We start from the raw sequence: 57,671 nt of genomic DNA, 5'->3' as shown, positions 1-57,671 counted from the left end.
GTACGGGCAGCCCGGACGCGGGCAGCCTCCGGCGGATCACCGACCAGCCCATGCGCACCCCCGACGGAAACGGCTCGCCCGGCGCCCACGGGGTCCGTACGGACCCCGCGCGCCCCGACGGATGCGGACGACCCGCACCGGCGGCGAATTTACCGGGGTTCGGCGGCGGGCGGGACGTGCGCGGGGGCGGTTTTGGGACGGCGGTGGGGGTGTTCCTCCAGGCGGGCGTCGAGGTGCGTCGGGCGTGCGGGTCGTACCAGGTCAGCCGTTCTGTTCCTGGGAGCCGGGCTTGGGGCGGGTGCGGGTCCAGGACGGGTCGGCGGACGGGGCGGGTGCGGGGACGGTGTGGTGCATGGCGATCCTTCGGACTGGTGGGGGGATGGGCCGGGGCGGTGCGCCGCGCGGCGTGCTCCGGCCTCAGATCCGGCCGTTCGGCAGCTCCGCCCAGACGGCTCGGGCCAGGTGGCCGGATACCGGTGTCACACCCCAGTCGCGGCTCAGCGCGTCGACCAGGAACAGCCCGCGCCCGTGCTGGTCTTCGGGGCCGGCGCGCCGGACCGCCGGCAGGGCGGGGCCGCCCTCCCGGTCCTCGGCCTCGATCCGGATCCGGTCCGCCGTGCCGCGCAACCGGCAGGTGATCCGCTCACCGGCCGTGTGCACAAGGGCGTTCGTGACCAGCTCGGAGGTCACCAGGACCGCGTCGTCCCGGATTTCCCCGGGCACGCCCCAGGCGGTCAGCAGGTCCCGTACGACTCGGCGCGCCGCGCCGACGGCCTCCGGCAGGGCCGGCAGGTCGAAGGCGGCGGAACGGGGCAGCGCGTCCCCGGAGGCGAGCCGGTCGGGGCCGACGGGCCCAGGGAGTCGACCGAGGCGCTCGCCTCCGGGTGGTCTCTTCACGCCGGCGGGGACCGGCGTTCGGCCCGGCCGGTCCACGGGGTCCGCCTTGGGGTGGGGGCGGTCCGCCGTATCCGTGGCCCGGTGCGGGGCCTGCGCCGTCTGCGCGTACCGGCACGCTCCGTCCGCGCCGACGGCGGGTCGGTCTGGTCGCGTCGCCGGGCCCGGGTCCTGGTACGGCTGGTTCGCGCTGTGCGTCGCCGATGGGGAGCGGTTCGCGCTGTCCGCAGCCGGGCGCGGTCGGTTCGTGTCCGTCGTGGGTGGATGCGGTTGACCGGTGGGTGTGCCGGTGTTGTCCGGGTTGCGGATCGGCAGGGCGGGGACGTGCGGAGCCCGGTGGGGCCGGGGCGGGGTGTCCGGGGTGCGGCATGGTGGGTCGGTGGCGGCGGGCGCCCGGTCGGCGCGCTGCAAGGCGTCCGGGACCCGGTCCGGACCGTCCGCGGAGAGGAATCGGCGTAACGGGCCCGGTTCCGGGGGCGGTTGGTCCGGGCTCCCGTCCTCGGGGGTGCGGTCGAGCGGTTGGGGGAGGGAGGGCGGAGCCATCGCCGTGCGCCTTTCGTCCGGCCTCGTGTGGGGGTACCGATGTCGGGCCGACCGCTCGCGCAGCAGACGGCACACCGCCTCCCCTGAGGCCGTAGTGCGACCCGGTCTCCCCCGACCCGGCCGCGCCGCCTGCTCCTTGGTCGGTCGGAGCAGCGAGTCCACTGTCGCACCTGCCAACAAAGCTCCGCAACCAGCAAGTTGAAATTTGCAAGTGGCCAAGTGCATGCTGCTTCGGCCAGAACGTGATCGAATGGGTCGGGGAAGCGATCGTGTGCGACGGTGTCCCCGGGTGACCGTTGAGGGGGGTGCGTGTGACCGCGGAGACCGACTGGGGCGGCGCCCCCTCCGTCCTGCGCATGATCCTCGGCCGGCAGCTGGAGGAGCTGCGGACCCGGGCCGGTCTCAGCTACGACGCGGCGGGCGCCGCCATCGGCGTCAGCCACTCCACGATCCGTCGCATGGAGGCCGCCAAGGTGGCCCGGCTGCGCCTCACGGACGCCGAGAAGCTGCTCCAGGTCTACGGCGTCACCGACCGGGACGAGATCGACACCTTCCTGCAGTCGGTGCGCGAGGCCAACAAGCGCGGCTGGTGGCACACCTACCGCGATGTGATGCCCGACTGGTTCGCCGCCTACCTCAGCCTGGAACAGGCCGCCTTGCAGATCCGGGCGTACGAGAACCAGTTCGTGCACGGCCTGTTGCAGACCGAGGACTACGCCCGTGCCCTGCTCGGTGCCGAGAACCCGCACGCCTGCGCCGAGGCCACGGAACGGCGGGTCGCGCTGCGCATGCGCCGGCAGGAGCTGCTGTCGCGCGAGGCGCCGCCGCGGGTGTGGGTGGTGATGGACGAGACCGTGCTGCGCTGGCCGGTCGGCGGGCCGCAGGTGATGCGCGCGCAGATCGACCACCTCGTCGAGGTGGGCCGGCTGCCCCATGTGACCCTGCAGCTCATGCCGTTCACCAACGGCCCGCACCCGGCGATGCGGGCCGGCGCCTACCACCTCTTCCGGTTCCGGGCGCGCGAACTGCCCGACATCGTCTACCTCAGCGGCCTGGTCGGGGCCGTCTACCTCGACAAGGCCGACGACGTCGTGGTCTACCGGGAGGCGCTGGACCGGCTCGGCGCCCAGGCCACGCCCGCCCGCAAGACCGAGGCCCTGCTGGGCGCGATCCGCAAGGAGCTGTGACGCACCAGTTCGTCCGCAAGCCCCCGAACCCGACCCGAATGGGAGACACGGCGTTGCCCGACAACGGATGGCCGGCCGACCGCATCGACACCGAGAACGCCCACTCCGCCCGCATCTACGACTACATCCTCGGCGGCAAGGACTACTACCCCGCCGACAAGGAGGCCGGCGACGCGATGGCCCGGGAGTGGCCCGCGCTCCCGGTCCACATGCGCGCCAACCGCGACTGGATGAACCGCGCCGTGCGCTGGCTCGCCGAGGAGGCGGGGATGCGTCAGTTCCTGGACATCGGCACGGGCATCCCGACCTCGCCCAACCTGCACGAGATCGCCCAGGCCGTGGCCCCCGCGTCCCGGGTCGTGTACGTCGACAACGACCCGATCGTCCTCACCCTGTCGCAGGGCCTGCTCTCCAGCGCGCCGGAGGGCCGTACCTCGTACATCGAGGCCGACTTCCGGGACCCGGCGGCCATCCTGGACGCGCCCGAACTGCGCGAGACTCTGAACCTGGACGAGCCGGTCGCGCTCACCGTCATCGCCATCGTCCACTTCATGCTCGACGAGGACGACGCGGTCGGTGTCGTACACCGCCTGCTGGAGCCGCTGCCGTCCGGCAGCCATCTGGCGATGACCATCGGCACCGCCGAGTTCGCGCCCGAGGAGGTGGGCCGGGTCGCCCGCGAGTACGCCGCCCGCAACATGCCGATGCGGCTGCGCACCATCGACGAGGCCCACGAGTTCTTCGAGGGCCTGGAGCTGGCGGAGCCGGGCATCGTCCAGGTGCACAAGTGGCGTCCCGACGGCACGGGCGAGAAGGACATCCGTGACGAGGACATCGCGATGTACGGCGCGGTCGCCCGCAAGCCCTGACGGACCACCGGCAGGCCCCGCAGACCCGGGGCCGGGGTCCGCACCCACCTCCCGGACCCCGGCCCCGCCCCTTTCGTTCGGCGGCACGGGCGGCCCCGCGGCCGATAGCGTGAGCCCATGTACGCCACGCGAGTCTCCCGGCGCGTGCAAGCGCCCCCGCATGCCGTCTACCGGGCCCTGACCGACGCCGCCGCGATCGCGGCCTGGCGCGTCCCGGCCGGCATGACCGCCCGCGTCCACACCTTCGACGCCCGGGAGGGCGGCACCTTCCGGGTCTCCCTCACCTACGACGACGCCTCGGCCGCCGGCAAGTCGGGCGGGCACACGGACACCTACCACGGGCATTTCGCGAGGCTCGTGCCGGACACCCTGGTCGTGGAGGTGTTCGCGTTCGAGACGGACGACGACGCCGTGCGCGAGACCATGACCATGACGACCACGCTCACCGCGGCCGACGGTGGCGGCACGGACGTGGAGATCCTGCACGAGGGCGTCCCCGACGGCATCCCCCGCGAGGACAACGAACTCGGTACCCGGATGGCCCTGGAGAACCTCGCCCGGTTCGTCGAGCGAGCGGACCCCCGCCGGCCTGCCGAGGCGGAATGACCGAAAGGGCGCGGAAACGCGTCCGGAATTCGGCACAACCTTCCGGCGGCCTCATGTTCTGCGAATCGAGTGGGAAAAAAGCCGGGGGAAGCGGAACCGGCGCGAGGGAAATGAGGTCTTAAGGTCCGTCGACGGCCGGGATCAGCCTGGTCGTTACGTAACGGGGGGAATGGGACGTATGTCCATCCGTAGTCGCAAGACCCTGCTCAGCGCCGTGGCCCTCACCGGAGGCCTCACTCTGGCCGCCGTGGCGCCCGCCCTCGCCGGGACCACCGCCGGCCACACCACGCGCGCGGCCGCCGTGTCCTCCGCCCAGGGCGACCCGCGCAACGTCACCCAGCACGTGGCCGACTTCTACGGCTCCTACATCGACGCCGTCTGGGCGACCGACGACAAGTCCGCCGGCGACGCCGCCAAGGCGCTGCGCGCCTTCTACCTCTCCGCCGCCGCCCAGAAGAAGGTCGCCGCCTTCGAGAAGAAGGAGCACGCCGACGGCATCCTCTTCGCGCAGAACGTGCCGGTGAAGTGGAAGGTGACCTACACCGGCTCCGGCGCCGGCCACGCCACCAGCCGGGTCACCCTCACCTGGGGCGACGGGCCGCACGCCGAGGTCAGCAGGATCGACGTGCAGTCCGACCTGAAGACCCTGAAGATCACCGACCTCAAGTCGGTCCGCTGACGGGGGGCGTGCGGTCCCGCCCCGCCCCCACTCGGGGCGGGGCTCACGCCTGCCCTGACGCACCGTGCGTCGTTGAACGAGCGTTCGAGCGGGCGAGCGCGAGGCCCTAGCGGTGCTCGGCGGTGGCCGTGGCCTGCCGTACGGCGTCACGACCGTGGTGACGGCGCCGCTCGACGGGCGTGCGATGCAGGGCGATGAGCGCGGCGTCGTCGCCCAGCCGGCCGCCGACATGCGCGAGCAGGTCGCGCCGGATGTGGTGCATCAGCGCCTCGGGACTGTCGTCCGTCCACCGTGCGACGCGGTCCGCCAGCGGGTAGAACCGGCCCTGCGCGTCCCGGGCCTCCACCACGCCGTCGGTGTAGAGCAGCAGCGTGTCACCGGGCTCGAAGGAGAACACGTCCAGGGTGTGCTCGGCACCCGCGTGCACCCCGAGGGGCGGCGAGGGGTGCAGACTCGGGACCGTGACGGCGTGACCGGGGCTCAGCAGCAGCGGCGGCGGATGGCCGGAGCTGGTCATCCGGGTGATCGGATCGCGGTCCGGGATCTCCACCAGCAGCGCCGTGGCGAACCGTTCGCCCGCCTCCTCCTCCGGCTCCAGATCGGCCGAGTACCGGGTGACGCTCTGCTCCAGCGTGTCGACCAGGTGCGCCAGCGACCCGTGCCGGTGTGCGCTCTCCCGGAAGGCACTGAGCAGCAGCGCGGCCTCGCCGATCGCGGGCAGGCCCTTGCCGCGGACGTCGCCGATCAGGACGCGTACCGCGCCCTCGCACAGCGTCGCCGCGTACAGGTCGCCGCCGATCTGTGCCTCGTCCTCGGCGGCCAGGTAGAGGGACGCGATCCGCAGCGGGCCGATCTGCTCGGGCAGCGGCCACATCAGTACGTGCTGCGCCGCCTCGGCGACCGTGCGGACCTGGGCCAGCTGGGCCCGGTGGCGCTCGCGCAGGGCGCTGTAGACGACCAGGATCACCGAGAGCACCGCGAGAGTGATGATCTGCACCACGTGGTTGGAGGTACCGATCCCGCCGTGGGTGAAGCCGATCAGGATCTGCGCGGCCAGTGCCAGCACACCGACGGCGGCCGTGGCCCGGGTCCCGGCGAAGGAGAGGGTGATCGCGGGCGCGATCACCAGGGCCGGGCCGAGGTGGACGTTGAGGGGTGTCTGCATGTCCACCACGGTGATCACCACGATGAGCACGACCGGGAGTAGCAGCAGAGCGTGTGTCGACTGCCATGGCCGCCGCGGGAGCGCCCTGAGCCGGGGTCTCATTCCTACAGCGTGCTCCCGGGCCGGACACGACGCACGTCAGTACGGCCGCGGCCCGGCTCCGCCGCATCCACCGCGGCAAGCTCAGCCCGGGACACCGGTGTGTTGATCATGCCGGCATGGGACGGCGCAGCCCCGCCCAGGCGCTCGCCGTGTCGCCGCGGAAGCGCGGGCCGGGGGGCCCGTGCCGTGGTTACGCCGGGACATGGCGCCGCTGCGGTGCACGGGCGTTCGCGGTGCCGTGGCGGACGTGCGGGGCGGAAGACGGGTTTCGTGGCATGCCGGGGTGTGCCGCCCAATCCGCGCCCAGGCGCTCGCCGTGCCGCTGCGGAAGTGCGGGCCGGGGCACCCGTACCGTGGTTACGCCGGGGAGGCCGTGCGCGGGCGTTCGCCGTGGGGCGGCGGACGTGCGGGCCGGGGCTTCCTGATCGCGCCGGGGCATGGCGCCGCCGCCGTGCACGGGTGTTCGCGGTGCTGTGGCGGACGTGCGGGGCGGGAGGCCGGTGCCGTGATCATGCCGGGGTGTGCCGCCCAAGCCGCCCCCAGGCGGTCACCGTGTCGCCGCGGAAGTGCGGGCCGGGGCACCCGTGTCGTGGTTACGCCGGGCCATGGCGGCGCGGCTGCGCACAGGCGGTCGCCGTCGGTTCCGGCCCAGGTCGTGGTGGGCCGGGCAGGTGCGTGAGCGCCAGGCCGCGCGCCGTGTCGCTGACCTCGCGCCGGGTACCCGTACGGCTCCCGGAGCCGCACCGGCCGGTCCGGGAGTGGAGCGTGCCGTGAACGGAGACGCCATGACGCACAACGGGGAGGACACCGCGCCCCTGAGGCGACCGGAGGTCACCGAACTCCGTCTCGCCGCGGACGGCCCGGACCGGTCCACCACGCCCGCACCCGGCCAGGCGGAGCTGCCGCAGGACCGCAGCCAGGCCATCCTGGAGGCCGCCAAGGAGATCGGCGCCCTGCTCAAACGGGCCGGCCACCCCTTCGCGCTCGCCGGCAGCGTGGCCGTGTACGCCCACGGCGGGAGCCGCTATCTCCAGCACGACGCCGACTTCTGCGTGTTGCGCGACGACGCCGAGGCGGTGGCCGCCACCCTGCGCGAGGCCGGCCTGCCCGTCCGCACCCCGCCCGAGGACTGGCTGCTGAAGACCACCTGTCAGGGGCAGAACGTCGACATCATCTTCGCTCTCGCGCATCAGCCCGTGACCAAGGACATGCTCGAGCGCGCTCCCGTCCTGCCGGTCGACTCGGTGCTGATGCCCGTCCTGTCCGCGACCGACCTGATCCACAGCCTGATCAGCGCCTTCTCGGAGCACTACTGCGACTTCGGTGCCGTCCTGCCGGTGGCCCGCGCCGTCCGCGAGAAGGTCGACTGGGACGAGGTCCGGGCGGCGGGCGGGGACCAGCCCATGCCCGCCGCCTTCCTCTTCCTCCTCGAACGGCTGAACGTGATCGACCCCCAGGAGGGGCAGCCATGACCGACACCAGCCCGCCGCCACCCCCGGCGGCCGGCAACCTGGACTACCGCGTCGCCCACCTCGCCGAGCGCCTGGCCGCCGGGGAGTGCGGGGAACTCGGCGTACGGCTGGAACTGCGCGGCGACGCCGTCCTGCTGACCGGTACCGTGCCGTCCACCCGGTGCCGGGACGACATCCTGCACCTGGCCCGCGAGGAACTGACGGGGCATCCTGTCCACTGCGACATCCTGGTCGCCGGAACCTCCTCGCCCGACCACGGAGAGGACCTGACATGATCCGCATCGCGGCCGTCGGGGACATCCACATGGGCCCCGAGAGCCAGGGCACGCTGCGCCCGTCGTTCGAGACGCTGCACGAGTGCGCGGACGTCCTGCTCCTCGCCGGCGACCTCACCCGGCACGGCACCACCGAGGAGGCCGCTGTCGTCGCACGGGAGATCAAGGACCTAGGGGTGCCGGTCGTGGCGGTTCTTGGCAACCACGACCACCACGACGAGCGTCCCGGGGAGGTCGCCGCGATCCTGCGGGACGCGGGGGCCCACGTCCTGGAGGGCCAGTCCGCCGTCGTCGGCGCCGACGGGGCACGGATCGGGGTCGCCGGCACGAAGGGCTTCGGCGGCGGTTTCGTCGGACGGTGCGCCGGGGAGTTCGGCGAGCCGCTGATGAAGGAGTTCGTCCGCTACAGCCGCCGGTGCGCCGACGGCCTGCACACCGCCCTGAAGGACCTCGCCGACCAGGACTGCGACGCGCGGATCGCCCTCACCCACTTCTCGCCCGTGCCGGACACCCTGGCCGGGGAGCCGCCGGAGATCTATCCGTTCCTCGGCAGCTATCTCCTCGCCGAGGCGATCGACACCGCCGGCGCCGACCTCGCCGTGCACGGCCACGCCCACGCCGGCACCGAGCACGGCATGACCAGCGGCGGCGTCCGTGTGCGGAACGTGGCCCAGCCGGTCATCGGCCAGGCGTTCCACGTCTACAACCTGCCGGCCCGCGGGGAGCAGGCGCCGGCGTGAGCGCCGCCCCGGCCGGGCCGACACGGCCGGACGAGCGTCGAGTCCCCGTGCCGGCACCCCGCCCGCGGCCCGCCTCCGCGTGCCGGGGGAGGAGCCCGGCCGCGGCTCGGCAGCGTCCCGGAGGAGGTCCCCATGCGTGATGAGCAGCGCGGGCGTACGGCGGCGCCGGGCCCCCGGTCGCGCTTCGGTGTGCCCGGTCACCGCTCGCCGCCCACCGGCACCGAACCGGCCACGGCCCGCAGCGCGTTGCGGCTGCGGCAACTGCTGTCCGCCGTCTTCCTGCCGCTGTTCGCGGCGGCGACCGCCGGGTTCGCGCTCTGGGCCGCGCGGCAGGGCCCCGGCGACAGCCCGGGCAGCGGCCCACTGACCGCGCTCGCGGTGGTGTGCGGTGTGCTCACGCTGGCCGCGGCGCTGGATCTCGTGGTGGTGACGGGGCGCAGACGGCGGGAGCGGGCCGCGGACACCTCCCGGCCCGGCTCCCGGCGCTGAGCCTCAGTACAGGCGCGTGAGCAGTTCCAGCACCTCCCGCTGCTGAGGCGGCCACGGCGCGTTCTTCGTCACCGCGTGCGCGCCCGCCGCGACGGTGGCAGTAGAGCCCGGTCGGCGCCCAGCAGGCGCAGCGGCCGCTTGACGTCCGGTGCCCCGGCCAGCTCCGACCCTGCTGTGGACGGTGCTGACCTTCCTCACCGAGATCGCGGGCAGGACGATCACGGGCGAGCGGCTGCCCGCCGACTTCCCGACCCGGGTGGGCGGTTGGCAGGCCCTGTCCCTCTACGTCTGCTACACGCCCCTGCTCCTGTGGGGTCCCCTCCTCGGAGCACTGACGGTCGCCTATGCGAGACGCCGTGACCGCGGCGCCCCGCTCAGCGATTGACGGCCCGCATCCCGGCCTCGTCGTACCGCTCACCCGCCGCGGACGGCAGCTCCGCGTCGATGCGGGCCAGGTCCTCCTTGGTCAGCTCGATGCCGACCGCGCCGGCGTTCTGCTCCAGGTAGGTGCGCCGCTTGGTGCCCGGGATCGGCACCAGGTCCTCGCCCTGGGCCAGCACCCAGGCGATGGCCAGCTGGGCCGGCGTCACGTCCTTCTCGGCGGCGATCTCCTTGACCTTGGCCGCCAGCCGCAGGTTCGCCTCCAGGTTGGCGTCCGTGAAGCGCGGGTTGTTGCGGCGGAAGTCGTTCTCGTCCAGCTCGTCCGGGGAACTGAACCGGCCCGCGAGGAAGCCGCGGCCGAGCGGGGAGTACGGCACGAAGCCGATGCCCAGCTCCCGGCAGACGGGCAGCACCTCGGCCTCCACGTCCCGCGTCCACAACGAGTACTCGGTCTGCACGGCCGTGACCGGGTGCACCGCATGCGCCCTGCGGATGGTCTCCGCGCTCGCCTCGCTCAGCCCGATGTGCCGCACCTTGCCCTCGGCGACCAGCTCGCCCAGCGCGCCGACCGTCTCCTCGATGGGTACGTTCGGGTCGACGCGGTGCTGGTAGTACAGGTCGATGTGGTCGGTGCCCAGCCGCTGCAGCGAGCCGTGGACCGAGCTGCGCACGTGCTCCGCGGAGCCGTCCTGCCGGCCGATCGTGCTCATGTCGCCCGGCACGGCGTCGTCCATCCGGTAGTTGAACTTCGTCGCGATCACATAGTCGTCGCGGTGCCCCCGGATCGCCTCGCCGACCAGGGACTCATTGGTGAGGGGGCCGTACACCTGGGCGGTGTCGAGGAAGGTGACTCCCAGCTCGCGGGCGCGTCGGATCGTGGCGACGCCCTCGTCCTGGTCGGCGGAGCCGTAGAAGGCGGACATCCCCATGCATCCGAGGCCGATGGCCGATACCTGGAGGTCCCGCAGACTGCGCTTCTGCATGTGGTGTCCCAGCCTTTCCTGCACACTCGGTGTGGTCGCTCCGTGCGGCACGCGGAGAAGGCCCTCAGCTGCCGTACGTCTGCGACGCTACGAGTTGGAGCGCTCTCCAAGTCAAGCAACGCTCCGGGCCGGGATCAGGAATCCAGCCTGACCGGCAGCTCGTACAGGTCGTTCTGGGTGACCACCGTCTTGGTGCGCAGTTCCGTCGCCGGCACCGGCAGGTTTTCCCGATCACCGCGGACCAGTCCGCCTCGCCGGGGAACACGGAGCGGTCACACCCGTGCGTCTGCCGTCAAGAGGACGGCTCGCGCACTCCGGTCCCGGGCACCCCGCCGAGCTGCAACAGGAGCCTGTACTGGAGGACGGATCCGAGGGGGTGGAGGTTGCCTTCCCGGCCCGGATTCCGCCGCTGTGGACCTGTGGGTCTTCCCACACCCGCGTGCCTCGGCAATGGATCTTGACGCCCGCCCCCCGGCTCGCTGAACTGTCACCGATCGGGTCTCACCACCACAGAGGCCCACACCGGGGGAGGGACCGGGCGCATGTCGGAACGACAGCAGCGCGACCAGCGGCTGATCGGCGCGTTCCAGACCGCGGGCGGCGCTTCCGGCTGAGGCGCCGGTGCCGGGCCCCGCGCGCGGGGTGGGAGACCGGGCAAGATCCGTACATCTCTACGATGGCGACCTGAACGGGCGGATGACGGGAAAACGCCCTGTGACCGGAATACCGGACGCGGGGTGAAGGGGGCGATAGACATGACGGGGGAGCGAAGGCGATGGGCTGCCGTGTCTCATGACGACTGAGGGGCGCGTCGACCGGTGCCGCGTGCTGCTCGCACGGGCGGCCCGTTTCACGGGGCGCACGCTGAGGGGCGAGTGGCACGCCATCGTTGTCGAGCCGGTGCGGCGGCTGGCGCGGCGCGGACTGTCCGGACTGCTGCTGGCGTCCGTCGCCGCGTTCGGCGTCATCTTCTTCCACGCGATCGCCCAGCACCCGCTCGGCGCGGTGTGGGTGACGCGGCTCGGCGGCGTCAGGGCCGACCTCCCGCTGTGGCTGTCGCTGCTGCGCACGCCCGTGTCGTTGTACGTCCCCGCCCTCGATCTGCCGGTCTGGGCGGGCATCACCCAGCTGTTCCTCGCCTTCGCCTGGGCCGAACTGGCTCTGGGCCGGGCCCGGACACTGGCGATCTCCTACGCCACCACCGTGGCCGGCACGCTCACCGCCCGCATGATGATCGCGGCGGGTCCCGGCTGGTGCGGCTTCGGGCTGCCGCACGCGTACGGGCAGGTACTGGACACCGGACCGTCCGCGGCCGTGGTCGGCCTGTTCACCTACCTCTCGGTGATCAAGCGTGCGCCCGTGGTGTTCACCCTGACCGGCGGCTCGATGGTGTGGGAGTCCGTCGCCGTCCCCAACCTGGCCGGCCGAGAACACCTGATCGCGGTGGGCTCGGCGATCGTCCTCGGTCTCCTGCACGGCCACGGCGCACGACTGCGGGCACGCCTGGGGTCCCTGCTGCTCGTCCGGAAGGGCGGGCCCGAGCCGGGCGGGACGACGGCCACCCCCTCGCCCACCGGCCCGGAGGCCACCGCTCCCGCGCCGCCCCGTGCCGTGCCCGCTCCGGCGACCGCCGAGCGTTCGCCCGCCGAGCGCGCGACGGACACGGCGATGACGTCCCTGGAGTGCTGATCCGCCGCGTCCGCGTGTGGCGCCGACCACCCCGTCGGTGTGATGGTTTTCGCACGTGGACACGCGCGGCCACCCCCTAAGGTGGCCCGCGAGGTACGGCAGGGCGTGGCAGACACCATGGTGTTCGTCGCCGGCAGGCAGCTGAAGGGAATCCAGGATGTTCCGCAAGGTGCTGGTCGCCAACCGTGGCGAGATCGCGATCCGCGCGTTCCGGGCGGGCTACGAGCTCGGCGCGCGCACCGTCGCCGTGTTCCCGCACGAGGACCGCAACTCGCTGCACCGACTGAAGGCCGACGAGGCGTACGAGATCGGGGAGCCGGGGCACCCGGTGCGTGCCTACCTCTCCGTCGAGGAGATCGTGGGCGCCGCCCGCCGGGCCGGCGCCGATGCCGTCTACCCGGGCTACGGCTTCCTCTCCGAGAACCCGGAACTGGCCCGCGCCTGCGAGGAGGCGGGCATCACCTTCGTCGGCCCGAGCGCGGCCACCCTGGAGCTGACCGGCAACAAGGCCCGCGCGGTCGCCGCCGCCCGCGCCGCCGGCGTGCCCGTGCTCGGCTCCTCCCAGCCGTCCAACGATGTCGACGAACTGGTGCGCGCCGCCGAGGACATCGGCTTCCCCGTCTTCGTCAAGGCCGTCGCGGGCGGCGGCGGGCGCGGCATGCGCCGCGTGGAGGACGCCGCCCTGCTGCGCGAGTCCATCGAGGCCGCCTCCCGCGAGGCCGACGCCGCGTTCGGCGACCCGACCGTCTTCCTGGAGAAGGCCGTCGTCGACCCGCGCCACATCGAGGTGCAGATCCTCGCCGACGGCGAGGGCAACGTCATCCACCTCTACGAGCGCGACTGCTCGCTCCAGCGCCGCCACCAGAAGGTCATCGAGCTGGCCCCCGCCCCCAACCTCGACCCCGAGGTACGGGCGCGGATCTGCGACGACGCGGTGCGCTTCGCCCGCGAGATCGGCTACCGCAACGCCGGCACCGTCGAGTTCCTCCTCGACCCCGCCGGCAACCACGTCTTCATCGAGATGAACCCGCGCATCCAGGTCGAGCACACCGTGACCGAGGAGGTCACGGACGTCGACCTGGTCCAGGCCCAGCTGCGCATCGCCTCCGGCGAGACCCTCGCCGACCTCGGCCTCGCCCAGGACACCATCACCCTGCGCGGCGCCGCCCTGCAGTGCCGTATCACCACCGAGGACCCCGCCAACGGCTTCCGCCCGGACACCGGCCGGATCAGCGCGTACCGCTCCCCGGGCGGCTCCGGCATCCGCCTGGACGGCGGAACCACCCACGCCGGTACGGAGATCAGCGCGCACTTCGACTCGATGCTGGTCAAACTCACCTGCCGGGGCCGGGACTTCAGGGCCGCCGTGGGCCGCGCCCGGCGTGCCGTGGCCGAGTTCCGCATCCGGGGCGTGGCCACCAACATCCCGTTCCTGCAGGCCGTGTTGGACGACCCCGACTTCCAGGCGGGCCGGGTCACCACCTCCTTCATCGAGCAGCGCCCGCACCTGCTCACGTCCCGCTCCTCCGCGGACCGCGGCACCAAGCTGCTCACCTACCTCGCCGACGTGACGGTCAACAAGCCGCACGGCGAACGCCCCGACCTGCTCGACCCCGTCACCAAGCTGCCGCCGCTGCCGGCCGGCGAGCCCCCGGCCGGCTCCCACCAGCTGCTGGTCGACCTCGGCCCCGAGGGCTTCGCCCGCAGGCTGCGCGAGTCGCCGACCATCGGCGTCACCGACACCACCTTCCGCGACGCCCACCAGTCCCTGCTCGCGACCCGCGTGCGCAGCAAGGACCTGCTCGCCGTCGCCCCGGTCGTCGCCCGCACCCTGCCGCAGCTGCTCTCCCTGGAGTGCTGGGGCGGCGCGACGTACGACGTGGCGCTGCGCTTCCTCGCCGAGGACCCCTGGGAGCGGCTCGCCGCCCTGCGCGAGGCCGTGCCCAACATCTGTCTGCAGATGCTGCTGCGCGGCCGCAACACCGTCGGCTACACGCCGTACCCGACCGAGGTGACCGACGCGTTCGTGCAGGAGGCCGCCGCCACCGGCATCGACATCTTCCGCATCTTCGACGCCCTCAACGACGTCGGCCAGATGCGCCCCGCCATCGAGGCCGTGCGCGAGACCGGCACCGCGATCGCCGAGGTCGCCCTCTGCTACACGGCCGACCTCAACGATCCGTCGGAGCGGCTCTACACCCTCGACTACTACCTGCGCCTGGCCGAGCAGATCGTCGAGGCCGGCGCCCATGTCCTCGCGGTCAAGGACATGGCCGGACTGCTGCGTGCCCCGGCCGCGGCCAAGCTCGTCTCCGCGCTGCGCCGCGAGTTCGACCTGCCCGTGCACCTGCACACGCACGACACGGCGGGCGGCCAGCTGGCCACCTACCTCGCCGCGATCCAGGCGGGCGCCGACGCGGTGGACGGCGCGGTCGCCTCCATGGCCGGTACGACCTCCCAGCCCTCCCTGTCGGCGCTGGTGGCCGCCACCGACCACTCCGACCGCCCCACCGGCCTCGACCTGCAGGCCGTCGGCGACCTGGAGCCGTACTGGGAGGGCGTCCGCAAGATCTACGCGCCCTTCGAGGCGGGCCTCGCCTCCCCGACCGGCCGGGTCTACCACCACGAGATCCCCGGCGGCCAGCTGTCCAACCTGCGCACCCAGGCCGTCGCCCTCGGCCTCGGCGACCGTTTCGAGGACATCGAGGCGATGTACGCCGCCGCCGACCGCATCCTCGGCCGCCTGGTCAAGGTCACCCCGTCCTCCAAGGTGGTCGGCGACCTCGCCCTGCACCTCGTCGGCGCCGGCGTCTCCCCGAAGGACTTCGAGGAGACGCCCGACAGGTTCGACATCCCGGACTCGGTGATCGGCTTCCTGCGCGGCGAGCTGGGCACCCCGCCCGGCGGCTGGCCCGAGCCGTTCCGCACCAAGGCCCTGAACGGCCGGGCCGCGGCCAAGCCCGCGCCGGACCTGTCCGCCGAGGACCGCGAGGGCTTGGCCAAGGACCCCCGCGCCACCCTCAACCGGCTGCTGTTCCCCGGCCCGACGCGGGAGTTCGACACCCACCGGCAGGCCTTCGGTGACACCAGCGTCCTGGACAGCAAGGCGTTCTTCTACGGACTGCGTCCCGCCAAGGAGTACGCCGTCGACCTGGAGCCGGGCGTCCGGCTGCTGATCGAGTTGCAGGCGATCGGTGAGGCGGACGAGCGGGGCATGCGCACGGTGATGTCCACGCTCAACGGACAGTTGCGGCCCATCCAGGTCCGCGACCGGGCCGCGGCCTCGGACGTGCCGGTGACGGAGAAGGCCGACCGCGCCAACCCCGGCCATGTGGCGGCGCCGTTCGCCGGTGTGGTGACCCTGGCGGTGACCGAGGGCGACGAGGTCGCCGCCGGCGCCACCGTCGCGACCATCGAGGCGATGAAGATGGAGGCCACCATCACCGCGCCGAAGGCGGGCCGGGTGTCACGGCTGGCCATCAACCGCATCCAGCAGGTGGAGGGCGGCGACCTGCTGGTCGAACTCGACTGACATGCCAAGCGCCTGACGCCCCGTGGGCCGCGGCCGGGATCCGGCCGCGGCCCACGCATCCGCGCGCACGGCCCCAGCCGACCGTCGAGACGCCGCCGGAGCCGTGCGAGCAGCGCGGCGGGGCGTCAGTTCCAGAGCGGGTAGGTCATGACCTGCTGGAAGCCCTCGGGCCGGGCGTCTTCGTAGGTGAGGCTCATCCGGGTGTAGTGCTGCACGCCCGGGTTCTTCTTCCACGGCCTGGGCTCGTCGAGCCGGACGGTCACGGGGTAGCCGTGGAACCGGCCGGCCGCGCAGTTCGGCTTGCAGTCGTTGACCAGGTTCACGCCCGTGGCCGTCGCCTCGTCCGGGCTCCACTGCGACCAGCGGAGCCCGGCGAGGCGGCTGTTGCCGTCGCCGCAGGCCAGGATGAAGTCGGCCGGGCGCACGTTCTGGCGCCAGAAGCAGTCGACGAGGACGGGGCGCGGCGTATCGGCCTTGGCGGCCGTGGCCGGCGGATTCGCCGAGGCCGTGGTCATGGCCGCCGTCAGAAGGGCGCCTGCCGCAAGGGTGACCGCCGTACCCATCACTGATCCGCGCATGGTCGCTCCCACCCGTCGTGCTGTGTCCGACCGCGTTCACTCGACGCTACGACCGTACGGCCGATTGCACCAGTCGCGCAGGTCGGGGCGCGTGTCAGCCGTGTTTGACGGTCAGGCCGTAGAACGCGACGCGGGCACCGTTGGTGGTGCTGTCCGAGGAGGACTGGTTGTACGAGCCCGCCTTGAAGTACTGCTTGTACTGCTGGAAGGACGACGGGATGGCGTAGTGGGTGGTGCTGCCGTTGACCGTCAGGTCGATGGTGTTCCCGCCGGAGACGGCGATGGTGTAGCTCCAGGTCTTCCCGATCGACACATGTCCCACGGTGTGCGCGGTCTGCCCGCCGGACGGCGAGTTCTCCGTGCCGAGGACGATGTCGCCGTTGGCGTGGTAATACAGCTCCAGCAGGGGCTTGGTGGAGGAGCCGCCGCTGCCGAGGTGGATCTGCCCGACGCACACGTTCTTCGTCACCGAGACCACCCGCAGGGTCGCGCTCATCCTGTGCGAGCCGGACAGCGCCCAGTCGGCGGCGCTGCCGTCGCGGTTCATCTCGCGCAGCTCGGAGCGGGCGTAGTTCGAGTTCGGCGTGGTGACGCCCTTCTCCGGGGCCCAGAAGGTCATGGCCCCGTCGCGGGTGTCGGTGTAGAAGTACGCGTCCTGGTAGCCGTTCGCTCCCTGGAGCCGGGACGACGGGATCGTGGTCGGGCTGCCGGGGGAGCCCACGGGCTCCTGGAGCTCCCAGACGGACAGGTCGAAGTTGCCGCCGGGGGCGACGTGCGGGTCCGCGGCGAGCGCGCTGGGGCTGCCGAGGAGGGCGAGCGCGAGGGCGAGGCCCGCGGTGGTCGGCACCGCGAGGAGCCGGACTCGGGTCATGGGGGGTCCCTTCGTCGGACCGGATGCGTTCAACATTCTGAACGCTGAACGCATCCTTGGTCGCTGGTGACCCGAGAAGCTAGAGGTCTGAACCAAACACGTCAAGAGGTTCAGCAGGCGCCCTCGTCCTGCCACGGCCCCCATTCCGAGGCGCCGGGCACCTCGTTCTGGGTCCACCACTTGGCCTTCCAGTTGTGCCGGCCGTACGAGACCTCGTTGCCGGCCGTGTACACCGAAGAGGCGCTCCAGGCGGTCTTGCAGGAGGTGGGCGTGGGTGTCGGGGTCGGCGTGGTGGTCGGTGGCGTGACGCCCGCGAACTTCACCGAGTACTTGGCGAAGTCCCAGGAGTTCTGGGCCACGCTGGAACAGGTGCCGGACGTGCGGCCGCCGTTGTCCGGCGGGTTGCACTGGCGGTCGCGGTTCAGGGACCAGAACGTGAACCGGTCCATGTTGTGGCTGGTCGCGTAGTCCAGCACGGTCTGGAAGTCGGCCTGGGTGAAGATCTCGCCCGTGTCGCTGCGGCCGTTCATGCCGGAGAAGCCCTCGTGGGCGTACGCGGTCGCCTGGTCCCAGCCGAAGGTCGACTGCAGGATCGAGTTGAAGTTGGTCAGCGCGCTGGTCTGGCTCGCCGCGCCGTTGAAGCCGCCGTCGAACGGCATGATGGAGAAGTTGTTCGGCGTGAAGCCCTGCGACTTGGCCTCCAGCAGCATCTGCTTGCCGAACCAGCCGGTGCCGTCCGCGGTGCCGGCCGTCGTCACGGAGACGTACAGCCCCGGGTTGTTCTGCTGGAGGATCTTGGCCGCGCCGATCTCGTTCTTGACGGCCGCGGTGTTCTCGTACTCCGGCTCCTCCAGGTCGAAGTCGATGGCGTGCAGCCCGTACTTGGTGATGACCTGCTGGTAGGCCGCCGCCGTGGCGGCGGCGTCCGCGCACGCCTGGCCGAGCTTCGTGCCGCCGTAGCCGCCGATGGAGACCGACACGTCACCGCCCTTGGCGCGGATCGTGCTGATCATCGACTGGACGGCCGTGTCCGAGGAGACGGACGCGGTGCCGCCCCAAGTGGGCGAACAGCCGCCCCCGTTGGGGGCGAGGATGAAGGCCAGCTGGAAGGCCTTGAGTCCGGTCGCGTCCATGATGGCGGACGGGTCCGGCGGGTCGTTGTCCAGCGGCATCAGATAGGGGGCCGCCGCGTACCAGCGATTGCCGAGCGCGGTGGTCGCGCCCGAGGCGTTGCTCGCGACGAGCGCGGTGGTGCCCGCGGCGGCGAGCGTGACGGCGGCCGCCGCGCCCAGGCATGCCCGAAGACGTCTCACTGCGTGCCTCCAGAGGGTGGGGGTGGGGAGGTCCCCAGAGCAGGGGAGCCCCACCCTCCGGGAGCTGTCGCGCTCGCGTCAACAAGTTGGACTAGACCAACCCGTGCTTTGGACTAGACCATACGATTCCTTTACCTCCCGTCGACCAGGCGCAGGGTGAAGCCCCGGTCCAGTGACAGGCGTGGCGTGGCGACGGTCGTGACGTGCGTGCCGGGGTCGTACGACCAGGCGGAGGCGGGCAGTTGGCGGCCGTCGAGGAGAACCCGCCGGGGCGCCGTGCCGCCGTGCACGGTGAACCGGTAGGAACGGCCGTCCACCTTGCCGGCGTACTCGCCCCTGCTCGCCCCCACCGACGCGACCGTCCCGTCGCCGTCGGCGTGCACGGAGACCCGCTGGGTGGCGGCCGCGCCACGGGCGAAGTCGCGGGTCACCCCGTCGTCCTCGTACAGGGTGTAGCGACTCGTGCCATGGGCAGCCGGATACAGGTCCCAGTCCAGCTCGTGCCGGTCCCGGGTCTGCCAACTCGTCGTCCCCTCCGGCCACATCGGCACGATCGCACCCTCGCGCACGAACAGCGGGAGCGTGTCGAGCGGCGCGTGGTAGCCGTTGACCGTGGTCGGACCCCGGTAGGTGCGGCCGGTCCAGTAGTCGGTCCAGGTGCCCTTCGGGAGGCGGATCCCGTCGCGGGTGTCGGAGTCCTCGTACACTGGGGCGACGAGGAAGTCCGGGCCCGAAAGGAACTCGTACTTCGCCTGGTCCGTGAGCGTCCCCGGGTCGTCCGGGTACTCCAGCCACAGCGGACGCACCGCGCCGACACCGGTCTTCGCCGCTTCGGCGGACAGGGTGTACATGTACGGCAGCAGCCGCTCCTTCAGCTGCAGGTACTTGCGGTTGACGGAGGTGTACGGCTCGCCGTCGAGCCAGGGCTGCTGGTCGGCCGGCTTCTTGGTGGTGATGTCGGTCGCCCAGCCGTCCATGGTCATGATGGCCGGCAGGAACGCCTTCCACTGCAGGTCCCGGGCGTACATCTTGGCGTCGTGGCGGTAGATGCTGCCCACGTCACCGGTGTTGTAGGCGATGCCGGAGAGGGTCGCGCCGGCGTAGGTCGGGATCTGCCAGCGGATGTAGTCCCAGGACAGCTTCTGGTCGCCGCTCCACAGCACCCCGCAGCGCTGGGCGCCCGCCCAGGACACCGGCAGCCACACGAAACCGCGCGCGTCGCTGTTGTCCTCGATCCCCTTCTTGGCCGCGTCGCACGCGTCCAGCGCGAACCTGTAGCCGTTGCCGACCCAGGCCACGTCCAGCTTGGCCACCCGCTGGCCCGCCTTGACCTGGTCGGCCAGCTTGTCGATGCCGTCCTGGGTCCACAGGCCGAGCTGGGCATGGTGGTCCCGCAGGCCCGCGGCGGTCTGCTCCAGGTTCTCGTAGCCGCAGCCGTAGCCGTCGTTGACCAGCATCCAGCCGAGCGGCATCCGGTGCTGGGTGTACCCGTCAGCGATCTTCAGCGCGTCCAGGGTGTGCCGCTCGCCGCGGTTGGCGTTGTGCAGGTAGCAGTCGGAGTCACCGGGTTCGAGTCCGTACACCGGAGGCATGAACGGCTTGCCCACCAGTGCCGTGTACTTGCCGATGACCTGCTTGGCGTCACCGAGGAAGTAGTAGGCGTCCAGGCGCCGCTCCTGCTGGCCGGTGGTCACCGGCGAGCCGAAGGTGTACACGCCCGGGGCGAAGGTGTTGCGGAAGGCGCCGTAGCCCGCGCTGGAGAGGTAGAAGGGCTGGGAGTTGTTGTAACCGCCCTCGTCCCAGTCGAAGCTGTTGGACACGTACATGGTCTGCCCGCGGTGCGAGAAACTGCCGTTCTGCTCGCCGCCGCCGAAGAACTGCTCGTCCGCGCCCCGCTGGAGACTCTGCCGCATCCCGCCGGTCGACCAGCGCAGCGGCTTGTCCTCCTGCCAGATCCGGGTGCGGTTGTCGGGCTTGTACAACCCGAAGCGCAGCGGGCTCTTGTACACACGCAGGACGGCCCGCGGGGAGCGGATGCCGTAGTAGTCGCCCGCGTCGAAGGACGAGGTGTGCCGCTCCCGTGCGGGCTGCTCGCGCACGATCGCCGTGCCCGCCGGATCGCTCAGCGAGCCGGACGGGTCGGCCTGCAGCCGCAGTTGGCCCCCGGTCAGGAAATCCGCGCGCGCCGTGAGCTGTCCCGCCTTGACGGTGTAACTGCCGTCGCCACCGGAGAAGGACGTGAGATCGCCGGCGTCCGTGGTCGCGGGCAGGTACGCGGTGCCCGTGAAGGAGTCGTCGTGCACGTCGTACGGCACGACGACCACGTGGTACGTCCCCGACGCCCGCGGGATCACGGTGGCCTCCGGGTCGGCGGTGCCCGCGCTGGACGCCACCTGTTTGCCGTGGTCGTCGAAGACGTACAGGTCGAAGTCGTCCGAGGGCTTCTCCCACCTGACCGACAGGGGCACGCCTCCCTCGGGGTTGTCGTCCCAGTATTCGTCCGGTACCGAGACGGTCAGGTCGAAGCGGTCGCAGACCTTGTCGTCCGGGTCCGTCGCGGCGTCCGGGCAGCTCTCGGTGCCGCCGCCGGTGCCTTTGGCGTAGACCGGGCTCTGCCAGCTGACGCTGCCGTGAGCGGGGTCCAGTACGGCGCCGGAGGCGGTGGCGGCGGCCCGGGCGGGCGCCGGGACGGCGAGCGCGGTTCCCGCCAGGGCGGTCGCCAGCGCCAGCGGTACCCAGGCGGGCCACGGCACACGGTGTCGCAGTCTTCGCGGTCTTTGCACGGCGGAACAGCTCCCCTCGCAGCACTGCGGACTGACTGTTCTTGCGGATAATGCTCGTACGCGCTCGAAATTGGCTTCAATCGAGCAACTTCACGCACGAAGACTCGGGGCTGGTACAGGTTCATGTCAAGGGCGCGGCTCCCGGACGCGGTGTCACGGCCAACTGCCGGGGGCGAGCGGGTCGGAGAGGCCGGCGCGGTGGAGGAACTCCGCGCGGATGCGGTCGGCGACGGCGGGGTCGGTGCCGCGAGCGGCTGGTCCAGCTCCACCGGCAGGGAGTTGTGGCGCTCGTCGCGGACGACCGCGCACCGGGCGTCGGTGGGCGTGTCCGGGCGGCCGGGGCGCCCCGGAGGGCCGGACGGCCACTCCCGCCGGGCCGCGGCGGCCGGCTGCCGCCGGGCCCGCTGCGGGAGCCGGAGCGGCAGACTTGTCACGATGTCGGCAGACCCGTGGCGGATCATCCGCCGCCTGAGGCACCCTTGACAGTGTGCGTACGGTTTCGCGACGTTTGAGACGTCGCGCGGGGAGGGGATTTCTGCGCACATCGGAACCAGCGGCAGGACGCGCTCTGCGCGTCATGGGGGGAGCGGTCGCCCATGCGATCCATGAGCCACGATCCATACGCCTCACCGGCCTGTGCCGCCTCGGGCACACCGTTCGCGGAGCCTGCGGAAGGACGGTCGAACTGAGGTGGACATCACCATCCACAGACCCGGCGAGCTCACGCCCGAGCTGCGCGGGGCCTGGCACCGTGCGATGGACGAGTCGCCCGAGTACTCCAATCCTTTCCTGGCACCGGAGTTCGCGATCGGCGTCGGCCGGTACCGCCGGGGGGTCCGGGTGGCGGTCCTGCGCGAGGGCGGGGAGCCCGCCGGGTTCTTCCCCTACGAGCGGGGGCCGTTCGGCACCGGGCGGGCCGTCGGGCTCGGACTGTCCGACTGCCAGGCCCTGGTGCACCGGCCCGGGGTCACCTGGAACGCCGGGGAACTGCTGCGGGCCTGCGGACTCAGCATCTTCGAGTTCGACCATCTCGTCCAGGAGCAGCGGCCGTTCGCCCCCCATGTCACCGGCACCTTCGCCTCACCCGTGATCGATGTGAAGCCCGGCGACGGCGGCTATCCGGACTGGCTGCGCGGGACCTACCCCGGGCTGGCCAAGACCACGCTGAAGAAGGAACGGCGGCTCGCCCGGGACATCGGGGAGGTGCGCTTCGAGTTCGACGAGCGCGACCCGCAGGTGCTGCGCACGCTGATGCGCTGGAAGTCGGCGCAGTACCGCAGGACCGGCCGCATGGACCGGTTCTCCCGGCCCTGGATCGTGGGCCTGGTCGACCACCTCTTCCGAGTCCGCGAGGAGCACTTCACCGGAGTGCTGTCGGTGCTGTACGCGGGCGACCGCCCGGTCGCGGCCCACTTCGGCCCCCGCTCGAGCACGGTGCTGGCGGCCTGGTTCACCGCGTACGACCCCGAACTGCACTACTACTCACCCGGGTTGATGATGCACCTGCGCACCGCCGAGGCGGCCGCACGGCACGGGGTGACCCTCGTGGACCTCGGACGGGGCGACAAGGAGTACAAGGACTGGCTCAAGACCCGCGAGCTGCGGGTCGCCGAGGGCTTCGCGGCCCGCCGGCACCCGGTCGCGCTGACCCACCGGCTGTGGCGCAGGCCGGTGCGGGGGCTGCGGAACACGGTCAACGCCCATCCACAGCTGCGCGAGCCGGCCGACCGGCTGCTGAAGACGATGGGCAGGATGCGCAGTCAGGGCGTGGCGGCTTCCCCGGACACCCCGAGGATCCACCTCCCGGAGCGGTAGTTACTGGCAGGTTCCCGTCAAAATTTCGCCAAGCGGCGGACGTTTTCGCGCCGACGTGATCAGGTCTCCTGTGTCAGCAGTGTCGCTGCACCCTGGAGGCCCTTGGTGTCCGTACCATCCCACAGAAGACGGTGGTTCACCGTCTGTGCGCTCGCCGCGTCCGCCGCACTCGTCGCGATCCCCCCGTCCGCCGCCTCCGGGCGCTCGCCGAGCCCCTTCGGCGTCCGTGTCCTCGGTCAACTCGCCAAGGAACGCGAGCAGTCGGTGGGTGCCGTGTCGCCGCACGTGGCGGCGGACGACGACGGCAACGAGGCGGACGAGATCGCCGAGGGCGCGGACCAGTACGCCGAGGCCCGCACCTCGCCGGGCGTGGTCGCCCCGGGCGCCTACGGTGCCGCCTGGCACGATCTGGCCAACCTCAGGAGCACGGGCGGCAGGTGGCACAACATCACCGACCTGCCGTACAACTCCGACGACCCGCGTTACCGCGACATCGACTCCAACTCCAGCGGCGGAGGCGGCAACGTCACCGGCCGGATGGCCGCCGTGGCCGCCGACGACGACGGCTACGTCTACGCGGGCAGCGCCGGCGGCGGGGTGTGGCGCTCGCGCAGCGGGGGCGGCCACTGGCAGCCCATCAGCGACCGGCTGCCCGCCCAGTCCACCGGCGCCCTCACCGTCGACGGCGCCGGCCGGCTGTGGCTGGGCACCGGCGAGGCCACCACCAACGCCGACGCCTACCTCGGCAGCGGCGTCTACGTCCTCACCCACCCGCACCACGGCACCTTCTCCGCGCGCAGCCGGGTCGGCGGCTCCGAGCTGGAGAGCACCACCATCCACGAGCTGCGTTTCGGCGGCGGCAAGGTGTGGGCGGCGACCAGCGAGGGCGTGTGGAGCCACTCCACCAGGAAGCTGAGCGGCCACTGGAAGCGGGAGTTCGCACCCAACCCCGACTTCCTGCCCGGCGGTTCGAAGGCCGACGACCCGGACGCCCCGTACAAGAACATCGCCAACGACATCGCCATCGACCCCAGGGACCCGTCCAAGGTGGTCCTCGCCGTCGGCTGGCGCAGCGGTGACGACTACAACGGCTTCTACACGAAGACGGGCGGCACCTGGACCCGGATCACCGGCGGTCTCGGTGACCTCCCCGCCGACGCCGGCAACGTCGGCAACGTCACCTTCGCCCGCTCCGCCGACGGCTCCCGCTACTACGCGATCGACCAGTCCCCGGAGCAGCTGAGCACCAACCCGGACAGCGGCCTGGAGGGCATCTTCGTCTCCAAGTCCGGCTCGCCGACGGGCCCCTGGACGAAGATCGCCGACTACAAGGGACTGGCAGCCGACAACTCGGCGCTGACGACAGCCGGCTACATGCCCGGCGTCCAGGCCTGGTACAACCAGTTCCTGGCCGTGGACCCGGGCGATGCGCAGCACGTGTACGCGGGCCTGGAGGAGGTCTACGAGACCAAGGACGGCGGCGGCAACTGGTCCACCGTCGGCCCGTACTGGAACTTCACCTTCTCCTGCTGGAACATCGACCCCGCCAAGCAGACCGGTGACTGCAACCCGACCACCCACTCCGACCAGCACGGCGTCGCGATCGGCCGCTACCACGGCAAGAGCTTCGTGTACGTCGGCAACGACGGCGGCATCTACAAGCGCCCGGTGAACGGCTCCCAGGACGCCTCCGGCCACGCCACCGACTGGACGTCCCTGAACGACGGCACCATCGACACCCTGCAGTACTACTCCGTCGGCATCGGCAAGGACCCCGACCACGGCGGCCTGTCCGTCACCGGCGGCCTGCAGGACAACGGCCAGTCCGTCCTGCGGAGCAACGACAAGGTGATGGGCTCCAACTTCGGCGGCGACGGCGGCGACACCCTCACCGATCCCGCCAACGGCTGCAACATCGCCCAGGAGTACGTCTACCTCGCCGTCCAGGTCACGCAGAACTGCGCGGTGAACGACGGCAGCTGGACCACCGACCCGGCCAAGGCGACCTCGTACTCGGTCGCCCCGCCCGACAACGCCACCAGCGAGGCCCGCTTCATCGCCCCGCTCGCGACGGACATGAAGGACGGCAACACCTGGGTCGCCGGCGGCCGCCACATCTGGGTCCAGACCCACGGCTACGCCATCCGCAGTGGCAAGGAGTGGACCAGCGTCCACGACTTCGGCGCCGGCCGCACCGCGACCGCCGTCGCCGCGTCCGGCGGCAGGATCTACGCCGCCTGGTGCGGCCCCTGCAACAACCAGGGCTTCGCCCGTGGCATCTCCGTCGGCAACGCGGACGGCACCGGCTGGCACGACATCAGCCTCCCGGTCGACGGGACGGTGCCGAACCGCTACCTCAGCGGCTTCGCCATCGACCCGAACAACGCCGACCACGTCTTCCTCGCCGTCAACGGCTTCTCCCGGCACTGGACCGAGGGCCCCGGCGCGGGCGTCGGCCACGTCTTCGAGTCCACCGACGGCGGCACCACCTGGAAGGACGTCTCGGCCAACCTGCCCGACGTGCCCACGGACTCGGCGCTGGTGACGGCGGACGGCGGCCTCGCCGTCGCCACCGACCTCGGCGTCGTCTACCGCGCCCCGGGCCGCACCGGCTGGCAGCGGATCGGCAGCCTGCCGGCCGTCGCCGTGCTCCAGCTCAAGACGAGCCCGGACGGCGGCACGCTGTACGCCGCGACGCACGGCCGCGGGATCTACACCGTCAGGGTGCGGGACCTGCGCTGAGCGCCCGATGAGACAGGAGGGGTGGCCCCGGTGGACCGGGGTCACCCCTCCCGCGCGTACGGCACCACGTCCACGTCCAGCGTGAAGACCGGCCGCGCGGCCCCGGCCACGTCCGGTGTCCTGGCCACGGCGGTGACCCGCGCCGTCCCGCCCCGGGTGCCCGCGCAGCGCAGGGTGGCGTGCGCGGTGCCGTCCCCGTCCAGCCGCCAGCCGGACGCCACGACCAGGGCGGGCGCCGAACTCAGCACGCCCGTCCACCGCTTGTCGTCCGCGCGTGGCCGCAGGGTCAGGCTCACCACCGTCCCCGGACGCACGCACAGCCGGTGCCGGACGGGGCCACCGGGGGCCACGGAGACGTCCGCGTGCCCGGCGACGCAGGCGCCCGAGGGCACCGGGCCGCTGGGGGACCCGGGGACCCCGGGTGGCCCGGACGGCGGCGCCGACCGGCTCCCCGACGCTCCGGTACCGGCGCCCGGCGCCCGCCCCGCCGACGCCCCGCACCCCGTCAGGACGACGACCGCGGCGATCGCGCACCCATGGGCCCACCTCCGCATGCCATCACCTCCCGGCCGCCCGGTACGCCTCCCAGCATGCCTCACCCGCCGCCGCGGACCGCCCGTCCCACCTCCGTGCGCAGCTTCACGAACCCGGACAGGCTCCGGGTGGTGAGCTGGTCCCGTTCGCCGGGCAGGTCGACCGGCAGGTCGCGGACGACGCGGGAGCCGGGGCCGGGGGAGAGGACGACGACGCGGTCACCGACGTACACGCTCTCGTCGATGTCGTGGGTGACGAACACGATGGTCGTGCCGTTCGTGCGGTGGACTTCCAGCAGCAGGTCCTCCAGATCCTCGCGGGTGCCCGCGTCCAGCGAGCCGAACGGCTCGTCCATCAGCAGCAGGGAGGGCCGGCAGACCAGCGCGCGGGCGATGGCGACGCGCTGCTGCATGCCGCCGGACAGCTCGCGGGGATGGCGCCGGGCCACCCCGTGCAGACCGACGCGTTCGAGGATCGTCTCGGCCTCGGCCCGGCGGGCGGCCCGCCCAAGTCCCCTGCGGCGCAGCGGCAGCGCCACGTTGTCGCGGACGGTGAGCCAGGGCAGCAGCGAGCGGCCGTACTCCTGGAAGACGACCGCGAGCCGCTCCGGTACACCCGTCACCGGTGTCCCGTCGATCGTGACGGAGCCCTCCTGCACGGGCAGCAGCCCCGCGATGGTGCGCAGCAGCGTGGACTTGCCGCAGCCGGAGGGGCCGACCACGCTCAGGAGTTGCCCGTCGGGCACGGTGAGGCTGACCCGGTCCAGGACGTGCTGGCCGGCGAAGTGGCGACTGACGGAGTCGAGGCGCAGCATCCCTCACCCGGCCCAGGGCTCGTACAGGGTGCCCGCGCTGCCGGTGACCCGCAGGTGCAGCAGGAAGGGCCCGGTGCCGTCGCCGCGGCCCAGGGCGTGGTCCAGGGCGGCCGGCAACTCCTGCGCGTGCTCGACGCGGGCCGCCGGGCAGCCGAGGGACTCGGCGAGGGCCGCGAAGTCGATGCCGGTGATGTCCGTGCCGGGGACGGGCGCGATGCCGATCCGGCGGCCCAGCGCGCGGACGGCCGCGTAACCGCCGTTGTCCAGCAGGACGTAGGTGACCGGTGCCGTGTGCCGGGCCGCGCTCCACAGGGCCTGCACCGTGTACAGCGCCGAGCCGTCGCCGACCACGCACACCACCCGGCGCCGGTCGGCGAGCGCCCGGCCGACCGCGAGCGGCAGACCCCAGCCGAGCGCCCCGCTGCCCGTGGTCAGGAAGGCGCCGCCCGACTCGACGGGCACGCGCGCGTGCAGCGTGTCACGGTGACTCGGCGCCTCCTCGACGAGCACCCGGTCGCGCGGCAGCCGGGCGCTGAGCAGATCGAAGAAGAGCTCCGGGGTGATGTGCCCGTCGGCGCGCGCCGGGACGGGGGCCTGCCGGGACGGCGGCGGGTCGCGGTCGGGCTCCTTCCGCAGCAGCCCGGTGAGCCGTTCCAGGGCGGGCCGCAGGGTGGTGACGACGCTGGTGCCGACGGGCAGCCAGGCGGCCTGGCCGGGGTCGCAGTCCAGGTGGAACAGCTCGGTGCCGGGCGCGAGCGGCGGTCCGTCGTCCGCCACGTGATAGGTGAACACCGGGGTGCCGAGGGCGACCACCACGTCGTACGGCGCCAGGCGCGCGGCCAGTTGCCGGGCGATCGGCGGCAGGAACCCCTGGAACAGCGGATGCGTCTCCGGGAACCCGGAGCGGCCGGAGAGCGGGCTGATCCACACCCCGGCCCGGATCCGCTCGGCCAGCTCCACGACCTGGTCCAGCGCCTCCTCGTCGTCCACACCCGGGCCCACCACCAGGGCCGGACGGGCACAGGCGTCCAGCCGGGCGGCGAGTGAGTCGAGCGCGTCCGGGGCGGCGGTGAACGCCGAGTGCACCGTGCGGGGCGCGACCGGCTCGGCGGGCCGGTCCCAGTCGTCCTCCGGCACCGACACGAACACCGGGCCGCGGGGATGCGTCATCGCGACCCGGTACGCCTCGGCGAGCACGGCCGGCACGTCCTCCGCCCGCTCCGGCTGGCGGGCGGACTTCACGTACGGGCGGGGGAACAGGGCCGGTTCGTCGGCGCCGAGGAACGGCCGCAGCTGGATCAGCGAGCGCGCCTGCTGGCCCGCCACGATCACCAGCGGCACCCGGTCGCGGAAGGCGTTGAACACCGCGCCGAGCGCGTGTCCGACGCCGCCGGCCGAGTGCAGGCTGACGAAGGCGGCCCGCCGGGTGCCGAGCGCGTGCCCGGCCGCCATGCCGACGGCGACGGACTCCTGCAGGCCCAGCACATAGGTGAAGTCGTCCGGCCAGTCGCGGAACATCCGCAGCTCCGTGGAGCCCGGATTGCCGAAGACCGTGGTCATGCCGGTGTCCCGCAGAAGCCGTACGACCGCCTCACGCACCGTGGCCGCCGTCATGCCGTCCTCCCTGTGGATGCCCTGGGGCCGACGAGCCGCTTCTCGACCGCCAGCAGTCCGGTGTTGAGGAGATGACCCAGCGCGCCGAGCAGCATCAGCGCGGCCCACACCGTGAGCAGGTCGGAGCGTGTCTGGGCGTCGGTGAGCGTGAAGCCGATGCCGTTGTCGCTGCCCGGCAGCAGTTCCGAGAACACCATCAGGATCAGGCACAGCGACAGGCTGAGCCGGAGCCCCGCGAAGATCCGGGGGAGGGCCGAGGGCAGGATCAGGAACCACAGCCGCTCGGGTGCCGTGAGCCGCAGCACGGCCGCCACCTGAAGCCGCAGCGGGTCGGTGGCCCGGGCGCCCTCGGCCGAGTTGATCAGCACCGGCCATACGGCGCTGAACACGATCGAGGCCACCTGCATGGGCGTACCGAAGTCGAAGACGACGACGAACACCGGCACCAGCGCGGGCGGCGGCACGGCCCGCGCGAACTGGAGCACCGGGTTGCACAGCGCGTACGCCCGCCGCGAGCGGCCCACCGCGAGTCCCAGGGTGATCCCGGCGACGGCGGCCAGGGCGAACCCGGCCGCCATCCGGCCCAGGCTCGGCAGGATGGTGTCGACGGCGGCCGAGGTGAGGAACAGATGGCTCACCGGGCCGGAGAACCACAGGTCGCGGGCGTGCCGGGCGATCCGCAGCGGCGGCGGGAAGTAGACGCTGCCCTGCGCCCGGGCGGCCAGCTCCCAGCAGCCGACGGCGACCAGCAGCACCGACCAGCGCAGGAGGAAGGGGACGGCGGTGGCCCGGGGCGAGCCGGCCGCCGGTCCGTGCTGTTCGCCGGCCTGTGTCCGCGTCATGGGCGGCCCCGCTCCGGCCTGCCCGCCTCCGGGCGGGGTTCCTGCGCCCAGGCGAACAACCGCCGCTCCGCGCCCACCAGTACGCCGTTGATCACCAGCCCGAGACCGCCCGCCCACACCACCCCGGCCAGCACGTCCCGGGTGCCGTCCGTCTCCGTCTGGGCCTGGGCGATGAAGATGCCGAGCCCCTGGCCGAAGCCGGAGAGGATCTCCGTCGCGACGGCGAGGATCAGGGCGACCCCGGCCGAGATCCGCACACCGGCGGCGATGAACGGGGCCGTGGCGGGCAACTCCACCCGCAGCAGCACCGCGAGCCGCCCGAACCCGAAGGCACGCAGGGTGTCCTTGGCGAGCGGGTCGGTCTCGCCGAGGCCGTAGACGGTGTTGAACAGCACCGGCCAGAGCGAGGCGTACGCGATCAGCGTCACCTCCGTCCGTGTGCCCGACCCCAACAGCAGCGACACCAGCGGGATCAGCGCGACGGACGGCAGCGGCCGCAGGAACTCGACCACGGCGCGCGCGGCCGCCTCCACGACCGGCACCGCGCCCAGCAGCAGTCCCAGCGGCACGGCGATCGCACAGGCGAGCCCGAGTCCCAGCGCCCACGCCCGCAGGGTCACCCCGATGCCGTCGAGGAAGGCCCGGTCACCCGCCAACCGGGCGGCGCGGGCGAGGACTTCGGAGGCCGGCGGCAGATAGCTGCGCCGTACGATCCCGGCGCGGGCGACCGCCTCGCAGACCCCGAAGGCCCCCGCCGCACCGAGCAGGCCCAGCAGCAGGTCCTGACGCTGCGTCATTTCACCAGCAGAGGTGCCGGATCGATGTCCTTCGTCAGCATCCCCTGGGCTCGCATGAGCTGGATGAGGCGGTGGAGCGCGGCCGGGTCGGCGGTCGCCGGATAGGCGGGCAGATGGAGCGACCTGGCCTGGCCGGCTGTCACCTTGGCGTACTTCGGCAGTTCCGTGCGGACCGCTCCCGGATCCTCGGCGGCGAGCCTGGATGCCGCCTCGACGGCACGCCGGAAGCCCGCGGCGGCCTTCGGATGCTTCTTCACGAAGTCGGCCGTGGTGACGTATCCGCTGGCGGGCAGTCCGCGCGCCGGTCCCGATCCGCCGTCGAGCAGCACGCGTGCGCCCAACTCGCCCTGGACCGCGGTGTCGAAGGGCTCGACCACGTGAGCGGCGTCCACCTGGCCCTTCTGCAGGGCGGGGCCCATCTGCGGGAACAGGATCTGGCGGTAGACGGGACGCCCGGCGCCCTGGGCGTCGAGGATCGCGTTCAGCGTCAGGGACTGGATGTTGTTGAGGACGGCGACGGCGACCTTCTTGCCCGCGAGGTCCGCGGGCGACTTCAGGGCGGAGTCCCCGGGGACGAGGACGTCCATCATGTGCGGGGCGATCCGGACGCCCTCGGCGACGATGCGCAGGTCCAGAGTGCCCTTCTCGTACGCCTGGAAATAGGTGACGTAGTTCGCGCTCGCGATCACGTTCACCTGGCCCTTGAGCAGCGCGGGCAGCGCCTGGATGCTCTGCTGCACGGGCTGGATGCGCACGTCCAGGCCTTCCTTGACGAACAGCCCGCGGTCCCGGGCCAGATAGAGGGCTGCGGAGTCGGTGAGCGGCAGCGCCGCCACGGTCAGTTGCTCCCGTCCGTCGTCGGAGCGCGACGTCCCGCCGCTGTCGCAGCCCGCGAGGATCATTGCCGCAGCGGCGACGAGCGCGGCGAGCCGTTTGGTTCCCGGTCGTGATCGACGTAATGCCATGCAGGCATGACTACCCCTCATTTGTCATGATCGCTACAGGCTGAGGGCGGGATTCGGGGACTTCGGAGAAAAGCGAACGAACTCTCGGGCGCCGTGCCCGTCAGGCCGGCGGGCCGGCGATGCGCAGGGCCGGCGCCGGAGACCGCGGCTCCGTGTCGGCCGCGCCGGTCAACTCCGTCCACCAGTCCGCGCCGTCCTCGAAGTAGCGCAGGAGGACGCCCTCGCGGATCGCCCACGGGCTGACGACCGCCCCGCGCAACCCCATGAGCTTCAGCGCCGTGTGCCCCACGACCGCTCCGGCCAGGCTCTGCTCGGCACGCGGTGCGGAGATCCCGGGCAGCTGGGCACGCTCGGCGGCGGGCAGCGCGGCGAGCGTGCGGACCGCTTCGCGCAGGTCCCGGCAGCGCATGTCCCGCTCCACGAACGGGCCGTACCGCCCGGGCGCCGCCCCGCACAGCCGGGCCAGCTGCTGGAACGTACGGGAGCTGACCGCGGCGGTGCGCGGCCGTTCCCAGCGGATCCGCGCCGCCACGTCCCGCAGCTCGTGGCGGATCCGGCGGCGCAGTTCCTTCAGTTCCTCCAGCCCCGGCGGGTCCTGGACGCCGAAGTACTCCTGGGTGAGCCGCTTCGCGCCGAGCGGCAGGGAGGCGGCGAAGTCGGGCAGCCGGCCCCGTCCGAAGGCGACCTCCAGGGAGCCACCGCCGATGTCGAGCACCGCGAGCGGCCCGGCGTGCCAGCCCAGCCAGCGCCGGGCCGCCAGGAAGGTCAGCTCGGCCTCGGTCGTGCCCGGCAGCGTGCACATCCGGATCCCGGTCCCGGCCGCGACGCGCCGCAGCACCTCCTGCCGGTTGGGGGCGCTGCGCACCACCGCGGTCGCGAAGGCCAGCGGCCCCGGCGCGTGCCACCTGCGGGCGATGGCCCCCGCCGAGGCCACCGCCTTCACCAACTGCTCCACCGCCTCGTCGGCGATGGTGCCGTCCGGACCGACGTGTCCGGACAGGCGCAGCTTCCACTTGACGGTGTGCACCGGCAGCGGAACGCCACCCTCCACATCCGCGATCACCAACCGAACCGTGTTCGATCCCGCATCCAGCACACTCACCCGCATGGCGGGGGGAGTACCCACTTTCCGGCCGAGAACCCGTCGTTTCGGGGGCGCTTGTGTGCACGGCACAACCGGAGTGGCCGCCCAGGGGCGGAGTGCGGGGCAGTGGCGCCGGGCGTCACTCCCCCCTCCAGGTGACTGTTCTGCACGGCCGGGGGCCGGTCGACCCCACCCACCGTGTCGAACCCGACGGCACGCCGTGGCGCACGGCGCTGACGGCCTCGGGGCCGGGCACGTACCGCATCCGGCAGCAGCGGCTGGACGACCTCCGCGTCCACGCGTGGGGAACCGGAGTCGGCGAACTCGTCGACCGCGTCCGCACCGAACTGGGCGCGGGCGACCGCCCCGACCTGTTCCGGCCCGGCATCCGGTCCTCCACGCCACCCGGCGGCGTATGCCGGGCCTGCGTGTGCCGTGCAAACCGGGCGCTTCTTCGAGGCGATCACCGAACAGCGTGTGGTCGGCACCCGTGGGCATGCGGGTCCCGCCCTCGCCCGAGGCCTGCTCGGGCCGTGCCGAGCTGGGAATGGCAGCAGGGCCGTCGTGGACCCGCACCGCTCCCGCACCGTCGTCGAGGTCGCCCGCCACGCCACCCGGCTCGACGGGACCGCCGGCGACCCGGTCCGCGCCCACGAGCCGATGGCGAAGCTCCAGGGCATCGGCGCGCGTACCGCGGCCCAAGTCGGCCTCTGTGCCCTCGGGGACGCGGACGCACCGCCGCTGGGCGACCACCGTCTGGGCCGCGTGACCGGCCTGGCCCTGCTCGGCCGTCCCCTCCGGGACGACGAGACCGAGCAGTTCCAGGGCCCTTCCGGCCGCACCGCTACCTGGTCGTCCGGCTGCTCGCACTCGATCCCCGGCCGGCTCCCCGCCGCGCCCCGCGCGCTCCCCCCGGGGGCGGCCGCTGCACTGAACGGCACGGCGGTGCGGGCGGGTGTCACGGCGTGCCGGCCGGCGGTGGCCGTCAGGCGGACATCACCGGACTGCCCCGCGGCCCGCCCGGCCCCCTCGCTGCAACCCCCGGAGGGCGATGCGTCCTTCGGGCCACCCGTTGTCCGGATCTCAGCCCCGGGGCCGCCACCACGCCCGGCCCTGCCCTTAGATGGTCACCATCACTGTCGGCGCGGGGAGCGGCACTTGAGCGGCACGGATGCGACGAGGGTACTGGTGATCGGCGGCGGCATCGCGGGGACCGCGGCCGCGCTCGGACTGCGCAAGGCCGGGTACGAGGTCACCGTGTACGAGGCACACCCCGACACGGCCGAGGACATCGGGGCGTTCCTGACCCTGGCGAGCAACGGCATGCGCGCCCTCGCCCAGCTCGACGCCACGGACGCCGTCACGGCCGTCGGTTTTCCGCTGACCTCGCTGCGGCTGCTCGACAGCGAGGGCACCGAAGTGACGCACACGCCGCTCGGCGAGATCGCCGACCCCGGTCTGCGCTACCGCTGTCTGCGCCGCGGCGAGCTGAACGCGGCCCTGCAGGGCGAGGCGGTCCGGCGCGGCATCCGGCTCTGCCACGGCGCCCGCCTGGTCGCCGTGACGGACGGCCCGCACGGCGTCACCGCCCGGTTCGCCGACGGCGCCACCGCCCACGCGGACCTCCTCGTCGGCGCCGACGGGCTGAACTCCACCGTGCGCAAGCTGCTCACCCCCGGTGTGCGGCCCGGGTACGCGGGCCAGCGGATCTTCTACGGCTACTCCGGCACAGCGCCCGGCCCGGACGGCACCGGCGTCATCACCTTCGTCCGGGGCAGCGAGACCACCTTCGGGTACGCGGTCTCGCCGGACGCGCACACGTACTGGTTCGCCAGGGTGAGCACCGAGCCCCTCCCCGTCGGCGGCTCCGCGCACCGCGCCGCCTGGCGCGAGGACCTGCTGCCGCTGCTGCGCAAGGACTCCGCACCCGCAGCGGACATCGCCGCCGCCTCCCGGGGTCCTGTCATGGTCGTCAACGCCACCGAGATGCCGCTGGGCGCGGTGTGGCACCGGGGACACACCCTGCTCATCGGCGACGCGGCCCACGCGGCCTCCCCGGCGACCGGCCAGGGGGCCTCGATGGCCCTGGAGGACGCCGTCGTCCTCGCCAAGGCGCTGCGCGACCTGCCAGGTGCGCCGGCCGCGTTCGCCGCCTACGAACGGCACCGCCGCCCGCGCGTGGAGCACAACATCACCGTCAGCGGCGGCATTTCCCGCGGCGGCCGGAACCCGTCCGGGCCGGGCCCCGTCGTCGCCCGTCCCGGAGGTCCGGACGAGACCCTGATCCGCCAACTGGCCTGGGACAGCCCGCTGTCCGCGGCACCGCCCGAGCAGCCCTGACCGGGGCCCCGCAAGGGGAGTGCGCGCGCGAAAGTGCAAGAGGCGGAGCACTGGAGTCCATTGCCGGAGGGCCGCCGGGGCCGGATCGTTCCGTGCAACCGGCCCTTCGGCGACAAGGAGCACAGTTGCGACTCTTGAGCAGAGCAGGCGGCGCCCTGGCCGCGACCGCCGCCCTGGTCCTGGGCGGTGGCACCACGCCACCGGCGTCGGCCGCCGCACCCGCCGACGCCGGCTACACCGTGACCGTGGGGGCCCCGGTACCCTTCACGGATCCCACGGACACCCCCGCCAGTCCCTACCTCGACCGGGACGGCACCTTCCACTACCAGCAGTCCGCCGCGCTGTACGGCGCCGAGGACCCGCGCACGTGGGACTTCTACACCGGCAGGGACTTCGACTCCGCGACCTTCGACAAGGCCCTGAGCAAGGCGGTGAACCCCGCCAACTCCGCCGACCGCAACGACGACACCACCTGGCGGTGCAACAACAGCCCCACCGGCCGGGAGGCGACGTACGCGCCCAGCGGCTCCGGCTACGCCCAGAAGAACTACTGCGACCTGTCCGGGGTGTGGGTCGACCCCGACACCGGCGACTGGTACGGCCTGGTGCACAACGAGTTCACCCCGCGGCCCTTCGGCGACGGACTGCACTACGACGCCATCGACTACGCCGTCTCCACCGACCGGGGCCGCACCTGGACCATCGAGGACCACGTCATCACGTCCCCGTACAGCACGAAGCGCGGGGACACGGCGGCCTTCCCGAACCAGACGTACTCCTACGGCGACGGCGACCAGCGCCTCTTCGTCGACACCGCCTCCGGCTACTTCTACGTGTATTACGGCTCCCGGATCATCGACAAAAGCGGCGGCTGGAAGGCGTTCTACGAGCACGTGGCCCGAGCCCCGATCTCCGCCAAGATGGCGCCCGGCTCCTGGCGCAAGTGGTACGACGGCACCTGGTCCCAGCCGGGCGCCGGCGGCAAGGAGAGCGACATCGTCCCCGCCGACGCCGCCCACCCCACCGGCTACACCCCCGTCTCCGGCGAGTACGACCCGGCCAACACCGGCACGGCCGCCCAGCAGATCGCGGCCGGCACGATGCCCCCGACCTCGCCGCTGTTCGTGATGAACATCGCCTACGACGCCTACCTCGGGCTGTACATCGGCGAACCGCAGGCCGTCGACCAGAGCGGGAACTCGCCGCAGTACCTCTACGCCACCGACGACCTGACCACCCAGAAGTGGCACCTCATCGGGGACACCGGCAGCTACACCAACGCCTCCTGGTACCGCTGGTTCCTCGACAGCGCCAACCGCACCGGCTCCACGATCGTCGGCAGGTCCTTCCGCTCCTACTGCGCCTTCGGCTGCTCGCACGACGCCTCCGGCGAGTACGTCGACCTCACCGTCGACTCCACCGCGCCCGCGGCCGCCCCGGTGGACCCGACCCGCGGCTACCGCATCGCGAGCGGCGCGGGCCGCGTCCTCGCCCAGGCGTCCGGCGGCACCGCCACCACCTCGCTGGCGCGGCCCACCGGTTCCGGCCGCGACACCTGGGTCTTCACACCGACCGGTGACGGCGCCTTCACCCTCACCAACGCTGCGAGCGGACGGCTGCTGGGCGTCGACTCCTCCTCCACGGCGGGCCGCGCCTGGGGCGCCAGGCCCACGGTCACGGCCGCGCGGACCGGCGGCCCCACCGCCGGACAGCAGTGGTTCGTGATCCCGAACGCCTCCGGCGGCACCTGCCGGCTGGTCAACCGCTACAGCGGACTCGTGCTCGGCCTCTCCGCCCGCTCAGGCCGGCTCGCCGAGACCACGCCGGTGCGCGACTGGACCGACCGGAGCGGAAGTCCGGTGGGCGCCGGACGCACCGCCGCGGAACAGACCCTGTCCCTCACCACGACCGGATACGCCCACATCCACGGGAGCCCGGCGGGCCACCGCTGACCGGCCGGGCCACCGCTGACCGGCCGGGCCCGGCCCGCGCGGGTGCTCCTGCCCGCGCGGGGCCAACCCGTTTGGGTGCCGGGGGACTTGCCTGCGGTCTATCCTGCGCACATGTCGATCATCAACGGGGATTCGGACGCCGGTCGGGCCGTGACCGCGGCCCAGGCGGGCGCCACCGTGGTCCGTGACCTCTACGGCAGCCGGCTCGAACGCTACGACAAGTCCGCCGGGGACTTCGCGACCGAGGCGGACCTCGCCGCCGAGCGGGCCGTCCTGGACGTGCTGCGCGCCGCCCGCCCCGACGACGCCGTGACCGGCGAGGAGAGCGGACGCTCCGGAGCCGCCGACGCCCACCGCCGCTGGCTCGTGGACCCGCTGTGCGGCACCCTCAACTACGCGGTGCGGACCACGCTCGTCGGCGTGAACGTCGCCCTGCGGGAGGGTCCGGAGGTGACCGCCGCCGCGACCGCCGACCCGTTCGGCGGCGAGGTCTTCTGGACCGACGGCGCGGCGGCCTGGGTCCGCCGGGACGGCGCCGACGAGCCACTGACGCCCTGGGCGGGGTCCTGTCTGGTGGACGTCAACCTGGATCCGCCCTTCCCCAACGCCCCCGCTTTCCAGGCGGTCCGCCTGCTCGCCGACCCCGGCTTCGCCGAGCGGTTCCGGCCCCGGGTGATCTCCAGCACCCTCGCCCTGGCCTGGGTCGCCGCCGGACGCCGGGCCGCCTACGTGACCGACGGCGACGTGCGCGACAGCGTGCACTTCGCGGCGGGAATCGCCCTGTGCCGGGCGGCCGGCTGCACGGTGACCGGCCTGGACGGCGCGCCCGTGCTCAGCGGCGCGAACGGGCTCGTCGCGGCGGCCGACGCGGAGACCCACGCCGCCCTGATGGCGCTCGTCAAGAACCAGACGGCCCAGGGGAGTTGACGGCCTCCTCGACGCACACCACGCCGTCTGATGTGATTCCGGCATGACGCCGCCCCACGACCTCGCCGCCCGGTTCGGCCGGGCCCTGGACACCCGTCCGCAGACCCTGCGCGCGTGCGCACAGGACTTCGGGCACATCGTGCGGGAGGAGCCCCTCGGTGTGCTGCGCCCCCGGTCCGCGGCGCAGATCGGGGACCTGCTGGCGTACGCCGGACCCGCGGGCATCCCGGTGAGCGTGCGCGGCGGCGGGCACTCGATGTACGGCCAGGGCCAGGCGGGCGGCGGGATCGTGCTGGACCTGCGGGCGATGAACGAGGTCGGTCCCGTCACGGACGAGCGGGTCACGGTCCGGGCCGGGGCGTCGTGGCGCGACGTACTGGCCGCCACCCTCCCGTACGGCCGGACTCCGCCGGTGCTCACCGACTACCTCGGCGCGGGTGTCGGCGGTGTCCTGTCGGCGGGCGGACTGGGCGGTGCCTGCCACCGGCACGGCCTGGTCGCGGACCAGGTGCTGGAGCTGGAGGTGGTGACCGGGGCCGGGGAGCACCGGGTCTGCTCGCCCGGCCGGGACCCCGGACTGTTCCACGCCGTGCTGGCCGGACTCGGCCAGTGCGCCGTCATCGTGGCCGCCACCCTGCGCCTGGTCCCCGCTCCCGCCCGGATCCGCCGCTACTGCCTGTACTACGCCGACCTGACCCGTTACCTCGCCGACCAGCGACGGCTCGCCGAGGAGCAGCGTTTCGCCTATCTGGAGGGCCAGGCGCGGCCGGCCGACGGGTGGGGCTGGCACTACATGATCGAGGCCGTCGCCCCGCACGACGGCTCGTGCCCGCCCGACGACGCTGCCCTCCTCGACGGGCTCGCCCACGATCCCGCCGCCCTGGAGACGGAGGACCTGGCGTTCGCGGAGTTCGCCCACCGCGTGGACACGGACGAGGAGGTCCTGCGGGAGACGGGGGAGTGGCTGTATCCGCACCCGTGGCTCAATCTGCTCCTCCCGCACGACAGCGCGGAGCGCGTCGTCCGGGCCGTGCTCGCCGACCCGGCCTTCCACGATCTGCGCGACACCGGTCTGGTGCTGCTGTACCCGCTGCTCTCCGGCCGGCTGCGCGCACCGCTCTTCAGCCGCCCCTCCGGTCAAGTCCTGTATCTTCTCGCCCTGTTGCGCACGGCCCCGCCCGGCAGCCCGGAGACGGTCGCGGCGATGGTGGCCGCCAACCGCGCCGCCTACGAACTCGCCCGGTCCCAGGGCGCCGTCGCCTACCCCGTCAACGCCCTGCCCATGTCGGACGGCGACTGGCGGGACCACTACGGCAGCCTCTGGCCGGCCTTCGCCGACGCCAAGCGGCGCCACGACCCCCATGGCGTCCTGGCGCGAGGACACGGTCTGCGGTTCTGAAGGTTTTGGCTTCCGAAGGCTTGCCGCCGGCTTGTCTCATCACTTAAATCAAAACATGAACTAAGCCGCCGGGCCAGCCGCTTGGCCCGTGATCCTTGGGAGCCGCCCGATGAGAATCCGGATGAGAAGACGTACGGGACCCAGACCCCTGGGTGTCGCACTCGCCGCCACCGCGGCGCTGCTCACCCTGCCCCTCGCCCCCACCCCGGCCGCCGCGGCCGCGGCCCGGACCTGCGACACGGCCGACGCCGCCCAGGGCCGGCCCGCCACGGCGTCCTCCACCGAGAACGCCGCGACCCCCGCCTCCGCCGCTTTCGACGGCAACGCCACGACCCGCTGGTCCAGCCGGTTCGAGGACCCCCAGTGGGTCCAGGTCGACCTCGGCTCGGTCAGGGACCTGTGCTCGGTCGGCCTGGACTGGGAAACCGCCTACGGCAAGGACTTCCAGCTCCAGGCCTCCTCCGACGGGCAGAACTGGACCACCCTCAAGACCGTCACCGGTGCCACCGGCGGCACGACCTCGTACGACGTCAGCGGCTCCGGCCGGTACGTGCGCATGTACGGCACCGCGCGCGGCACGGGCTACGGCTACTCCCTGTGGGAGATGTCCGTGCACACCACCGCCAGTGGGACGACGGGGCCGGTCCAGGGCGGCGGCGACCTCGGCCCGAACGTCATCGTCGTCGACCCCTCCACTCCGAACCTCCAGCAGAAGTTCGACGACGTCTTCGGACAGCAGGAGTCCGCACAGTTCGGCACCGGCCGCTACCAGTTCCTGCTCAAGCCCGGCACCTACAACGGCATCAACGCCCAGATCGGCTTCTACACCTCCGTCTCCGGGCTCGGCCTGAACCCCGACGACACCCGGATCAACGGAGACGTCACGGTCGACGCCGGCTGGTTCAACGGCAACGCCACGCAGAACTTCTGGCGTTCGGCGGAGAACCTCGCCATCAAGCCGTCGGCCGGCGACGACCGCTGGGCCGTGGCCCAGGCCGCGCCGTTCCGCCGCATCCACGTCCAGGGCGGTCTCAACCTCGCCCCCAACGGCTACGGATGGGCCTCCGGCGGCTACATCGCGGACTCCAGGATCGACGGCACGGTGGGACCGTACTCCCAGCAGCAGTGGTACACCCGCGACAGCTCGGTCGGCGGCTGGACCAACGGCGTGTGGAACATGACGTTCTCCGGAGTGCAGGGCGCACCCGCGACGAACTTCGACAGCGGCCCGTACACCACGCTGGACACCACCCCGGTCTCCCGCGAGAAGCCCTTCCTCTACCTGGACGGCTCCGCCTACAAGGTCTTCGTCCCGGCCAAGCGCACCAACGCCCGAGGCGTCTCCTGGCCCAACACCCCCGGCACCTCCGTCCCGCTCGACCAGTTCTACGTCGTCAAGCCCGGAGCCACCGCGGCCACCATCAACGCCGCCCTCGCCCAGGGCCTCAACCTCCTGTTCACACCCGGCATCTACCACCTCGACCAGACGATCGACGTCACCCGTCCCGACACCGTCGTCCTCGGTCTCGGCCTCGCCACCCTCGTCCCGGACAACGGAATCGACGCGATGCACGTCGCCGACGTCGACGGCGTGCGACTCGCCGGATTCCTCATCGACGCCGGACCGGTCAACTCCGACACACTGCTGCGCATCGGCACACCCGGCGCCACCGCCGACCACTCGGCCGACCCCACGACCATGCAGGACGTGTTCGTCCGCATCGGCGGCGCCGGACCCGGCCTCGCCACCAACTCCGTGGTCGTCAACAGCAACGACGTCATCGTCGACCACACCTGGATCTGGCGCGCCGACCACGGCAGCGGGGTCGGCTGGGACACCAACCGCGCCGACTACGGCCTGCGGGTCAACGGCAACGACGTGCTCGCCACCGGCCTGTTCGTCGAGCACTTCAACAAGTACGACGTCTACTGGAACGGAGAACGCGGCCGGACGGTCTTCTTCCAGAACGAGAAGGCGTACGACGCCCCGAACGCCGCCGCCGTCACCCATGACGGCGTCGTCGGCTACGCGGCCTACAAGGTCGCCGACTCCGTCACCAGCCACGAGGCCTGGGGCCTGGGCAGCTACTGCAACTACACGGCCGATCCCACCATCCTCCAGTCCAACGGCTTCCAGGTACCGCAGACCAGCGGCGTCAAGATGCACGACCTGCTGGTGATCTCCCTCGGCGGCAAGGGCCAGTACGCCCACGTCGTGAACAACACGGGCGCACCCACCTCGGGAACGAGCACCGTCCCGTCCAAGGTGACGTCGTTCCCGTAGCCCCACGCCGCGTCCCGGGACGGTGCCCGACCCCTGCCGTCCCGGGACGCGCTCCCCCCTCAGCCGCCGGACAGGGTCGTGTGCGGGGAGCGCCGGTAGGTGTCGCGGTACAGGGCGGCGAAGCGGCCCGGGTGGTGGAAGCCCCAGCGGGCGGCGATCTCCGTGACGGTCGAGGCGCCGTCCGGCCCCGCGGTCACCAGGTCCTGATGGGCGTGCGCGAGCCGCACCCGGCGCAGATGGGCCAGCGGGGTGGTGTCCAGGTGCCGTCGGAAGGCGTACTGCAGGGCGCGCACCGTCACATGGGCCGCCGCGGCGATGTCCGCGACCGCGATCGGCCGGTCGGCGTGGTCGTCGATGAAGGCGAGCGCACGGCGCAGCACCGCCGGATGCGCGTCGCGGCGGTCGGCCGCGGTCGGCTCGGCCAGGGCCGTGTTCGGGAACGCGGCCAGGACGCTCGCCGCCAGATGCTGTGCGGCCGTCGCGGCGACCAGCGGATGGTCGGCGGTCTCGGGGTCGGCCAGCACATGGTCGCGCACATGGCTGATCGTGTGGCTCAGCCGGCGGGCCGCGGCCGCCGAGCGCGGCCGGTGTCCGGTCAGCCGTACCGGCCGCGCGCCGTCCGGGCCCGCGGCCACCTGGGCGAGCAGCGCCGGGTCCAGCATCGTGACGGTGTAGCGGGCGTGACAGATCCGCCCCGAGTACGGCACGTCCGGCGGTGCGAACAGCATCATGTCATCCGGCCCGAAGGAGTCCTCGACGCCCTGGAAGCGGTGGTCCCGCACGGTTCCCTCGTGGACGGTGCCCAGACAGACCCGGCCGAGCGGGGTCACCGAGTAGCTCATCTCGAAGTCGAGTGCGATCTCGTCGATGCTCACCGGGGCGATGGCGCTGCGCCGGATCCGGGCCCGGCCGGCCTCGGGCGTGCTGCTGCCGATGCGCATCCTGGCGTAGGCACGGCTGAGGAAGTCCTCCGTGAGATCCAGGTCCGCGCTGTCGAAGGAGAGCGTGTCCATGTTCCGCGTCTGCCCCGGATCCCGCCGGACATGTAGGCGCTGACCAGGCGCGTTTCGTTTTCCGTACGGCTGCTCGCGGTGTCGTTCGTCTGGTGGCTGGCGCCCGCGGGGGCACGGCGTACAGGGTGAGCGGCATGATCGGACGCGACGAGCAGGCGGACCAGCTGACGGCACTCCAGGAGGAGGTGACCCAGCTGCGCCGCGCCGTGGTCTCGCACGCCGTCGTCGACCAGGCGATCGGTGTGGTCATCGCCACCGGCGGGCTGCGCCCGGAGCAGGGCTGGGAGATCCTCCGGCAGGTCTCGCAGCACACGAACGTCAAACTCCGGGACGTGGCCCGCAGCCTGGTGCTGTGGCCCTCCGGCGGCCGGCTCCCGGACGAGGTCCGCCGGGCCCTGTCCGCGGCGGTGGCCCGCGCACGGGACTCGGTGTCCACCGCGGACAGACAGGCCCTGAGCTGCTCGCCGCCCCGCTGAGGAGGGCGCGGGGTTTCGAGTGCCCGCCGGGTGCAACACGGAGAGTGCGGTCCCGTCGCGGGGAGCCGCACCCTGCGTACGTCCGCGGAGGAAGAGGAGACTCATGGACCACTCGCGCGCACCCGTACTCGAAGCCCTCCAGGAGTTCCGGCGTCGCGGAGACGTGGTGTTCGGACCGCCGGGGCACAAACAGGGCCGCGGCACCGATCCCCGGGTCGCCGACGTCCTCGGCATCGACGTCTTCCGCTCGGACGTGCTGACCCTCAACGGCCTGGACGACCGCCGGGAGTCCCAGGGCGTCCTGGAAGAGGCGCAGGAGCTGATGGCCGACGCGGTCGGCGCCGAGCACGCCTTCTTCTCGACCTGCGGCAGCTCCCTGTCCGTGAAGACCGCGATGTGCTCGGTCGCGGGCCCGGGGGAGAAGCTGCTGCTGTCCCGCAACGCGCACAAGTCGGTCATCGCGGCGGTGATCATCAACGGGGTGGAGCCGATCTGGGTCCACCCGAAGTTCGACACCGAACGGCACCTCGCCCATCCCCCGGAGCCCGACGACGTCCGCGCCCGGCTGCGCGAGCACCCCGACGCCAAGGGCATGCTCCTGATCACGCCCACCGAGTGGGGCACCTGCGCCGACGTCCGGGGCGTCGCCGACGCCTGCCACGCCTACGACGTACCGCTCATCGTGGACGAGGCCTGGGGCGCCCATCTGCCCTTCCACCCCGGCCTGCCGGCCTGGGGCATGGACGCCGACGCCGATCTCGTGGTCACCAGCGTGCACAAGATGGGCGGTGCCATCGAGCAGAGTTCGGTCTTCCACCTCCAGCACGACCGGGTGGCACCCGAGGTGCTCAAGCAGCGTGAGGACCTGCTCGGCACCACCAGCGCCTCCTGCCTGGTGTACGGCGCCCTCGACGGCTGGCGGCGGCAGATGGCCGAACACGGCCGCGAGCTGCTGGAGGCGGCCGTCCACCGGGCCGGACGCATCCGTGCGGAGCTGCGGGACATGCCGGGGCTGCGGGTCATGGGAGGCGAGGTCGTCGAGGAGGGACTGGCGGCAGAGTTCGACCCGATGAAGATCGTCATGGACGTGCGGGACCTCGGCATCAGCGGCATGCAGGCGGTCGAATGGCTGCGCACGCACCGGCACGTCGACGTGGGCGGCTCGGACAGCTGCCGGATCAGCGCCTCGATCACCCACGCGGACGACGACGAGACCGAGAAGATCCTCCTGGACGCCATGCGGTCCCTGGTGGAGAACGCCGGTTCAATCGAACGGCGGCCCGCCGTCCGGCTGCCCGAGCCCCGGGCGCTCGAACTGGAGCAGGCGGTCCTGCCGCGGGAGGCGTTCTTCGGGCCCGCCGAACAGGTGCCCGCCGAACGGGCCGTGGGCCGGATCTCCGCCGAGATGATCAGCCCCTATCCGCCCGGCGTGCCCGTCGTGGCACCCGGCGAGGTGGTCACGAAGGAGGTGCTGGACTTCCTGCGCAGCGGAGTCGAGCACGGCTTCCTCATCAGTGACGCGGCGGACCCCTCGCTGGAGAGTCTGCGGGTCACGGCCCGCCCCTGACGGCCCCACCGACCTGCGGGGCCCGGGCGCAGACCCTAGGGTGGCGGATGCGGGCAGCCGGTGCCTGCCCGGGCCAAGAAGCCGGCCCTCCTGACGAAGACATGCTCGGCAGGAAGCACTTGGCCCTGCTCGACGGTCCCCGGGTCCGGACGACACGTCCGACGGGCCTGCCGTCCCGCCAACTCGAGGGGAGACGGCCCGACTTCACCCCGACCGGAAATCTCCGCGATTCCGGTTTCGGACCCCCCGGCCCGGGGACCTCGGTACGAGGGCCGCGGCGACCTCTTTCCGATGATGTGTCCGGTCGGTCGTATGCCCTGGCGTGGCCACCGCGCGTCGGACGCCCCGCCTCGCCGGTGCCGGGCCCCACCCCCCGTGACCAGCGAAGGAATGGTAGCGATGAGCGAGCGGAACCCTCTGCAGCGTGCGGCGGACAAGGCGGCGGACGCCCTGCGGGGCGACGGCACGGGCCCGGAGGACGGCATCCCCGGCAAGCCGGGGTCCCGCACGCCGCCGGTCGCCGAGCCGACCGAACCCCATGAGCCCCTGCCGCCCAAGTCCGACCAGACCGGCCCGGACACCATGTCGCCCACCGGGCAGCCCACCGGCGCCGACCAGGCACGGATGGCCCAGGGCGGCAGCCGGCTGACCAACGCCCAGGGCACCCGGCTGTACGACACCGACCACTCGCTGAAGGCCGGACCCCGTGGCCCGGTGCTGCTGCAGGACCACCACCTGCGCGAGAAGGTCATGCACTTCGACCACGAGCGCATCCCCGAGCGCGTGGTCCACGCCCGCGGCGCCGGAGCACACGGCGTGTTCCGCAGCTACGGCACGGCGGCGGACGTGACCAGGGCGGCCTTCCTCGCCCCGGACGCCGAGACGCCCGTGTTCGTGCGCTTCTCCACGGTCCTCGGCTCCCGGGGCTCCGCCGACACCGTCCGGGACACCCGTGGGTTCGCGACGAAGTTCTACACCAGTAGGGGCGTCTTCGACCTGGTCGGCAACAACATCCCGGTCTTCTTCATCCAGGACGCGATCAAGTTCCCGGACGTCGTGCACGCCGCCAAACCGCACCCCGACCGGGAGATCCCGCAGGCGCAGAGCGCCCACGACACCTTCTGGGACTTCGTCACCCTGCACACCGAGGCCACCCACCACACCCTGTGGAACATGTCCGACCGGGGCATCCCGCGCTCGTTCCGCACCATGGAGGGCTTCGGGATCCACACCTTCCGGCTGGTCGACGCCGACGGCGGGACGACACTGGTGAAGTTCCACTGGAAGCCGAAGCTGGGCGTGCACTCCCTGGTGTGGGAGGAGGCGCAGATCGTGGGCGGCATGGACCCGGACTTCCACCGCCGCGACCTCGCCGACGCCATCGAGGCGGGCGCCTACCCCGAGTGGGAGTTCGGCATCCAGACCTTCCCCGACACCCCCGACCAGACCTTCGAGGGCATCGACCTGCTGGATCCGACGAACATCGTCCCCGAGGAACTCGCTCCCGTGCAGCCCGTCGGGCTGCTCACCCTCAACCGCAACCCGTCCAACTTCTTCGCCGAGACCGAGCAGGTCGCCTTCCACCCCGGCCACCTCGTCCCCGGCATCGACATCACCGACGACCCGCTCCTGGCCGGCCGTCTCTTCTCGTACCTGGACACCCAGATCACCCGGCTGGGCGGCCCCAACTTCGCGCAGATCCCGGTCAACCGGCCGCACGCGCCCGTCAACGACATGCTGCGCGACGGCATGCACCAGACGGCCGTGCACCAGGGTGTGGCCCCCTACCGCCCCAACTCCCTCGACGGCGGTTGCCCGTTCACGGCCGGCGCCGACGCGGGCGCGTTCGTCGAGACACCGGTACGGGTGCCGGAGGCCACGAAGGTCCGCGAGGCGCCGGCGTCGTTCGACGACCACTTCAGCCAGCCGCGCCGGTTCTGGCTCAGCATGAGCCCGGTGGAGCGCGAGCACATCATCGGTGCCTACTCCTTCGAACTCGGCAAGTGCTACGAACAGGCCATCAAGGAACGGGCGTTGCAGGTGCTGGCCAACATCGACCCGGACCTGTGCGCGGGCGTCGCCGCCGGCCTCGGCCTGCCCGCCCCCGATCCCACCGTGCCGCTCGCCGACGTCGCGCCCAGCCCCGCCCTGTCCCAGGTCGGGCACACCTGGCCCACCGACGGCCGGATCATCGGCATCATCACCGGGCCCGACGGCGACCTGGACGGCGTACGGGCCGTACGCCAGGAAGTACTGGACGGCGGCATGGTCCCGCTCGTCGTCGCACCGGCGGGCGGCACCCTCGGCTCCGGCCCGGACGCCCCGGCCGTCCAGCGGACCTACGCGACGGCGCGGTCCGTGGAGTTCGACGCGCTGCTGGTGGCCGGCACCCCCGGGGTCGGCGCCGACGCCCACGGCGCCCGCGACGCCAAGGCGGGCCTGCCCGGCGAGAGCAACGGCACCCTCGACCCGAGGGTGGGGCTGCTGCTGGCCGAGGCCTACCGGCACGGCAAGGCCATCGGCGCCGCCAAGGGCGGGGAAAGCGCGCTGGAGGCGGCCGGCATCGCCCTCGACGCGCCCGGTGTGATCGCCGGGGACGGCGCCACGACCGTCCTGCAGGAGCTCACCCAACTCCTCGGTGCCCACCGGGTGTGGGACCGCTTCCCGTCCACCACCTGACGGGCCCGCGCCCAAGCGGGCGGCGTGACCGTACCGGTACGCCGGCCCCCGGACGCGGGGGCCGGCGCACGGCTGTTCCGCCGGGGCACCGGCTAGCCGCGACGGCGGAACAGGGCCGTCCAGAGGAACTCCTCGCCGAACAGCGCGGAGTCCGCCGGTTGCTGCCGCATGGCGCGCAGTTCGACCTCCTCCAGCCCGGCGAAGATCCGGCGCAGTGACTGGGGTGTGTAGGCGAGGCCGCCGTGCAGGCCGGGCTCACGGTAGAAGGCCGCGTCGGGGAGTTCGGAACCCATCCGGCCCGCGGCGAAGCAGGTGAGCGCGAAGTACCCGCCGGGCGCCAGCACGCGCTCCAGCAGCGCGAGATGGCTGACGCGGCGGTGCGGTGGCAGGTGGTGGAAGCAGCCCGAGTCGTAGACCAGGTCGTACGGGCCGCTCAGCCGGCCCGCGTCCGACGAGGTCAGGGCGAACGCGTCACCGCAGTGGAACCGTACGGCGCCGCTCGCCCGCGCGGCACCTGCCTCCCGCGCGCGCTCCTCGGCCCAGGCGAGCGCGGCGGGAGAGAGATCGACGGCGTCCACCTCGAAACCCCGCGCGGCGAGATGCAGCGCGTTGCGCCCGGGACCGCAGCCCAGGTCGAGGGCCCGTCCCGGCGCGATCAGGCCGCGGTCCAGGTAGGACACCAGGTTCTCGTCCGGCTTCGCGGCGAAGAACGGCACCGGTCGGTCCCGGTCCCCGTAGAAGCCGTCCCACCACGCGGCCCCACCCTCGCTCCAGCGGTCGGCCTCCGGCGCGAACAGCCCGTCCAGGAGTCGCAGTACGTCCTCGACCGTGCGGATGTCCCGGTCCATCCGGCCCCCCTTCCCCGATGCACAGAACCTAGGGGCGGGGCCGACGGGACGCCAGGTCGCCCTGCGGGGCCGGAGGGCCCGGGCGAGCCTCTGAGAGGCCGGCGCGGGGGAGGCGCCGCTCTCCCCTCGACGTCGGCCGACAGGCCCTCCGGCACCCTGCGGCGCGCCGGCACACGGCCTTCCACGGCCGGGCCGGGGCCACTTTCCGCGCCCGCTCGCCCGGGGCGTCCGCGCAAGGCCGGGGACCGGCTCAGTCCCGCGCCGCCGCCGGGGCCTCAGCAGCTACCTGGGCCGCTTCCGGCTGCGCGGCCGGGCGGCGGCGCCGGCGCAGCAGCAGGCGTCTCGCCGGGCGCTCCACCACCTCGTACAGGATCCAGGACAACCCCAGCGACACCGCGAACGCGGTCGTGGTGACAGCGACTCCCGCCATCAGCCCGAAGTGCGGTTTCGTGCCGAGGAGTTGGGTGGCGGACCGGAGCACCAGCAGATGGATCATGTAGAAGGCGAACGACAGCTCGCCGAGCCGCACCAGCCGTCGGCGCCGCCACAGCGAGGGCAGCCCCTGGACGTCCGCGACAGCCGCGGCCGGGATGAGCAGTGTGAAACCGGCGATGGTGCACACGGTGGCGGAGTAGCCCGGCGTGACCTGCGGCACGAGGAAGTAGCCGATGATCGCCAGGGCGAGCGACGCCTCGAGACCGGGACCGCGCCACCGGCCGAGCAGCACCAGCCGCGCGGTGACCGCGCCGAGGACGAACTCGGGCATCCGTGCCGCCGGGAACGAGTACAGCGCGTACGTCCACCAGTGGTGCGCGTCCGCCCAGGCCAGCACGACGACGGCCGCGACCGACACGGCGCCCAGCGCGACCGAGCCGCGCGCGCCGAGCCGGCGCAGCAGCAGGATCAGCAGCGGGAAGGCGGCGTAGAAGAACGCCTCGCAGGCGAGGGACCAGCTGACCGGGTTCAGCGTCTGCCACCAGGGGCGCCACCAGGAGTGCAGCAACAGCACGTTGGACATGGCCTGTTTCGCCGTCGGCCGCGACTGGTGCTCCAGCGTGTAGGCCATGACCAGGGCGAGGGCCAGCGTGACCAGGTGCACCGGGTAGATCCGCGCGATGCGCCGTCTCCAGAACGCGAGCGCGCGGTCGCGGGGCCGCGCCGACCAGGTCAGGACGAATCCGGACAGTACGAAGAAGAACGACACTCCGGTGGCACCGGCACCGAATCCCCAGTACACGAGGCGGCCGCCGGTGCCCGAGAAGTAGCCGAAGTTGTTCACGTGCAGTCCGAACACCAGCAGTGCCGCCATCCACCGCAGTCCCGTGAGGGACGGCAGCGAGGGCATGGCGGCGGCTGGGGAGTCCCGGGCGGTCGCATCGCCGGAACGGGTGGGCGGCGTCGTCCGGAGCGCCCGGGTCGTCGCCGTGGTCATCGAATCACCTGCCGCAGAGGGTTGGCGTGGGGCATGAAGGGGTACCTTGCCCGTTCACCCCCGGTCAATCACGTCACATGGCAAACATCACACTCGCTGCCGAACGACAGACTCCTCCGTATGCCACGACGGCCGGACCGGGTGCACCCGCACGAGTGACGCCCCACGCACCTCCTTGATCAGCCCGCGGCCAGGTCCTTGGTGATCCGCTCCAGCATGAACGCCGAGGACTCCCAGGCCGTGGCCACGCCGTCGAACTTCACGCTCGGGCCGGCCGTTGAACTCCGGGTTCATCAGCGGGCATTCGAGGTCCGCGGTGATCTCGTCATCCGCTTCCGGGAGCGGACGGCCGCCTGCCGCTCGGTCTCGTCCGACGAGGACCACTTGTACAGCGGGAGCACGGAGAACCCCGTACTGGAGCCGGGAGAGGCGGAGTTGGACCCGAAACTGGTCGTGCGGGGCACGAGCGGCCCGCCGCCGGGCTGAAACCGGTGCGCTGACCGGTCAAGCGGCTTGTGCGGCAAGGGCCTTGAGGAGTTGGTCGCGTGTCATCCGGGACCGCCCCGGCACACCCGCGGTGCTCGCGAGTTTCTGCAGTTCCGTCTTCGACAGGGACGCAAGGTCCTCGGTCTCCTTCCGGCCTGCGGACTTCTTCTCGCCGGCGGCCGGTTTCCGGCCGGCACCCTTGCCGCCCCGGGACCGGCTCTGCTCGACGCTCCGGCTGAGCGCCTCCATGAGGTCGATGACGTTCGTCGCCTCCGGCGGCTCCGGCTCGCCCACGACCTCCTCGCCCTTCTGCTTCGCGGCGACGAGCTTCTTGACCCGTTCCTCGTAGGTGTCGTGGTACTCGCCGGGGTCCCAGTCGATGGTGAGGGCGTCGATCAGCTGCTCGGCGGTCCGCAGCTCCTTGCTGTCCTTCCTGCTGCGCCGTTCCGGCAGCCCGGGCACCACGTCGGCGGGGTCGCGCACCTCGTCGGCCCAGTGCAGGGTGTGCAGCACGAGGACGCCGGGCTGTGCGCGCAACGCGGTCAGGTACTCCTTGCCGCGCATGGTGAGCGTGGCGATCCCCGCCTTGTCCGAGCGGTCCAGCGCCGCCAGCATCAGCTCGTACACCTTCACGTACTCCTTGCCGCGCGGGCCGACGTAGTACGTGCGGTCGAAGTAGACGGGCTCGACCTCGTGCAGATCGACGAATCCGGCCAGGTCGATCGCCTTGGACCGCCCGGGAGCGATCTCCTCCAGCTCCTCCGGCTCCACGACCACGTACTCGCCCTCGTCGACCTCGTAGCCCTTGACGATCCGGTCGGTGGCGACCTCCTTGCCGGTGCGCTCGTTGACGCGCTTGTTGCGGATCCGGTCCGAGGTGCCGCGCTGGAGCTGGTGGAAGTGCACCGTGTGGTCCTCCGTGGCGGTGTACAGCCCCACGGGCAGGCTGACCAGCCCGAAGGTCAGGACTCCGGTCCAGATCGGTCTCGCCATGACTCCTCGCCTCCAGTTCCCGGGTCATGCGACGGTCGTCCACCTCCCGTGTCCCCCTCCCGGCACCGATGTCCCACCAGCCCCCTGACGCCGTCGGCGTCACCGGCTGCCCCAGGCTGGAACCGGCCATCGAGAGGCCGCCCCGCTGCCTCACGGGACGCCCGCAGGCGGCCCCGCGGTGCGCCGCTGCTCACTCGCCTGCGCGAGCCCGTCACGCATCGCGCGATCCCGCACCGGCCGCCAGCCGCTCGACCCGCGCCATGGCCTCCTCGGCCCGGCGCCGGGCCTCCCGGACGGCACGGCCGGACTGCCGGGCCCGGTCCCGTGCCTCCTTTTCGCCGGCCCGCGCCTGCCGCTGCTCCTCCTCCGCGTGCCGCAGCGCCGCCCGCAGCTCGCCCACGTGCTCCTCCGCCGCGGCCACCCGGTCGCGGGCCTCCTCGGCCTCCCGTCCGGCGGCCTCGGCCCCGGCCTCGCGGTCGCGCAGGTCACGCTCGGCGTCGCGGACGGCTCGACGGGCCTCGTTCAGACGGCGCCGGCGCGCGAGTTCGTCCCCGCGCTCCTCGTCCCGGCGGTGCTTTCGTTCCGCCGCGCGGGTGCCGGACCCCTCGCCCCCGGCGCGCTTCTTGGCCCTGGTCGCCGTCGCCGCGGCGGGACGGCGCCCGAGAAGGCCCTCGTCGGCCTCCGGAAACCCGAACGTGGAGCTGAGCGGCTTCACGAGACGTCCCGCCGCCCAGGCGCGAGCGGCTTCCGGGTCGGCGAGAACGGCGTGCAGCGTCTCCTCGACCTCGCGCTGGACCCCCTCGCCCACCGGATGCCCGGCCTCCGCCGCCAGCCGCCGGGACTGCCGCCCGAGCGCGCCGATCACCTCGCTCTGCCGGCGCGCGAGCCTGCGCAGCTGCGGACCGTCCAGTTCGCGATGGGCCCGGCGCAGCTCGTCGCCCAGTTCCAGCAGCGGCTCGACCTCCTCGCGCCGCCGGCGGACGAGCAGATTGCCGGCCCAGGCGGCCAGGCTCGGCCGGCGCAACGCGCCGATCTCCTTGGCGAGGGCATGCTCACCGGCCTCGCGGGCCTCCAGGGCGCGGCGGTCGCGGGCGGCGACGAACTCCTCCGGCCGCAGGGCGTACAGCTCGTCGGCGACGGCGTCCAGGTCCACCAGCGTCCCTCTCGACGGCCACCTCGGTGACGGACTTCGAGTTTCTCACCCCGCCGAGTCCATGTGCCCGATCCGGCCGCTCATCCGGGTGGGGTGGCGGCCACGGCGGCAGCGACTTTCGGCGCCGGATCCCCATCCTTCGGCCCCGCGGCGTAGACCGTCGGCGGACGGCGCGGGCGCGACCGCGACCGGCAGGGTGACCGTATGCAGAGGACCAAGGGGATCAAGCGCGCACAGTTCCTGGCCGGCCTCGCCTCCGCGGGGCTTGCCGCGGCCGTGCTGCCGTCGGGTCCGGCCCGCGCCGCGCAGGGCGGTCCGGGACGGACTCGCGCCGCACAGGGGGGACTGCGCCACCACGGGGTCGTGTACACCGTGGGCGAGGGAGAGACGCCGGGTACGGCCTTCAGCACGGCCCGGATGCGGGAGGACATCCGCGTCATCCGCGACGAGTTGTGCGCCGACACCGTCGACGTGACGGGTGACGGGGTGGAACGCCTCACGGCCACCGCCGCCGAGGCGGCCGAGCGGGGGCTGCGCGTCTGGCTGCAGCCGACCCTCGGCGACGTCCCGGAGCGGGACATCCTGGACCACCTCGCCGAGACCGGCCGGTTCGCGGAGCGGCTGCGCCGGCACGGGGCGGCCGTGGACCTCAGTGTGGGCTGCGAGTTCTGGTTGTTCGTGCCCGGGATCGTCCCCGGCGACACCGTCTTCGAGCGCATCCGGAACCTGCTCGACGGCACCGTGGACCCGGTCGCGATGCAACGCCGACTGGACCGTTTCACGGCGAAGGCGGCCGCGGTCGGCCGGTCCGTCTTCCACGGCCGGCTGAGCTACGCAGCCGCCCAGGACGACGAGGTCGACTGGCGCCTCTTCGACATCGTCGGAATCGACTACTACTCGTACTTCCCCCACAAGGCCGACTACGTACGGGAGTTGAGCCGCTATGGGCGCTGGGGCAAGCCACTTGCCATCACCGAGTTCGGCACCTGCGCGTACGTCGGGGCGCCCGAGACCGCCGGCATGGGCTGGGACGTCGTCGACCGCGACAAGCAGCCCCCGGAGATCAAGGGCCACCTGGTCCGCAGTGAGCGCACCCAGGCGGCGTACCTCGTGCAACTGCTCGACGTCTTCTCCTCGATGGACCTGTACGCTGCCATGGCCTTCGAGTTCGTGACCCCCGACGCCCCGCACCGTCCGGGCGACCCGCGCCACGACCTCGACATGGCGAGCTACGCCATCACCAAGCCCGTCCAGGACCGTCCGGACGACCCCGCCTCCGGCTGGCACTGGGAACCCAAGCAGGCCTTCCACGCCCTGGCGCGTCGCTACCACGCCGCCCGCACCCGCCCCCGGCGCGCCTGCTGACCTGCCCGCGGCCCGCCCCGCTATGGTCCGCCGGGCTGAGTCGGCCGGCCGTGGCGTTTCTCCTCTCTCGGCCTCGGCCGGCAAGACGCCGAGGCCGACCGCGTCCGGGACGCGCCGGGCAGCCGTGGGCGACCGACGCCGCGGGCCCGGGCACCGGCCGGAGCTGCGGTGAGGCACGCACACCCGCCGGCTCACCCGTTCGGAGGACCGTCCGGCTTGCCGCGCCGTCGTCGCCGGGCCGGGAACCCATGATGCGGGCATGCCCCCGCCCCCCGCCCCGGCCGACCCAAGCCCCGTCCCGCCACCGCCGACCGGACCGGCCACCGTACCGCCCGCACCAGGCCCGCACCCGACACGCGGCCCGCACCCGGCACCCGGCCCGCACCCGGCACCCGGCCCGCACCCGCCACACCGCACCCGGCCGCGTCCGCCGCACCGGACGCGGCCGGGCGAAGGCAAACGTGAACGCAAACTCCTGGGCGGGCGCCGGGGCCGGCCCGGAGGTGGACGGCGGGTGACGACACGCGGCCAAAATTGCATCGTTCGTTTTCTTGAACCGCTCGTGTTTATGAGGGTAGGTTCGCCCTCATGACCGCCTCCCCGACCCCGAGCACCGCCGAGGAGCTCCGCGGTGCCGGCCTGCGCGTGACGGCAGCCCGCGTCGCGCTGCTGGAGACCGTCCGGGCGGGCGACCACCTCGGCGTCGAGGCGATCGCCTCCGGGGTGCGCCACCGCGTGGGCCACATTTCCGTGCAAGCCGTCTACGAGGCCCTCCACGCCCTCACCGCGGCGGGTCTCGTCCGCCGTATCGAGCCGGCCGGTCACCCGGCCCGGTACGAGGGACGCGTGGGTGACAACCACCACCACATCGTGTGCCGGTCGTGCGGTGCCGTCGCCGACGTCGACTGCGCCGTCGGCGACGCGCCCTGCCTGACCGCCTCCGACGACCGCGGCTTCGCCATCGACGAGGCCGAGGTCGTGTACTGGGGCACCTGCCCCGACTGTTCCACCGGCCGCAGTTCCTGAGCACCGAGTTCCGCACAGTTCGGAAGGATTGCCATGACCGAGAACCACGACGCGATCGTCACGGACGCGAAGGCGGACGGGGCGAGCGGTGGCTGCCCCGTCGCGCATGACCGGGCACTGCACCCCACCCAGGGCGGCGGCAACCGCCAGTGGTGGCCGGAGCGGCTCAACCTGAGGATCCTTGCCAAGAACCCGCCCGTGACGAACCCGCTGGGTGAGGAGTTCGACTACGCCGAGGCGTTCGAGAGCCTCGACCTCGCCGCCGTGAAGCAGGACATCGCCGAGGTGCTCACCACCTCCCAGGACTGGTGGCCCGCCGACTTCGGCAACTACGGCCCGCTGATGATCCGGATGGCCTGGCACAGCGCCGGTACCTACCGCATCAGCGACGGCCGCGGCGGCGCCGGCGCCGGCCAGCAGCGCTTCGCCCCGCTGAACAGCTGGCCGGACAACGTCAACCTGGACAAGGCCCGCCGCCTGCTGTGGCCGGTGAAGAAGAAGTACGGCCAGAAGATCTCGTGGGCCGACCTGATGATCCTCGCCGGCAACGTGGCGCTGGAGTCCATGGGCTTCGACACCTTCGGCTTCGGCGGTGGCCGCGAGGACGTCTGGGAGGCGGAGGAGGACGTCTACTGGGGTCCCGAGACCACCTGGCTGGACGACAAGCGCTACACCGGCGACCGCGAGCTCGAGAACCCGCTCGGCGCCGTCCAGATGGGCCTGATCTACGTCAACCCCGAGGGCCCCAACGGCAACCCGGACCCGCTGGCCGCAGCCCGCGACATCCGCGAGACGTTCCGCCGCATGGCGATGAACGACGAGGAGACCGTCGCCCTGATCGCCGGTGGTCACACCTTCGGCAAGACCCACGGCGCCGGTCCCGCCGACGCGGTCGGCCTTGACCCCGAGGCGGCCGGCTTCGAGGAGCAGGGCCTCGGCTGGAGGAGCACCTTCGGCACCGGCAAGGGCGCGGACGCCATCGGCTCCGGCCTCGAGGTCACCTGGACCAACACGCCCACCCAGTGGAGCAACAATTTCTTCCGGATCCTGTTCGAATACGAGTGGGAGCTGACCGAGTCCCCGGCGGGCGCCAAGCAGTGGAAGCCGAAGGACGGCGCCGGTGAGGGCACCGTGCCCGCGGCCCACGACCCGTCGAAGAAGATCGCGCCGGGCATGCTCACCACCGACCTGTCGCTGCGCTTCGACCCGATCTACGGGCCGATCTCCCGCCGGTTCTACGAGAACCCCGAGGAGTTCGCGGACGCCTTCGCCCGCGCCTGGTACAAGCTCACCCACCGTGACATGGGCCCGAAGGCGCTGTACCTCGGCCCGGAGGTCCCGCAGGAGACGCTGATCTGGCAGGACCCGCTGCCGGAGCGCGAGGGCGAGCTGATCGACGACGCCGACATCGCGTCCCTGAAGACCAAGCTGCTCGACTCGGGCCTGTCCGTCTCCCAGCTGGTCACCACGGCGTGGGCGTCCGCCTCGACCTTCCGCGCCACCGACAAGCGCGGCGGCGCCAACGGCGCCCGTATCCGGCTCGCCCCGCAGAGCGGCTGGGAGGTCAACGAGCCCGACGAGCTGGCCCAGGTGCTGCGCGTCCTCGAAGGCGTCCAGCGGGACTTCAACGCCTCCTCCGGCGCCAAGCAGGTCTCCCTGGCCGACCTCATCGTCCTCGGCGGTGTCGCCGCGGTCGAGAAGGCCGCCAAGGAGGGCGGCTTCCAGGTGCAGGTGCCGTTCACGCCGGGCCGGGTGGACGCCACCGAGGAGCACACCGACGCCGAGTCCTTCGAGGCGCTGGAGCCGACCGCGGACGGCTTCCGCAACTACCTCGGCAAGGGCAACCGCCTCCCGGCGGAGTTCCTGCTCGTCGACAGGGCGAACCTGCTGGACCTGAGCGCCCCCGAGATGACGGTGCTCGTCGGTGGTCTGCGCGTCCTCGGCGCCAACCACCAGCAGTCGCAGCTCGGTGTCCTCACCAAGACGCCCGGCGTCCTCACCAACGACTTCTTCGTCAACCTGCTCGACATGAGCACGACGTGGAAGTCGACCTCCGAGGACCAGACCACGTTCGAGGGCCGTGACGCCGTCACGGGCGAGCTGAAGTGGGCCGGCAGCCGTGCCGACCTGGTCTTCGGCTCCAACTCCGAGCTGCGCGCCCTCGCCGAGGTCTACGCGAGTGACGACGCCAAGGAGAAGTTCGTGAAGGACTTCGTCGCCGCGTGGGACAAGGTCATGAACGCGGACCGGTTCGACCTGGCCTGAGCCCGGTCCGGGCACGGCTTCGAGGGCGTCCGGCCCGACCTGCGCGGTCGGGCCGGACGCCCTCGTCGTCCGCCGAGCCCGGGCCGCCCGTCACCGAACGGTCACAGAAGATCCACAACGGTCACAGGCGATCCACAGCGGAAACCCGGGGTCTCCCGTCGCTGTCTCCCCCGGTGAGCATCGGCACGAGCCGGTCCGACCACGCACACCGAACATCGGGGGACGTCATGCACCAGCGCACCACCATCCGCCTCGCCGCTTCGGCGACGGCCGTCATCGCCGCGGCACTGTCGCTGACCGCCTGCGGCCCGGACGACGGCGACGGGGCGGCGAAGACGTCCTCCCCGGCCCCGGTCTCCTCCGCCCCCTCCAACACCGCCGCCGGCGCCGCGAGTTCCACCCCCACCTCCCCGCCGGCCTCCGGGCCCGCCGGTGCCGGCGCGTCGATCGCCTCGCACGCCCCGGTCTCTCCCGCGTCCGGCACCTCGGCCGGCGCGACGCCGGCGTGCTCGGTGTCGGCCGTGGCGGCGACCGCCCGCCAGGCGGCCGACCGTCCCGACGGCACCGGTACGGGCGCCGCGGTCGTCGAGTTCACCAACGCCTCCGGGCACGCGTGCGTCCTGCGCGGGCATCCGACGGTGGCGGGCGCCGGCAACGGTTCCCCGGAGCACAACCGCCCGCTGAAGGTGACCCCCACCGGCCTCGCGTCACCGGTACGCCTCGCGCCGGGCGGCAAGGCATGGCTGAAGCTGACGTTCCACCAAGTCCAGGGCGAGGGCGACGGCTACTGCGCGTCCGGCGCGAAGCCCGCCGTCTTCCCGACGCTCGTGGTCGGACTGCCCGGCGCGGGGGCGCACCAGGTCGCGCTTTCGGACGGGGAGTTCGCCGAGTGCGACAACACCGTCACCGCGACGGCGGTTTCGGCGGTGAAGCCTTCCTGACCGGCATGTGATCAGCGGGCGGCCCCCGGGTCAGGACGGCGTCCGGGGACGCCCGCCCCACGCGTGCGGTCCCCTGACCGGCGACGCGGTCCCCCGCGTCCTCGGCGTCCCGGCGCCCGGCCGGATGGCGCCGGGGCGGGAGGCCCGCCGGCCGGCCGCGGGCCGCG

44 protein-coding genes and 1 pseudogene are annotated in these 57,671 nt (G+C 72.7%); 25 read left to right on the top strand and 20 right to left on the bottom strand.

Annotation, left to right across the window (positions count from 1 at the left end):
• Positions 1-417: 417 nt before the first annotated feature.
• Positions 418-897, bottom strand: a complete 480-nt coding sequence (locus tag AB0D93_RS29470) for an ATP-binding protein (RefSeq protein WP_362125520.1) — start codon at positions 895-897, stop codon at positions 418-420.
• Positions 898-1,748: 851 nt separating this feature from the next.
• Between AB0D93_RS29470 and AB0D93_RS29465 the strand changes: the two genes are divergently transcribed.
• The 4 genes from AB0D93_RS29465 (at position 1,749) to AB0D93_RS29450 (ending at position 4,778) form a co-directional block, all read left to right on the top strand.
• Positions 1,749-2,624: a helix-turn-helix transcriptional regulator gene (locus tag AB0D93_RS29465; protein ID WP_362125517.1), complete on the top strand. Its 876-nt coding sequence runs from the start codon at positions 1,749-1,751 to the stop codon at positions 2,622-2,624.
• Between the two features lie 53 nt (positions 2,625-2,677).
• Positions 2,678-3,493 carry an SAM-dependent methyltransferase gene (locus AB0D93_RS29460; RefSeq protein WP_362125714.1) on the top strand — a complete coding sequence of 272 codons (816 nt, stop codon included), beginning with the start codon at positions 2,678-2,680 and terminating at the stop codon, positions 3,491-3,493.
• A 117-nt stretch (positions 3,494-3,610) separates the two neighbouring features.
• Positions 3,611-4,099 (top strand): SRPBCC domain-containing protein, encoded by a 489-nt coding sequence (locus AB0D93_RS29455; protein WP_362125514.1) that lies wholly within the window; start codon positions 3,611-3,613, stop codon positions 4,097-4,099.
• Between the two features lie 178 nt (positions 4,100-4,277).
• Positions 4,278-4,778 carry a hypothetical protein gene (locus AB0D93_RS29450; RefSeq protein WP_362125512.1) on the top strand — a complete coding sequence of 167 codons (501 nt, stop codon included), beginning with the start codon at positions 4,278-4,280 and terminating at the stop codon, positions 4,776-4,778.
• 106 nt (positions 4,779-4,884) lie between these two features.
• On the opposite strand, the gene AB0D93_RS29445 is transcribed toward AB0D93_RS29450, so the two are convergent.
• Entirely contained in the window at positions 4,885-6,045 is a 1,161-nt protein-coding gene (locus tag AB0D93_RS29445) for a PP2C family protein-serine/threonine phosphatase (RefSeq protein ID WP_362125509.1), read from the bottom strand.
• A gap of 785 nt (positions 6,046-6,830) precedes the next feature.
• Here AB0D93_RS29445 and AB0D93_RS29440 point away from each other — a divergent pair.
• From AB0D93_RS29440 to AB0D93_RS29420, 5 genes are all read left to right on the top strand, one after another.
• The gene (locus tag AB0D93_RS29440) at positions 6,831-7,517 is read left to right on the top strand and encodes a hypothetical protein (RefSeq protein WP_362125506.1); all 687 of its coding nucleotides are present in this window, start codon (positions 6,831-6,833) and stop codon (positions 7,515-7,517) included.
• Positions 7,514-7,792 (top strand): hypothetical protein, encoded by a 279-nt coding sequence (locus tag AB0D93_RS29435; RefSeq protein ID WP_362125503.1) that lies wholly within the window; start codon positions 7,514-7,516, stop codon positions 7,790-7,792. The genes AB0D93_RS29440 and AB0D93_RS29435 overlap by 4 nt, the downstream gene beginning before the upstream one ends.
• Complete coding sequence (locus AB0D93_RS29430) at positions 7,789-8,532, top strand: metallophosphoesterase (protein WP_362125500.1); 744 nt, start codon at positions 7,789-7,791, stop codon at positions 8,530-8,532. The genes AB0D93_RS29435 and AB0D93_RS29430 overlap by 4 nt, the downstream gene beginning before the upstream one ends.
• A gap of 132 nt (positions 8,533-8,664) precedes the next feature.
• On the top strand, positions 8,665-9,021 hold the full coding sequence (locus AB0D93_RS29425; protein WP_362125498.1) for a DUF6343 family protein: 357 nt from the start codon (positions 8,665-8,667) through the stop codon (positions 9,019-9,021).
• Positions 9,022-9,169: 148 nt separating this feature from the next.
• A complete protein-coding gene (locus AB0D93_RS29420; protein WP_362125495.1) occupies positions 9,170-9,406 on the top strand; it encodes a hypothetical protein in 237 nt (78 codons plus the stop codon).
• Here AB0D93_RS29420 and AB0D93_RS29415 read toward each other — a convergent pair.
• On the bottom strand, positions 9,396-10,385 hold the full coding sequence (locus AB0D93_RS29415) for an aldo/keto reductase (RefSeq protein ID WP_362125492.1): 990 nt from the start codon (positions 10,383-10,385) through the stop codon (positions 9,396-9,398). The genes AB0D93_RS29420 and AB0D93_RS29415 overlap by 11 nt on opposite strands.
• Before the next feature lie 792 nt (positions 10,386-11,177).
• On the opposite strand from AB0D93_RS29415, the gene AB0D93_RS29410 reads away from it, so the two are divergent.
• Entirely contained in the window at positions 11,178-12,074 is an 897-nt protein-coding gene (locus tag AB0D93_RS29410) for a hypothetical protein (RefSeq protein WP_362125489.1), read from the top strand.
• 157 nt (positions 12,075-12,231) lie between these two features.
• Entirely contained in the window at positions 12,232-15,606 is a 3,375-nt protein-coding gene (locus AB0D93_RS29405) for a pyruvate carboxylase (RefSeq protein ID WP_362125486.1), read from the top strand.
• Between the two features lie 125 nt (positions 15,607-15,731).
• Here the strand turns inward: AB0D93_RS29405 and AB0D93_RS29400 are convergent, their stop codons facing one another.
• From AB0D93_RS29400 to AB0D93_RS29385, 4 genes are all read right to left on the bottom strand, one after another.
• The gene (locus tag AB0D93_RS29400; RefSeq protein WP_362125483.1) at positions 15,732-16,184 is read right to left on the bottom strand and encodes a hypothetical protein; all 453 of its coding nucleotides are present in this window, start codon (positions 16,182-16,184) and stop codon (positions 15,732-15,734) included.
• Between the two features lie 94 nt (positions 16,185-16,278).
• Positions 16,279-17,055 (bottom strand): polysaccharide lyase family 7 protein, encoded by a 777-nt coding sequence (locus AB0D93_RS29395; RefSeq protein WP_362125480.1) that lies wholly within the window; start codon positions 17,053-17,055, stop codon positions 16,279-16,281.
• A gap of 110 nt (positions 17,056-17,165) precedes the next feature.
• On the bottom strand, positions 17,166-18,368 hold the full coding sequence (locus AB0D93_RS29390; protein WP_362125477.1) for a carbohydrate-binding protein: 1,203 nt from the start codon (positions 18,366-18,368) through the stop codon (positions 17,166-17,168).
• A 131-nt stretch (positions 18,369-18,499) separates the two neighbouring features.
• Positions 18,500-21,121 (bottom strand): TIM-barrel domain-containing protein, encoded by a 2,622-nt coding sequence (locus tag AB0D93_RS29385; RefSeq protein WP_362125474.1) that lies wholly within the window; start codon positions 21,119-21,121, stop codon positions 18,500-18,502.
• 720 nt (positions 21,122-21,841) lie between these two features.
• Here AB0D93_RS29385 and AB0D93_RS29380 point away from each other — a divergent pair.
• Together AB0D93_RS29380 and AB0D93_RS29375 are read left to right on the top strand one after the other, a co-directional pair.
• Positions 21,842-22,966: a GNAT family N-acetyltransferase gene (locus AB0D93_RS29380; protein ID WP_362125471.1), complete on the top strand. Its 1,125-nt coding sequence runs from the start codon at positions 21,842-21,844 to the stop codon at positions 22,964-22,966.
• Positions 22,967-23,071: 105 nt separating this feature from the next.
• Positions 23,072-25,708, top strand: coding sequence for a glycosyl hydrolase (locus tag AB0D93_RS29375; protein WP_362125468.1), 2,637 nt, complete (start codon positions 23,072-23,074; stop codon positions 25,706-25,708).
• 41 nt (positions 25,709-25,749) lie between these two features.
• Here AB0D93_RS29375 and AB0D93_RS29370 read toward each other — a convergent pair whose 3' ends face one another.
• From AB0D93_RS29370 to AB0D93_RS29340, 7 genes are all read right to left on the bottom strand, one after another.
• Entirely contained in the window at positions 25,750-26,100 is a 351-nt protein-coding gene (locus tag AB0D93_RS29370; RefSeq protein WP_362125465.1) for an acetyl-CoA synthetase, read from the bottom strand.
• A gap of 203 nt (positions 26,101-26,303) precedes the next feature.
• The gene (locus tag AB0D93_RS29365; protein WP_362125462.1) at positions 26,304-27,056 is read right to left on the bottom strand and encodes an ABC transporter ATP-binding protein; all 753 of its coding nucleotides are present in this window, start codon (positions 27,054-27,056) and stop codon (positions 26,304-26,306) included.
• A gap of 3 nt (positions 27,057-27,059) precedes the next feature.
• Positions 27,060-28,670: a benzoylformate decarboxylase gene (gene mdlC, locus AB0D93_RS29360; RefSeq protein WP_362125459.1), complete on the bottom strand. Its 1,611-nt coding sequence runs from the start codon at positions 28,668-28,670 to the stop codon at positions 27,060-27,062.
• A complete protein-coding gene (locus AB0D93_RS29355) occupies positions 28,667-29,512 on the bottom strand; it encodes an ABC transporter permease subunit (RefSeq protein ID WP_362125456.1) in 846 nt (281 codons plus the stop codon). The genes mdlC and AB0D93_RS29355 overlap by 4 nt, the downstream gene beginning before the upstream one ends.
• On the bottom strand, positions 29,509-30,309 hold the full coding sequence (locus tag AB0D93_RS29350) for an ABC transporter permease subunit (RefSeq protein WP_362125453.1): 801 nt from the start codon (positions 30,307-30,309) through the stop codon (positions 29,509-29,511). The genes AB0D93_RS29355 and AB0D93_RS29350 overlap by 4 nt, the downstream gene beginning before the upstream one ends.
• Complete coding sequence (locus tag AB0D93_RS29345) at positions 30,306-31,211, bottom strand: ABC transporter substrate-binding protein (RefSeq protein WP_362125450.1); 906 nt, start codon at positions 31,209-31,211, stop codon at positions 30,306-30,308. Before AB0D93_RS29345 ends, AB0D93_RS29350 begins: the two co-directional genes overlap by 4 nt.
• Positions 31,212-31,374: 163 nt before the next feature.
• Positions 31,375-32,382 carry a Ppx/GppA family phosphatase gene (locus AB0D93_RS29340; protein WP_362125447.1) on the bottom strand — a complete coding sequence of 336 codons (1,008 nt, stop codon included), beginning with the start codon at positions 32,380-32,382 and terminating at the stop codon, positions 31,375-31,377.
• 1,164 nt (positions 32,383-33,546) lie between these two features.
• On the opposite strand from AB0D93_RS29340, the gene AB0D93_RS29335 reads away from it, so the two are divergent.
• The 5 genes from AB0D93_RS29335 to AB0D93_RS29315 all read left to right on the top strand — a co-directional run bounded on the left by AB0D93_RS29335 (position 33,547) and on the right by AB0D93_RS29315 (position 41,260).
• Positions 33,547-34,698, top strand: coding sequence for an NAD(P)/FAD-dependent oxidoreductase (locus AB0D93_RS29335; protein ID WP_362125712.1), 1,152 nt, complete (start codon positions 33,547-33,549; stop codon positions 34,696-34,698).
• 134 nt (positions 34,699-34,832) lie between these two features.
• Positions 34,833-36,650 carry an RICIN domain-containing protein gene (locus AB0D93_RS29330; protein ID WP_362125443.1) on the top strand — a complete coding sequence of 606 codons (1,818 nt, stop codon included), beginning with the start codon at positions 34,833-34,835 and terminating at the stop codon, positions 36,648-36,650.
• A gap of 111 nt (positions 36,651-36,761) precedes the next feature.
• Positions 36,762-37,577 (top strand): inositol monophosphatase family protein, encoded by an 816-nt coding sequence (locus tag AB0D93_RS29325; protein WP_362125436.1) that lies wholly within the window; start codon positions 36,762-36,764, stop codon positions 37,575-37,577.
• A gap of 43 nt (positions 37,578-37,620) precedes the next feature.
• Entirely contained in the window at positions 37,621-38,976 is a 1,356-nt protein-coding gene (locus AB0D93_RS29320; RefSeq protein WP_362125433.1) for an FAD-binding protein, read from the top strand.
• 121 nt (positions 38,977-39,097) lie between these two features.
• A complete protein-coding gene (locus AB0D93_RS29315) occupies positions 39,098-41,260 on the top strand; it encodes a discoidin domain-containing protein (RefSeq protein ID WP_362125430.1) in 2,163 nt (720 codons plus the stop codon).
• A gap of 59 nt (positions 41,261-41,319) precedes the next feature.
• On the opposite strand, the gene AB0D93_RS29310 is transcribed toward AB0D93_RS29315, so the two are convergent.
• Positions 41,320-42,273, bottom strand: coding sequence for a helix-turn-helix domain-containing protein (locus tag AB0D93_RS29310; protein WP_362125427.1), 954 nt, complete (start codon positions 42,271-42,273; stop codon positions 41,320-41,322).
• Positions 42,274-42,407: 134 nt separating this feature from the next.
• Here AB0D93_RS29310 and AB0D93_RS29305 point away from each other — a divergent pair, with 134 nt between their 5' ends.
• From AB0D93_RS29305 to AB0D93_RS29295, 3 genes are all read left to right on the top strand, one after another.
• Positions 42,408-42,749: an ANTAR domain-containing protein gene (locus AB0D93_RS29305; RefSeq protein WP_362125425.1), complete on the top strand. Its 342-nt coding sequence runs from the start codon at positions 42,408-42,410 to the stop codon at positions 42,747-42,749.
• Between the two features lie 103 nt (positions 42,750-42,852).
• Entirely contained in the window at positions 42,853-44,316 is a 1,464-nt protein-coding gene (locus AB0D93_RS29300) for an ornithine decarboxylase (RefSeq protein ID WP_362125422.1), read from the top strand.
• Positions 44,317-44,715: 399 nt separating this feature from the next.
• Positions 44,716-46,995 (top strand): catalase, encoded by a 2,280-nt coding sequence (locus tag AB0D93_RS29295; RefSeq protein ID WP_362125419.1) that lies wholly within the window; start codon positions 44,716-44,718, stop codon positions 46,993-46,995.
• Between the two features lie 92 nt (positions 46,996-47,087).
• Here the strand turns inward: AB0D93_RS29295 and AB0D93_RS29290 are convergent, their stop codons facing one another.
• The 5 genes and pseudogenes from AB0D93_RS29290 to AB0D93_RS29270 form a co-directional block, all read right to left on the bottom strand.
• Positions 47,088-47,843: a methyltransferase domain-containing protein gene (locus tag AB0D93_RS29290; RefSeq protein ID WP_362125416.1), complete on the bottom strand. Its 756-nt coding sequence runs from the start codon at positions 47,841-47,843 to the stop codon at positions 47,088-47,090.
• 250 nt (positions 47,844-48,093) lie between these two features.
• Complete coding sequence (locus AB0D93_RS29285; protein WP_362125413.1) at positions 48,094-49,275, bottom strand: acyltransferase; 1,182 nt, start codon at positions 49,273-49,275, stop codon at positions 48,094-48,096.
• Positions 49,276-49,536: 261 nt separating this feature from the next.
• A pseudogene (locus AB0D93_RS29280) lies at positions 49,537-49,679 on the bottom strand (sugar phosphate isomerase/epimerase); the annotation flags it as partial.
• 100 nt (positions 49,680-49,779) lie between these two features.
• Positions 49,780-50,754, bottom strand: coding sequence for a Ku protein (locus AB0D93_RS29275; RefSeq protein ID WP_362125410.1), 975 nt, complete (start codon positions 50,752-50,754; stop codon positions 49,780-49,782).
• A 211-nt stretch (positions 50,755-50,965) separates the two neighbouring features.
• Positions 50,966-51,907 (bottom strand): hypothetical protein, encoded by a 942-nt coding sequence (locus tag AB0D93_RS29270; protein WP_362125407.1) that lies wholly within the window; start codon positions 51,905-51,907, stop codon positions 50,966-50,968.
• 204 nt (positions 51,908-52,111) lie between these two features.
• Here AB0D93_RS29270 and AB0D93_RS29265 point away from each other — a divergent pair, with 204 nt between their 5' ends.
• The 4 genes from AB0D93_RS29265 to AB0D93_RS29250 all read left to right on the top strand — a co-directional run bounded on the left by AB0D93_RS29265 (position 52,112) and on the right by AB0D93_RS29250 (position 57,504).
• A complete protein-coding gene (locus tag AB0D93_RS29265; protein WP_362125404.1) occupies positions 52,112-53,272 on the top strand; it encodes an abortive phage infection protein in 1,161 nt (386 codons plus the stop codon).
• A 588-nt stretch (positions 53,273-53,860) separates the two neighbouring features.
• A complete protein-coding gene (locus tag AB0D93_RS29260) occupies positions 53,861-54,298 on the top strand; it encodes a Fur family transcriptional regulator (RefSeq protein WP_362125401.1) in 438 nt (145 codons plus the stop codon).
• A 33-nt stretch (positions 54,299-54,331) separates the two neighbouring features.
• A complete protein-coding gene (gene katG, locus AB0D93_RS29255) occupies positions 54,332-56,563 on the top strand; it encodes a catalase/peroxidase HPI (RefSeq protein ID WP_362125398.1) in 2,232 nt (743 codons plus the stop codon).
• 227 nt (positions 56,564-56,790) lie between these two features.
• A complete protein-coding gene (locus AB0D93_RS29250; RefSeq protein ID WP_362125396.1) occupies positions 56,791-57,504 on the top strand; it encodes a DUF4232 domain-containing protein in 714 nt (237 codons plus the stop codon).
• Positions 57,505-57,671: the final 167 nt, after the last annotated feature.

Source organism: Streptomyces sp. NPDC048191 (assembly GCF_040652655.1).
Classification (GTDB): domain Bacteria; phylum Actinomycetota; class Actinomycetes; order Streptomycetales; family Streptomycetaceae; genus Streptomyces.
This window is presented reverse-complemented; position numbering and strand designations above follow the sequence as displayed.

Bases quoted from the DNA above. Each gene is read 5' to 3' on its own strand.
- AB0D93_RS29350 (WP_362125453.1), bottom strand. From the start codon at position 30,309: ATGACGCAGCGTCAGGACCTGCTGCTGGGCCTGCTCGGTGCGGCGGGG.
- AB0D93_RS29440 (WP_362125506.1), top strand. From the start codon at position 6,831: ATGACGCACAACGGGGAGGACACCGCGCCCCTGAGGCGACCGGAGGTC.
- AB0D93_RS29345 (WP_362125450.1), bottom strand. From the start codon at position 31,211: ATGATCCTCGCGGGCTGCGACAGCGGCGGGACGTCGCGCTCCGACGAC.
- AB0D93_RS29320 (WP_362125433.1), top strand. From the start codon at position 37,621: ATGACGCCGCCCCACGACCTCGCCGCCCGGTTCGGCCGGGCCCTGGAC.
- AB0D93_RS29305 (WP_362125425.1), top strand. From the start codon at position 42,408: ATGATCGGACGCGACGAGCAGGCGGACCAGCTGACGGCACTCCAGGAG.
- AB0D93_RS29265 (WP_362125404.1), top strand. From the start codon at position 52,112: ATGCAGAGGACCAAGGGGATCAAGCGCGCACAGTTCCTGGCCGGCCTC.
- AB0D93_RS29260 (WP_362125401.1), top strand. From the start codon at position 53,861: ATGACCGCCTCCCCGACCCCGAGCACCGCCGAGGAGCTCCGCGGTGCC.
- AB0D93_RS29410 (WP_362125489.1), top strand. From the start codon at position 11,178: ATGACGACTGAGGGGCGCGTCGACCGGTGCCGCGTGCTGCTCGCACGG.
- AB0D93_RS29275 (WP_362125410.1), bottom strand. From the start codon at position 50,754: ATGGCGAGACCGATCTGGACCGGAGTCCTGACCTTCGGGCTGGTCAGC.
- AB0D93_RS29455 (WP_362125514.1), top strand. From the start codon at position 3,611: ATGTACGCCACGCGAGTCTCCCGGCGCGTGCAAGCGCCCCCGCATGCC.
- katG (WP_362125398.1), top strand. From the start codon at position 54,332: ATGACCGAGAACCACGACGCGATCGTCACGGACGCGAAGGCGGACGGG.
- AB0D93_RS29405 (WP_362125486.1), top strand. From the start codon at position 12,232: ATGTTCCGCAAGGTGCTGGTCGCCAACCGTGGCGAGATCGCGATCCGC.
- AB0D93_RS29445 (WP_362125509.1), bottom strand. From the start codon at position 6,045: ATGAGACCCCGGCTCAGGGCGCTCCCGCGGCGGCCATGGCAGTCGACA.
- AB0D93_RS29425 (WP_362125498.1), top strand. From the start codon at position 8,665: ATGCGTGATGAGCAGCGCGGGCGTACGGCGGCGCCGGGCCCCCGGTCG.
- AB0D93_RS29340 (WP_362125447.1), bottom strand. From the start codon at position 32,382: ATGCGGGTGAGTGTGCTGGATGCGGGATCGAACACGGTTCGGTTGGTG.
- AB0D93_RS29435 (WP_362125503.1), top strand. From the start codon at position 7,514: ATGACCGACACCAGCCCGCCGCCACCCCCGGCGGCCGGCAACCTGGAC.
- AB0D93_RS29250 (WP_362125396.1), top strand. From the start codon at position 56,791: ATGCACCAGCGCACCACCATCCGCCTCGCCGCTTCGGCGACGGCCGTC.
- AB0D93_RS29400 (WP_362125483.1), bottom strand. From the start codon at position 16,184: ATGCGCGGATCAGTGATGGGTACGGCGGTCACCCTTGCGGCAGGCGCC.
- AB0D93_RS29285 (WP_362125413.1), bottom strand. From the start codon at position 49,275: ATGACCACGGCGACGACCCGGGCGCTCCGGACGACGCCGCCCACCCGT.
- AB0D93_RS29310 (WP_362125427.1), bottom strand. From the start codon at position 42,273: ATGGACACGCTCTCCTTCGACAGCGCGGACCTGGATCTCACGGAGGAC.
- AB0D93_RS29300 (WP_362125422.1), top strand. From the start codon at position 42,853: ATGGACCACTCGCGCGCACCCGTACTCGAAGCCCTCCAGGAGTTCCGG.
- AB0D93_RS29395 (WP_362125480.1), bottom strand. From the start codon at position 17,055: ATGACCCGAGTCCGGCTCCTCGCGGTGCCGACCACCGCGGGCCTCGCC.
- AB0D93_RS29430 (WP_362125500.1), top strand. From the start codon at position 7,789: ATGATCCGCATCGCGGCCGTCGGGGACATCCACATGGGCCCCGAGAGC.
- AB0D93_RS29365 (WP_362125462.1), bottom strand. From the start codon at position 27,056: ATGCTGCGCCTCGACTCCGTCAGTCGCCACTTCGCCGGCCAGCACGTC.
- AB0D93_RS29325 (WP_362125436.1), top strand. From the start codon at position 36,762: ATGTCGATCATCAACGGGGATTCGGACGCCGGTCGGGCCGTGACCGCG.
- AB0D93_RS29290 (WP_362125416.1), bottom strand. From the start codon at position 47,843: ATGGACCGGGACATCCGCACGGTCGAGGACGTACTGCGACTCCTGGAC.
- AB0D93_RS29315 (WP_362125430.1), top strand. From the start codon at position 39,098: ATGAGAAGACGTACGGGACCCAGACCCCTGGGTGTCGCACTCGCCGCC.
- mdlC (WP_362125459.1), bottom strand. From the start codon at position 28,670: ATGACGGCGGCCACGGTGCGTGAGGCGGTCGTACGGCTTCTGCGGGAC.
- AB0D93_RS29415 (WP_362125492.1), bottom strand. From the start codon at position 10,385: ATGCAGAAGCGCAGTCTGCGGGACCTCCAGGTATCGGCCATCGGCCTC.
- AB0D93_RS29450 (WP_362125512.1), top strand. From the start codon at position 4,278: ATGTCCATCCGTAGTCGCAAGACCCTGCTCAGCGCCGTGGCCCTCACC.
- AB0D93_RS29295 (WP_362125419.1), top strand. From the start codon at position 44,716: ATGAGCGAGCGGAACCCTCTGCAGCGTGCGGCGGACAAGGCGGCGGAC.
- AB0D93_RS29355 (WP_362125456.1), bottom strand. From the start codon at position 29,512: ATGACGCGGACACAGGCCGGCGAACAGCACGGACCGGCGGCCGGCTCG.